At 58.1% G+C, this 57,671-nt stretch carries 48 protein-coding genes, 1 tRNA gene, 2 rRNA genes, 1 other RNA gene and 1 riboswitch (1 of these 53 running past the window's edge); of the genes, 25 read left to right on the top strand and 27 right to left on the bottom strand.

Translation table 11 applies throughout. The annotated features are described in order from the left end of the window. The 4 genes from ACZ5A6_RS13195 to polA form a co-directional block, all read right to left on the bottom strand. Positions 1 to 376: the start of a sensor histidine kinase gene (locus tag ACZ5A6_RS13195; RefSeq protein ID WP_003514349.1), read on the bottom strand. 1,451 nt of this gene lie to the left of the window's left edge; the window shows 376 of its 1,827 coding nt (coding positions 1–376); the start codon lies at positions 374 to 376; the stop codon falls past the left edge of the window. 161 nt (positions 377 to 537) lie between these two features. Beyond that, entirely contained in the window at positions 538 to 723 is a 186-nt protein-coding gene (rpmF, locus tag ACZ5A6_RS13190) for a 50S ribosomal protein L32 (protein WP_003514347.1), read from the bottom strand. A gap of 193 nt (positions 724 to 916) precedes the next feature. After that, complete coding sequence (locus tag ACZ5A6_RS13185) at positions 917 to 1,636, bottom strand: DUF1868 domain-containing protein (protein WP_112191816.1); 720 nt, start codon at positions 1,634 to 1,636, stop codon at positions 917 to 919. Positions 1,637 to 1,721: 85 nt separating this feature from the next. Then, a complete protein-coding gene (polA, locus tag ACZ5A6_RS13180; RefSeq protein WP_174060634.1) occupies positions 1,722 to 4,709 on the bottom strand; it encodes a DNA polymerase I in 2,988 nt (995 codons plus the stop codon). A gap of 414 nt (positions 4,710 to 5,123) precedes the next feature. Between polA and ACZ5A6_RS13175 the strand changes: the two genes are divergently transcribed. Beyond that, on the top strand, positions 5,124 to 5,558 hold the full coding sequence (locus tag ACZ5A6_RS13175; protein ID WP_174060633.1) for a MarR family winged helix-turn-helix transcriptional regulator: 435 nt from the start codon (positions 5,124 to 5,126) through the stop codon (positions 5,556 to 5,558). Positions 5,559 to 5,797: 239 nt separating this feature from the next. Beyond that, positions 5,798 to 7,189, top strand: a complete 1,392-nt coding sequence (locus tag ACZ5A6_RS13170; protein WP_003514337.1) for a dipeptidase — start codon at positions 5,798 to 5,800, stop codon at positions 7,187 to 7,189. Between the two features lie 416 nt (positions 7,190 to 7,605). Here ACZ5A6_RS13170 and ACZ5A6_RS13165 read toward each other — a convergent pair whose 3' ends face one another. Next, positions 7,606 to 7,815 (bottom strand): cold-shock protein, encoded by a 210-nt coding sequence (locus ACZ5A6_RS13165; protein WP_003514335.1) that lies wholly within the window; start codon positions 7,813 to 7,815, stop codon positions 7,606 to 7,608. A 480-nt stretch (positions 7,816 to 8,295) separates the two neighbouring features. On the opposite strand from ACZ5A6_RS13165, the gene ACZ5A6_RS13160 reads away from it, so the two are divergent. The 3 genes from ACZ5A6_RS13160 (at position 8,296) to ACZ5A6_RS13150 (ending at position 12,227) form a co-directional block, all read left to right on the top strand. Beyond that, complete coding sequence (locus ACZ5A6_RS13160; protein ID WP_019564557.1) at positions 8,296 to 8,754, top strand: YbaK/EbsC family protein; 459 nt, start codon at positions 8,296 to 8,298, stop codon at positions 8,752 to 8,754. Positions 8,755 to 8,892: 138 nt separating this feature from the next. Next, positions 8,893 to 11,196 (top strand): transglycosylase domain-containing protein, encoded by a 2,304-nt coding sequence (locus tag ACZ5A6_RS13155; protein ID WP_025592033.1) that lies wholly within the window; start codon positions 8,893 to 8,895, stop codon positions 11,194 to 11,196. A gap of 302 nt (positions 11,197 to 11,498) precedes the next feature. Continuing rightward, the gene (locus ACZ5A6_RS13150; protein ID WP_113291285.1) at positions 11,499 to 12,227 is read left to right on the top strand and encodes a sugar transferase; all 729 of its coding nucleotides are present in this window, start codon (positions 11,499 to 11,501) and stop codon (positions 12,225 to 12,227) included. 79 nt (positions 12,228 to 12,306) lie between these two features. Here the strand turns inward: ACZ5A6_RS13150 and ACZ5A6_RS13145 are convergent, their stop codons facing one another. Then, positions 12,307 to 12,879 carry a c-type cytochrome gene (locus tag ACZ5A6_RS13145; RefSeq protein ID WP_003514328.1) on the bottom strand — a complete coding sequence of 191 codons (573 nt, stop codon included), beginning with the start codon at positions 12,877 to 12,879 and terminating at the stop codon, positions 12,307 to 12,309. Positions 12,880 to 13,029: 150 nt separating this feature from the next. On the opposite strand from ACZ5A6_RS13145, the gene ACZ5A6_RS13140 reads away from it, so the two are divergent. Further along, positions 13,030 to 13,785 carry a 3-deoxy-manno-octulosonate cytidylyltransferase gene (locus ACZ5A6_RS13140; RefSeq protein ID WP_038489351.1) on the top strand — a complete coding sequence of 252 codons (756 nt, stop codon included), beginning with the start codon at positions 13,030 to 13,032 and terminating at the stop codon, positions 13,783 to 13,785. A gap of 11 nt (positions 13,786 to 13,796) precedes the next feature. Continuing rightward, positions 13,797 to 14,672, top strand: a complete 876-nt coding sequence (locus ACZ5A6_RS13135) for a prephenate dehydratase (protein WP_464110958.1) — start codon at positions 13,797 to 13,799, stop codon at positions 14,670 to 14,672. A 15-nt stretch (positions 14,673 to 14,687) separates the two neighbouring features. On the opposite strand, the gene nudC is transcribed toward ACZ5A6_RS13135, so the two are convergent. Next, complete coding sequence (gene nudC, locus ACZ5A6_RS13130) at positions 14,688 to 15,650, bottom strand: NAD(+) diphosphatase (protein ID WP_003514323.1); 963 nt, start codon at positions 15,648 to 15,650, stop codon at positions 14,688 to 14,690. Beyond that, positions 15,650 to 16,078, bottom strand: a complete 429-nt coding sequence (locus tag ACZ5A6_RS13125; protein ID WP_161986907.1) for an HIT domain-containing protein — start codon at positions 16,076 to 16,078, stop codon at positions 15,650 to 15,652. The genes nudC and ACZ5A6_RS13125 overlap by 1 nt, the downstream gene beginning before the upstream one ends. Before the next feature lie 65 nt (positions 16,079 to 16,143). Here ACZ5A6_RS13125 and ffs point away from each other — a divergent pair. The 3 genes from ffs (at position 16,144) to ACZ5A6_RS13110 (ending at position 18,631) form a co-directional block, all read left to right on the top strand. Then, positions 16,144 to 16,240: signal recognition particle sRNA small type (gene ffs, locus ACZ5A6_RS13120), an RNA gene on the top strand. Positions 16,241 to 16,402: 162 nt separating this feature from the next. After that, on the top strand, positions 16,403 to 18,280 hold the full coding sequence (locus ACZ5A6_RS13115) for a DNA polymerase III subunit gamma/tau (protein ID WP_464110957.1): 1,878 nt from the start codon (positions 16,403 to 16,405) through the stop codon (positions 18,278 to 18,280). 27 nt (positions 18,281 to 18,307) lie between these two features. Continuing rightward, positions 18,308 to 18,631 (top strand): YbaB/EbfC family nucleoid-associated protein, encoded by a 324-nt coding sequence (locus tag ACZ5A6_RS13110; RefSeq protein ID WP_003514318.1) that lies wholly within the window; start codon positions 18,308 to 18,310, stop codon positions 18,629 to 18,631. A 13-nt stretch (positions 18,632 to 18,644) separates the two neighbouring features. On the opposite strand, the gene ACZ5A6_RS13105 is transcribed toward ACZ5A6_RS13110, so the two are convergent. Further along, on the bottom strand, positions 18,645 to 19,280 hold the full coding sequence (locus tag ACZ5A6_RS13105; protein ID WP_174060630.1) for an MOSC domain-containing protein: 636 nt from the start codon (positions 19,278 to 19,280) through the stop codon (positions 18,645 to 18,647). Positions 19,281 to 19,317: 37 nt separating this feature from the next. Here ACZ5A6_RS13105 and recR point away from each other — a divergent pair, with 37 nt between their 5' ends. Continuing rightward, positions 19,318 to 19,923 carry a recombination mediator RecR gene (gene recR / locus ACZ5A6_RS13100; protein ID WP_003514308.1) on the top strand — a complete coding sequence of 202 codons (606 nt, stop codon included), beginning with the start codon at positions 19,318 to 19,320 and terminating at the stop codon, positions 19,921 to 19,923. A gap of 123 nt (positions 19,924 to 20,046) precedes the next feature. Continuing rightward, the gene (locus ACZ5A6_RS13095) at positions 20,047 to 21,285 is read left to right on the top strand and encodes a lytic murein transglycosylase (protein ID WP_370647620.1); all 1,239 of its coding nucleotides are present in this window, start codon (positions 20,047 to 20,049) and stop codon (positions 21,283 to 21,285) included. An 89-nt stretch (positions 21,286 to 21,374) separates the two neighbouring features. On the opposite strand, the gene ACZ5A6_RS13090 is transcribed toward ACZ5A6_RS13095, so the two are convergent. Then, positions 21,375 to 23,003, bottom strand: a complete 1,629-nt coding sequence (locus ACZ5A6_RS13090) for an MFS transporter (protein ID WP_174060629.1) — start codon at positions 23,001 to 23,003, stop codon at positions 21,375 to 21,377. Positions 23,004 to 23,290: 287 nt separating this feature from the next. Between ACZ5A6_RS13090 and rimP the strand changes: the two genes are divergently transcribed. The 9 genes from rimP to ACZ5A6_RS13045 all read left to right on the top strand — a co-directional run bounded on the left by rimP (position 23,291) and on the right by ACZ5A6_RS13045 (position 34,503). Then, positions 23,291 to 23,887 carry a ribosome maturation factor RimP gene (gene rimP, locus ACZ5A6_RS13085; RefSeq protein ID WP_003514299.1) on the top strand — a complete coding sequence of 199 codons (597 nt, stop codon included), beginning with the start codon at positions 23,291 to 23,293 and terminating at the stop codon, positions 23,885 to 23,887. A gap of 64 nt (positions 23,888 to 23,951) precedes the next feature. Further along, on the top strand, positions 23,952 to 25,568 hold the full coding sequence (gene nusA / locus ACZ5A6_RS13080; protein ID WP_003514298.1) for a transcription termination factor NusA: 1,617 nt from the start codon (positions 23,952 to 23,954) through the stop codon (positions 25,566 to 25,568). Next, complete coding sequence (locus tag ACZ5A6_RS13075; protein ID WP_003514297.1) at positions 25,565 to 26,266, top strand: RNA-binding protein; 702 nt, start codon at positions 25,565 to 25,567, stop codon at positions 26,264 to 26,266. Before nusA ends, ACZ5A6_RS13075 begins: the two co-directional genes overlap by 4 nt. A gap of 102 nt (positions 26,267 to 26,368) precedes the next feature. Then, positions 26,369 to 29,116 (top strand): translation initiation factor IF-2, encoded by a 2,748-nt coding sequence (gene infB, locus ACZ5A6_RS13070; protein ID WP_003514296.1) that lies wholly within the window; start codon positions 26,369 to 26,371, stop codon positions 29,114 to 29,116. Between the two features lie 75 nt (positions 29,117 to 29,191). Further along, entirely contained in the window at positions 29,192 to 29,608 is a 417-nt protein-coding gene (gene rbfA, locus ACZ5A6_RS13065) for a 30S ribosome-binding factor RbfA (RefSeq protein WP_003507167.1), read from the top strand. 3 nt (positions 29,609 to 29,611) lie between these two features. Further along, positions 29,612 to 30,559: a tRNA pseudouridine(55) synthase TruB gene (truB, locus tag ACZ5A6_RS13060; RefSeq protein ID WP_003514295.1), complete on the top strand. Its 948-nt coding sequence runs from the start codon at positions 29,612 to 29,614 to the stop codon at positions 30,557 to 30,559. A 163-nt stretch (positions 30,560 to 30,722) separates the two neighbouring features. Further along, a complete protein-coding gene (gene rpsO / locus ACZ5A6_RS13055) occupies positions 30,723 to 30,992 on the top strand; it encodes a 30S ribosomal protein S15 (RefSeq protein ID WP_003514294.1) in 270 nt (89 codons plus the stop codon). 271 nt (positions 30,993 to 31,263) lie between these two features. After that, positions 31,264 to 33,411: a polyribonucleotide nucleotidyltransferase gene (pnp, locus tag ACZ5A6_RS13050; RefSeq protein ID WP_003514278.1), complete on the top strand. Its 2,148-nt coding sequence runs from the start codon at positions 31,264 to 31,266 to the stop codon at positions 33,409 to 33,411. 75 nt (positions 33,412 to 33,486) lie between these two features. Continuing rightward, positions 33,487 to 34,503, top strand: a complete 1,017-nt coding sequence (locus tag ACZ5A6_RS13045) for a class I SAM-dependent methyltransferase (RefSeq protein ID WP_003514275.1) — start codon at positions 33,487 to 33,489, stop codon at positions 34,501 to 34,503. A gap of 15 nt (positions 34,504 to 34,518) precedes the next feature. Here ACZ5A6_RS13045 and ACZ5A6_RS13040 read toward each other — a convergent pair whose 3' ends face one another. After that, positions 34,519 to 35,463 (bottom strand): AEC family transporter, encoded by a 945-nt coding sequence (locus ACZ5A6_RS13040; RefSeq protein WP_013635221.1) that lies wholly within the window; start codon positions 35,461 to 35,463, stop codon positions 34,519 to 34,521. Positions 35,464 to 35,995: 532 nt separating this feature from the next. Here ACZ5A6_RS13040 and ACZ5A6_RS13035 point away from each other — a divergent pair. After that, complete coding sequence (locus tag ACZ5A6_RS13035; RefSeq protein WP_003514270.1) at positions 35,996 to 36,988, top strand: adenosine kinase; 993 nt, start codon at positions 35,996 to 35,998, stop codon at positions 36,986 to 36,988. Here the strand turns inward: ACZ5A6_RS13035 and ACZ5A6_RS13030 are convergent. Beyond that, a complete protein-coding gene (locus ACZ5A6_RS13030) occupies positions 36,981 to 37,514 on the bottom strand; it encodes an SH3 domain-containing protein (RefSeq protein ID WP_003514268.1) in 534 nt (177 codons plus the stop codon). The genes ACZ5A6_RS13035 and ACZ5A6_RS13030 overlap by 8 nt on opposite strands. A 180-nt stretch (positions 37,515 to 37,694) precedes the next feature. On the opposite strand from ACZ5A6_RS13030, the gene ACZ5A6_RS13025 reads away from it, so the two are divergent. Beyond that, positions 37,695 to 38,699 carry a 2-hydroxyacid dehydrogenase gene (locus ACZ5A6_RS13025; protein WP_003514267.1) on the top strand — a complete coding sequence of 335 codons (1,005 nt, stop codon included), beginning with the start codon at positions 37,695 to 37,697 and terminating at the stop codon, positions 38,697 to 38,699. Positions 38,700 to 38,778: 79 nt separating this feature from the next. Here the strand turns inward: ACZ5A6_RS13025 and ACZ5A6_RS13020 are convergent, their stop codons facing one another. Genes ACZ5A6_RS13020 through recF form a run of 3 tightly spaced genes read right to left on the bottom strand, consistent with a single transcriptional unit; the run spans position 38,779 to position 41,168 of the window. Next, the gene (locus ACZ5A6_RS13020) at positions 38,779 to 39,255 is read right to left on the bottom strand and encodes a GNAT family N-acetyltransferase (protein WP_113291287.1); all 477 of its coding nucleotides are present in this window, start codon (positions 39,253 to 39,255) and stop codon (positions 38,779 to 38,781) included. After that, positions 39,248 to 40,018 (bottom strand): molybdopterin-synthase adenylyltransferase MoeB, encoded by a 771-nt coding sequence (locus ACZ5A6_RS13015; RefSeq protein WP_003514265.1) that lies wholly within the window; start codon positions 40,016 to 40,018, stop codon positions 39,248 to 39,250. Before ACZ5A6_RS13015 ends, ACZ5A6_RS13020 begins: the two co-directional genes overlap by 8 nt. A gap of 22 nt (positions 40,019 to 40,040) precedes the next feature. Further along, entirely contained in the window at positions 40,041 to 41,168 is a 1,128-nt protein-coding gene (recF, locus tag ACZ5A6_RS13010; protein ID WP_174060627.1) for a DNA replication/repair protein RecF, read from the bottom strand. 156 nt (positions 41,169 to 41,324) lie between these two features. Here recF and ACZ5A6_RS13005 point away from each other — a divergent pair, with 156 nt between their 5' ends. Then, positions 41,325 to 42,437: an alpha/beta hydrolase gene (locus ACZ5A6_RS13005; protein WP_174060626.1), complete on the top strand. Its 1,113-nt coding sequence runs from the start codon at positions 41,325 to 41,327 to the stop codon at positions 42,435 to 42,437. 28 nt (positions 42,438 to 42,465) lie between these two features. On the opposite strand, the gene nrdF is transcribed toward ACZ5A6_RS13005, so the two are convergent. The 8 genes from nrdF to ACZ5A6_RS12965 form a co-directional block, all read right to left on the bottom strand. Further along, on the bottom strand, positions 42,466 to 43,440 hold the full coding sequence (gene nrdF, locus ACZ5A6_RS13000) for a class 1b ribonucleoside-diphosphate reductase subunit beta (protein ID WP_003514262.1): 975 nt from the start codon (positions 43,438 to 43,440) through the stop codon (positions 42,466 to 42,468). A 16-nt stretch (positions 43,441 to 43,456) separates the two neighbouring features. Next, the gene (gene nrdE, locus ACZ5A6_RS12995; RefSeq protein ID WP_464111079.1) at positions 43,457 to 45,538 is read right to left on the bottom strand and encodes a class 1b ribonucleoside-diphosphate reductase subunit alpha; all 2,082 of its coding nucleotides are present in this window, start codon (positions 45,536 to 45,538) and stop codon (positions 43,457 to 43,459) included. A 95-nt stretch (positions 45,539 to 45,633) separates the two neighbouring features. Continuing rightward, positions 45,634 to 46,032, bottom strand: a complete 399-nt coding sequence (gene nrdI, locus ACZ5A6_RS12990; protein WP_464110956.1) for a class Ib ribonucleoside-diphosphate reductase assembly flavoprotein NrdI — start codon at positions 46,030 to 46,032, stop codon at positions 45,634 to 45,636. Positions 46,033 to 46,044: 12 nt separating this feature from the next. Further along, a complete protein-coding gene (nrdH, locus tag ACZ5A6_RS12985; RefSeq protein ID WP_013635213.1) occupies positions 46,045 to 46,266 on the bottom strand; it encodes a glutaredoxin-like protein NrdH in 222 nt (73 codons plus the stop codon). Positions 46,267 to 46,520: 254 nt separating this feature from the next. Continuing rightward, positions 46,521 to 46,744, bottom strand: a riboswitch (cobalamin riboswitch). A 131-nt stretch (positions 46,745 to 46,875) separates the two neighbouring features. Then, on the bottom strand, positions 46,876 to 47,505 hold the full coding sequence (locus tag ACZ5A6_RS12980; RefSeq protein ID WP_174060624.1) for a nucleoside triphosphate hydrolase: 630 nt from the start codon (positions 47,503 to 47,505) through the stop codon (positions 46,876 to 46,878). Then, positions 47,502 to 48,284, bottom strand: a complete 783-nt coding sequence (locus tag ACZ5A6_RS12975; protein ID WP_013635211.1) for an ATP-binding cassette domain-containing protein — start codon at positions 48,282 to 48,284, stop codon at positions 47,502 to 47,504. The genes ACZ5A6_RS12980 and ACZ5A6_RS12975 overlap by 4 nt, the downstream gene beginning before the upstream one ends. Beyond that, the gene (locus ACZ5A6_RS12970) at positions 48,284 to 49,366 is read right to left on the bottom strand and encodes an ABC transporter permease (RefSeq protein WP_013635210.1); all 1,083 of its coding nucleotides are present in this window, start codon (positions 49,364 to 49,366) and stop codon (positions 48,284 to 48,286) included. The genes ACZ5A6_RS12975 and ACZ5A6_RS12970 overlap by 1 nt, the downstream gene beginning before the upstream one ends. A 222-nt stretch (positions 49,367 to 49,588) precedes the next feature. After that, positions 49,589 to 50,611: a sugar ABC transporter substrate-binding protein gene (locus tag ACZ5A6_RS12965; RefSeq protein WP_003514241.1), complete on the bottom strand. Its 1,023-nt coding sequence runs from the start codon at positions 50,609 to 50,611 to the stop codon at positions 49,589 to 49,591. Between the two features lie 266 nt (positions 50,612 to 50,877). Between ACZ5A6_RS12965 and ACZ5A6_RS12960 the strand changes: the two genes are divergently transcribed. After that, positions 50,878 to 52,110, top strand: coding sequence for an ROK family transcriptional regulator (locus ACZ5A6_RS12960; RefSeq protein WP_065688459.1), 1,233 nt, complete (start codon positions 50,878 to 50,880; stop codon positions 52,108 to 52,110). Between the two features lie 54 nt (positions 52,111 to 52,164). Here the strand turns inward: ACZ5A6_RS12960 and recQ are convergent, their stop codons facing one another. From recQ to ACZ5A6_RS12940, 4 genes are all read right to left on the bottom strand, one after another. Further along, complete coding sequence (gene recQ / locus ACZ5A6_RS12955) at positions 52,165 to 53,973, bottom strand: DNA helicase RecQ (RefSeq protein WP_464110955.1); 1,809 nt, start codon at positions 53,971 to 53,973, stop codon at positions 52,165 to 52,167. Positions 53,974 to 54,169: 196 nt separating this feature from the next. Continuing rightward, a tRNA-Met gene (locus tag ACZ5A6_RS12950) sits at positions 54,170 to 54,246 on the bottom strand. Positions 54,247 to 54,522: 276 nt separating this feature from the next. Continuing rightward, positions 54,523 to 54,637 (bottom strand): 5S ribosomal RNA (rrf, locus tag ACZ5A6_RS12945). A gap of 221 nt (positions 54,638 to 54,858) precedes the next feature. Beyond that, a 23S ribosomal RNA gene (locus ACZ5A6_RS12940) occupies positions 54,859 to 57,665 on the bottom strand. Positions 57,666 to 57,671 lie beyond the last annotated feature (6 nt).

Genomic DNA, 57,671 nt, shown 5'->3' with positions numbered 1-57,671 from the left:
CACCGACGAAGCTCGTGGGTCCATCATAGTTACTGGCGGCGATGGTCACTCCGTCCAGCGTGATGATGTAGATGTCGGAGGATTCCAGCAATGTATTGATGGATTTGAGATAGATATTGGCGCGCTGGCGCATCGCCTCATCCTGCGGATGCGCGACAAGCTCCTCAATGTCGTCGTGATCGGCGATCAGGGCGGGTAGCGGCTCGAAACGGCTCAAAAGCCCGCCAAGAGCCGAGACGGCCAGCCTGAGGGTGGTGCGGCCCTGATCGGAGACTTCGCCGAAATAGCTTTCCGCAATGATGCCGCTGCCCTTGGTCACGGCGCCGTAACCGAGGCCGAGGCTGAGCAGCGTCAATAAAATCCAGCGATATTTCACCGAAGCGCCCCTCCCCGTTGCAGGCACCAGACCTGCTCTCCCGAACAGAGTGTAGGAGGAGTGATCGGATTTTCCAAGTAACCGAAAAAAGCAGCTAAACGGCCCAAAAACAAAAAACCGGCCACGAGGGCCGGTTTTCCGTAAAGATTATTTCAGAAAGCTTATGCGCTTTCCTTCGGCGTCAGAACCTGACGACCGCGATACATACCGGTCTTCAGATCGATATGGTGCGGACGGCGCAGTTCGCCGGAGTTCTTGTCTTCAACGTAGGTCGAAGCCTTGAGACCGTCAGCCGAGCGGCGCATGCCGCGCTTGGACGGGCTTGTTTTTCTTTTTGGTACAGCCATTTTTGTTACTCCACTTTAGCGGCGAAACAACGTAACCGGCCATAACCAAAGGCCGAATGTCGGGTGTCTCGATATCGGAAATTTGGCGCGCTTATACATGCCCAAACGGGCTTTGACCAGCCCTGACGCGCATTTTTTCCGATTAAGGCGGTTTGCTGCGACGGGCGGGCGGCAGGCCTTTGCAAATCATGCTTCACTTCCTATCAAAAACCATAAGTTCCCTAAAGTGGTTCATGTCCCTGAATTCACAGAAAGCTGGCGCGCGCATCTCGATTATCGGCGCTGCCGCACGCAGTTTTTCCAGCTCTTCATCCAGCATCGCCTGCCATCGAGGCAGGCACTCCGGATCGAACCAGCGCGTGACATAAGCCAGCGTAATATGGAATTGGTAGGTGTCGTGATCGGGATGCCGATAACCGAAAGCTCCGGCAAATGTATCCCGCCACAGCGCAATGATCCGGTCGTCTTCGGCGCTGGCCCCCTTCAGCACCAGCCCCGTCGGCTTGAGACCAGTCACCTGCATATTGAAACCAGGCAGGCCCGGAAAATCCGCCAGACGATCGCAATAATACTCCGTCATCGTGTCGATCGGAGTATCGAGTGGCATGTCTTCCGGCCAGTAGGGAAATGCACGGCGATATTCGATAATGCCCTGAAATACCGTCATATGCAGGCTGGAAACCGGTGTGAAGGCCAGCTGCGATGCCTCGGGCATATCCAGAAAACGCTGGCGTGTCCCGATGATTGCGCTTTCGGCTTTCGACCCTTCAACGAGATGGCAGACCACGGTATTGCCCGGCTCGAGCAGGAATTCACCATCCGTATTATAGCGGCGACCCAGATGGCGCGGCGGCTGATCATGGCTGGCAGCGGAAAAAGATTCCAGATCTTTTGAAACGAGCGGGGCGTGCATGGGGAACTCCTTTTGAGACGTTTCCCCTAATCTGCGCACGCAACAAACCAATGACAGCTATCGGTCAATGGCCGGTCAATTCCCGTCAATGCGCCTCGTCCCAGTTGTCGGCCGCGCGGGCATCCACCTTGAGCGGAACCCTCATGGAAATAGCCGGCATGGCTGCATTTTCCATCACCGAGACGACGATGGGCAGGGTCTTTTCGATTTCCCCTTCCTCGACTTCGAAGATGAGTTCGTCATGTACCTGCAGCAGCATGCGGGCAGAAAGCTTTTCCGCCTCCAGCACCGGCTCGATACGGACCATCGCACGACGAATGATATCGGCTGCAGACCCCTGGATAGGTGCGTTGATGGCTGCACGCTCGTTGAAGGCCTTCATGGAAGGGTTGGAGGAGCGGATTTCCGGATAATGCGCGCGGCGGCCGAAAATCGTCTCGACATAGCCGTTCTCGCGGGCGAAAGCCTTGGTCGCTTCCATGTAATCGCGAATGCCAGGAAAACGCTCGAAATATTTCTTGATATATTCGCCCGCTTCGGAGCGCGCGATGCTGAGCTGGTTGGCAAGGCCGAAAGCGGAAATACCGTAGATGATGCCGAAGTTGATGGCCTTGGCACGTCGGCGCACTTCAGACGGCATGCCTTCCACCGGCACCCCGAACATTTCCGATGCGGTCATCGCATGAATGTCGATGCCGTTTTCGAATGCGCTGCGAAGCTGCGGAATATCGGCGACATGGGCAAGCACACGTAGCTCGATCTGGCTGTAATCGGCGGAAAGAAGCTTGTGTCCGGGGGTGGAGATGAAGGCCGTGCGGATCTTGCGACCTTCCGCCGTGCGCACCGGAATGTTCTGAAGGTTCGGCTCCGAGGACGACAGGCGCCCCGTGGTGGTGGAGGCCAGCGCGTAGGACGTGTGCACCCGTTTCGTCTGCGGATGGACATATCCGGGAAGCGCATCCGTATAGGTCGATTTCAGCTTGGTCAGCTGCCGCCAGTCGACGATCTTGCGCGGCAACTCAGCCCCTTCTGCCGCCAGATCTTCGAGAACCTGCGCCGATGTCGACCATTGGCCCGTCTTGGTCTTGGAGCCGCCAGGCAGGCCCATCCTGCCGAACAGGATATCGCCGAGCTGCTTAGGCGATCCGATGTTGAAACGCTCGCCTGCCAGTTGGTAGACTTCCTCTTCGAAAGCAGCCGCCTTCTGGGCGAGTTCACCGGAGAGACGCGACAGGATCTGTCGGTCCACGGTGATGCCACGCTCCTCCATATGCGCCAGTACAGGCACCAGAGGGCGCTCCAGCCGCTCATACACACTGGTCAACCGCTCTGCGGCAAGCCTGGGCTTCAGCACCATCCACAGCCGCAGGGTGACATCCGCGTCTTCGGCGGCGTAAGCGGTCGCCTTGTCAATATCGACGAAATCGAAGGTGATGCTCGACTTGCCCGATCCCGCCACGTCCTTGTAGGCGATCGGCGTGTGGCCGAGCCAGCGTTCGGAAAGCGTATCCATGCCATGCGTGGTTTTTCCCGCCTCAAGAACGTAGGAAATCAGCATGGTATCGTCGAAACTCTGCATGACGACGCCGTGGCGCTTCATCAGCAGGTAGTCATATTTGAGGTTCTGCGCGATTTTCAGAACGGCTTCGTCCTCAAGAAGATCCTTTAAACGTGCCAGCGCCTCGGCAAACGGCACCTGTCCTTCAGCAAGCCTGATGCCATCGCTGAAAAGATCGCCACCGGAGCCGGTCTTGTGCGTCAATGGCACATAGGCAGCGCGGATATCGGTGCCTGAGGCATCCTTGCCGTTATCGGCAATCGCCAGCGAGAAACCGACGAGTTCCGCCTGCATGGGGTCGAGCGAGGTCGTTTCCGTGTCGAAGGCGACGACACCTGTTTCGCGGGCAGCGGCAACCCAACGATCCAGCTCCGCCAAATCCCTGATCGTCGTATAGGCGGTCGTGTCGATCTTGGCGGTGGAGAAAACCGTCTGCCGTGCCGTGGCGAGATCGGTGGGCGCACTGCCCTCCCCTGTCACCTTCCGTGCCGGAGCGGTGGTTGACGCTGGCGCAGCGGTCTTGTCATCAGCTGCGGTAACTGCAGGCGTGGCATCGAGGTCTGGTCCATGGGCATCAGTGCCCCATTGCACCGGCACATTGGCGGCTTCGATGGCCGAGGCATCGCTATCGGTGGCTTCAGCTACCCGGCGCGTCAGCGTCGTGAACTCCATCGCCTTGAGGAAAGCGATGAGTTTCGGCCCGTTCTGCGGTTCGAGCACCAGTTCTTCCAGAGACTGCTCCAGCGGCACATCGGTTCTGAGCGCCACAAGCTGTCTGGAAAGGCGGGCAAGCTCCGCATTGGCGATGATGTTTTCGCGGCGTTTCTGCTGCTTGATTTCTCCTGCCCGCGCCAGCAGCGTGTCGAGATCGCCGTATTCTTCCAGCAATTGCGCGGCCGTTTTCGGCCCGATACCAGGAATACCCGGAACATTATCGGTGGAATCGCCGGTCATCGCCTGAAGGTCGATCATCTTTTCCGGGGCTACGCCCCATTTTTCGACGACATCGGGAACGCCGATCTGCTTGTCCTTCATGGCGTCGTACATATGCACATTGGCCGTGACGAGCTGCATCAGATCTTTGTCGGAAGAAATGATGGTGACATCGGCGCCAATCGCCTCCGCCTGACGGGCGTAAGTGGCGATGATGTCATCCGCCTCGAAGCCTTCCGTCTCAATGCAGGGAAGGTTGAAGGCCCGTGTCGCCTCGCGGATCAGGCCAAACTGCGGCACCAGATCTTCCGGCGGTGCGGTGCGGTTGGCCTTGTATAGATCGTACAGCTCGTTGCGGAAGGTTTTCGACGAATAGTCGAAAATCACGGCGAAATGCGTGGGCGTGACGCCGACATCGGTATTGCGCGCATCCTTCAGGAGCTTCCACAACATGTTGCAGAAGCCGGAAACGGCGTTGACCGGCAGCCCATCCGACTTGCGGTTCAGCGGGGGAATGGCATGGAACGCCCGGAAAATGAAACCGGAGCCGTCAACGAGGAAGAGATGATCGCCTTTTTTCATGGCGATATGGATAGCGCGGGGCCGTTTTGACGTCCACAGAAAGTTCAAACAACGCACCGCAAAGCGCACGGGGCTAAGCCGCTGGAGGCACCGGCAAAATTCGCGTGAACCTTACGAATTTGTAATAGATTTTCCCTTGAAAAGCCGCATTTGCACACACATTTCTTAGGGGACGGCGCCTGATCACGCCGTAGTCTGATTGTAGGCTCGTCCCCCGCCGCATCAGACCGGACAAAGGCCTTTCCCCCCTCTCCGGGCCTTTGTCCTCTTATATGACCGCCATGGCCGTCCCCTCCCGGCCATGGCGGTTTTTATTTGTGCCGGGTTTCTGACTGGCATAAACATATCATGCGATATATATCCCACTATCGAAATTGCGCGATTGCGCCGACCATATGCCAGACGGATTGATGAATGGGTTTTTCCCGGGACGAATCGGCGATCTATCTCGCCGCAAAAATGGCGAGGGAATTCACCATGGCGCTCCAGAAGAGATCCGCCGCGCTGGGGTTTTCTCCTGGACAATTCCCCATACTCATCGAACTGTGGCATGAGGAGGGACTGACGCAACGGCAATTGCTGGATAGAATCGACGTGGAGCAGGCGACGCTTGCCAATACGCTGTCCCGCATGGAGCGCGACGGGCTGATCGTGCGCAAATCCCACCCAAGCGACCGCCGCGCGCAGATCATCGAACTGACCCAGCGCGGCAGGGATCTCGAGGCGAACGCCATTGCCGCTTCCGAAGCCACGGAAGATACGCTGCTGGCGGATTTCCGCCGTTTCGAAAAGCAGCTTCTGCTGGAATATATGCGCCGGGCGATCGACCGCGCCAAAAAAGCGAAATAGCATTTACAACTCGAACGCTTTCTTTGCTCCTGGCCTTCTATCGCCTGCAGCCTCCAAGGTTTTGTTTCCGCGCAGTTTAGGACGGAAAACCACTTCGCACTTTTCCTGAACTGCTCTATCGTTCCGGCGGCTGCGCGCTTGCCGATTCAACGACACGTCAGCCCCTTGTTCCTACGCGATGCGCGATACCAGGATGTTTCGTCCATCGCCGGGTTACGACAGACATGACAGGATCAGCGATGACAGACGTTTCCCCCATTCTTTCCACGGCCGACGACAACCTCACCTCCAGCCTCGAGCGATTGTTCGAACTGGTGCGCATCCCGTCCATTTCCACGGACCCCGCCTACAAGGCGGAGTGCCGCAAGGCGGCGGAATGGCTGGTCAGAACGCTTGAATCACTGGGCTTTGCGGCTTCCGTTCGCGACACGGCCGGTCATCCAATGGTGGTGGCGCATCACGACGCCGCGACAAAAGACGCGCCGCATGTGCTTTTCTACGGCCATTACGATGTGCAGCCGGTCGATCCGCTCAATCTCTGGGAAAACGATCCGTTCGAACCGGCCGTGAAAGATATCGGCGGCGGCCGGCAGGTGATCACCGGGCGTGGAACGGCTGATGACAAGGGTCAGCTGATGACCTTCGTGGAAGCCTGCCGGGCCTATAAGGCAGTCAATGGCAGTCTGCCCGTGCGCGTCACCATTCTTTTCGAGGGCGAGGAAGAATCCGGTTCGCCCTCGCTGAAGCCGTTCCTTGATGCCAATGCCGATGAGCTGAAAGCCGATTATGCACTGGTATGCGATACCAGCATGTGGGACCGCGATACGCCCGCCATCGCCGCCGCCCTTCGCGGCCTGGTCGGCGAGGAAATCACAATCACGGCGGCCGACCGCGACCTGCATTCGGGCCTTTTCGGTGGTGCGGCCGCAAATCCCATTCACATCCTGACCGATATTCTCGCCGGCCTGCATGATGAGACCGGCCGGGTGACACTTGCCGGCTTCTATGACGGCGTGGAAGAAACCCCCGCCAACATCAAGGCTTCCTGGGAAACGTTGGGCCGCACCGCCGAAGCCTTCCTCGGCGAAGTCGGCCTTTCGATTCCATCGGGCGAAAAGGGACGCTCCGTGCTGGAGCAGACCTGGGCGCGGCCAACGGCGGAAGTCAACGGCATCATCGGCGGCTATACCGGCGACGGCTTCAAGACGGTTATCGCCGCAAAAGCCTCTGCTAAAGTGTCCTTCCGTCTCGTCGGAGAGCAAGACCCGAAAGCGGTTCGCGAGAGCTTCCGGAACTATGTCCGCTCCAAAATTCCAGCCGATTGCTCGGTGGAATTTCACGAGCATGGTGCATCGCCGGCTATCCAGCTTTCCTATGATTCGCCAGTGCTAACGAAGGCGAAAAACGCGCTTTCGGAAGAGTGGCCCAAACCTGCGGTCGTGATCGGCATGGGGGGCTCGATCCCCATCGTCGGCGATTTCCAGAAGATGCTGGGCATGGATTCGCTGCTCGTCGGTTTCGGCCTTACCGATGACCGCATTCATTCGCCGAATGAAAAATATGACCTGCAGTCGTTCCACAAGGGCATCCGCTCCTGGATCCGCATTCTAGACGCCCTGGCCGCGAAGTAGTCAAAAAGAAAGGAGGCGCCGGTTACCCGATGCCTCCCCGTTCTCTTATATTTTGGTGGTTCAAAACAAAAAGGCCGGGCAAGCCCGACCTTTCCATCCGTTTTTCGTCAGTGCCAGTACATCCGTGGTCAAAGCGTTCAAACGGTCCGATGCTCCAGAGCGCGCCAACAAAGTCGACGCTGCTTTTCACGATCAGGATCGGCTGCTTTGGTTAATCTTTGGTTAACGCAACAACAGCGGCACTTTAAAAGCACCAGCCTGACAATTCCGTGCGGAGCACTGTTGAACCCTATATTGTTATGCACTCCAGCTTTTTCAAGAGCGGCCGGACCCGGTACACCTTCCAAAAGAAAAAAGGCCGGAAAACTCCGGCCTTTCATATTCATACGAATGACCCGTTCAGGCCAAGCCGCTTATCAGGAAGCGACGAGCTCGCCTGCAGACATCTTGCCCGAGCGGCGGTCCTGCGTCAGCTCGTAGGAGAGCTTCTGACCGTCGTTGAGGGAGGTCATACCAGCGCGCTCAACGGCGGAGATGTGAACGAATACGTCCTGCGAACCGTCGTCAGGCTGAATGAAGCCGTAGCCCTTGGTTGCGTTGAACCACTTTACTGTACCAGTCGCCATAACGATTTCCTTCCGTTGGCAAATTGTATTTGCACTGCGCGCAGTGCGGTCTTGGGTCGAATTTGAAGGAAAGATCGTCGTGTGCACCTAAAAAAGGCGCCGAAGCTCTGGTCGTCAAACAAATATCGATGCGCGAACACCTAGGTTGGAAGGGCCTGAAAGTCAAGTTTCTTTGAAAAAGCCCGGCGATTTTTGTGAAGCGTCGGCAAATGAAAGTCGCGGGAAACAAGGCCTTAAACAGCAAAAACCCGGCGCGGGAGGAGGTGCGCCGGGTTCTTGAAACTGACTGACAATTGGGAGGAGGAGTATTATCAGTCCAATCGGGCGACGCTGGGAGGAGGAGTGCGTCGCTTCGATGATTTGAAGATACAGGATCTCCGCTCAAAAAACAGACGTTTCATCGCAGCGCAGCATTGCATAAAACGCATAGCTATTTCGCGACACCTTGAAGCCTCTTGGCATACCGCCTAATAAATACGCATGACCATCGAATCCGTCAGAGCCTTTTTTACCGAGAATTCCCCCGAAGTGACCGTTATCGAAACGGAAACGAGTTCGGCGACAGTCGCTTTGGCTGCCGAAGCGCACGGCGTCGATCCCGACCAGATTGCCAAAACGATCTGCCTAAAGGCGGGCGACACAATTCTTCTCGTCGTTGCCGCCGGCACGAAGCGGCTAGACAATCGTAAATTCCGCGATCACTTCGGCGCCAAGCCGCGCATGCTGGGGGCGGAAGAAGTCGTTGCGGTGACCAGCCATCCCGTCGGCGGCGTGTGTCCTTTCGGATTGCCTTCTCCCCTTCCGGTGTTTTGCGACATATCACTGAAAAACTATCCCGAGGTGGTTCCGGCAGCGGGTGCCACCAATGCGGCGGTAAGGATTTCGCCTGACATGATGGCGCGACTGACGGGAGCGGAATGGGTCGACGTCTGCCAATGACGCCGATTTGATCCGGCGAGGACTTAACCCCGCCTTAAATTGCCGCATTTAAACTCTTCATCCTGGATTAAGGATCGCGCAGGCATAGAAGCCTGAAGTGCGAACGGTTTCGCGAATATAAGGAGCGACTTCGGCTGGATGGCAGGCAAGGGTAAATCACGCGATCGGGTAGAGCCTTCCTTCGGGGATTTCCACGAATCCGGTGACGATCTGCGTCTTGATGCCAGCGAGCGCATTGGCGGAACCGCAAAGCAGCCCGCCAGAAAACCGAAGTCCACATCCGGCCGCGCCAAACCGCAAAAAAAGGAAAAGCGCACACGCAGTTCCGGCGGTGGCGCAACAGGCTTTATCCGGTCCCTCGTTTACTGGTGCATCGTGCTCGGCATCTGGGGCGGTATCGGCGTTGCCGGTCTTGTCCTTTATTACGGCGCGCGCATGCCGAGTGCCAGCAGTTGGACCATTCCCGAACGCCCTCCGAATGTGAAGATCGTTTCGGTGAACGGCAGCGTGCTTGCCAATCGCGGCACCACGGGTGGCGAGGCTCTCGCGCTTGAAGACATGTCGCCCTACCTTCCACAAGCGGTCATGGCGATCGAAGACCGGCGGTTCTATTCGCATTTCGGTGTGGATCCGCTCGGCCTGGCCCGCGCCATCGTGACCAATGTGATGACGGGACGAACAGTGCAGGGCGGCTCGACGCTGACGCAGCAGCTGGCAAAAAACCTGTTCCTTTCACAGGACCGGACGCTGGAGCGCAAGGTGCAGGAAGTGCTGCTGGCCTTCTGGCTGGAGCATAAATACACCAAGGACCAGATCCTCGCGATGTATCTCAACCGCGTTTATTTCGGTTCCAACGCCTTTGGCGTCGAAGCCGCTTCCAGACGCTACTTCAACAAGTCCGCGCGCGACGTCAATCTTGGCGAGGCGGCAACGCTTGCCGGGCTTCTCAAGGCCCCCTCGCGCCTTTCACCGGCGCGCGACCCGCAGGCGGCGGAGGAGCGGGCGCAGGTCGTTCTGAGATCCATGCGCGATGTCGGGTTCATCACCGATGACGAGATCAAGACCGCGATGTCGCAGCCGCCGACCAAGGCCAAACGTTTCTGGTCCGGTGCCGAACATTACGCTGCCGATATGGTGATGGAGGAAGTTCGTGGCCTGATTGGCGACGTCAAGCAGGACATCGTCGTCGATACGACCATCGACCCCAATCTTGAACGCGACGCCGAAAAAGCACTGACCCATGTTCTCCAGGGTGATGGTAAAAAGCAGGGCGCTTCGCAAGCGGCTCTCGTTTCCATCGATGGCACAGGCGCAATCCGGGCCGTGGTCGGCGGGGCGGATTATGCCGAAAGCCAGTTCAACCGGGCCGCCAAGGCGAAACGGCAACCCGGATCGGCGTTCAAACCCTTCGTATACGTCGCTGCGCTCGAATCGGGTCTGACCCCCAGTACCATTCGCAATGACGGGCCGGTCCGCATCGGAAACTGGACACCGGAAAATTACGAGAAGAAATATCGTGGCGAAGTGACGCTTGCCACTGCGCTTGCCAATTCACTGAACACGATCGCTGCGCAGCTGGTGATGGAAGTCGGTCCTGAGCGGGTGACGCAGGTGGCGCATCGCATGGGTATCGAATCGGAGCTTCAGAACAACGCCTCCATCGCACTCGGCACCTCGGAAGTGTCACTGATGGAGCTGACCGCCTCCTACGCTCCCTTCATGAATGGCGGCTACAAGGCGACGCCGCACATCGTCAAACGCATCTCCGATGCCGACGGCAAGGTGCTTTATGAAAACAGATACGACAACCCGCCGCGCGTGCTGAGCGAGGAGATCGCCGCGACGATGAACGGCATGTTGTCGCGCGTCATCACCGAAGGAACAGGGAAAGCCGCCCGCCTCCAGGGTTGGCAGGCAGCGGGAAAATCCGGCACGACACAGTCTTTCCGCGACGCGCTTTTTGTCGGCTACACAAGCAACCTGACAACGGGCGTCTGGTTCGGCAATGACGACGGAACATCGATGAAAAAGGTCACCGGCGGCGGCTTGCCTGCGAAGGCCTGGAAAGATTTCATGACCGCCGCCCATTCCGGGCTCTCGCCCTCGCCGCTCTTTGGTCTCGGCGCAGGCGGCGTGCCGCCGCTTGGGGAAATACAGCAACCGGCGCCCGAGAGCGCGCCTTCCTCCATCGGCGACATCATTTCCAATGCTCTCGGCGGCGGCGGAACGACAAACACCCGAGCCTATCCCGAAGCGCCCGTCTCGCCAAACGCTGGTCAGCCGGGGGTCCCCATGCCGCCCGGAAACATCCCTTCCCGCGATATCGAACCCGGCTATTCAGCCGACAATGGGCCTGTGCCGCCAGCCGATATCGGCGGCCGGGCGCCGGCAACTTCCGGGCCGAAGCAGACGACCCTTCTTGATATTCTGATGGGAAATTAATTGCCTTTTGGGTAATCGGCTCACCGGTTACCCGGCAAGCGATGGGCCGGCAATGATCCTGTCGCCCTTCCCGCAAATACTCAATTTTCCAAAGACTTGATTACACCGAATGGGCAACCAACGCAGCCAAGAGCGGAGACCGCGCTTGTGTTTGCAACATATGCGTGCATCCACGTTAACCGTAGATTGCTATTTGCGCAAAAACGATTACATTTCGGATGACTTTTTACGGTAAATGAGTTATTAATCGTTCATATAAATTAATTTTCTTGTTTCAAAATAACTTTTCAGGGCTTCATATTATGCTGGGTACTAAAGGCTCATCGCATGCCGTGTTTTACGGCGCCCCTTATCCTGCGGCTGTCACTTTCGACGCGGCGGAAACACAACCTTCCATTTCAGAAACCAACACGTCGGTGTTCCTGCGCAGCCAGTTAGTGCTCAAAAGAACGATCGACATTGCAGGGGCGTCCATCGCCCTTGTCGCACTCGCGCCCGTATTGCTGACCGTCGCGGCGCTGGTCAAACTCGACAGCAAAGGGCCGGTCCTGTTCTCACAAGTCCGTTGGGGCATGAACGGGCGAAAGATCAGGGTCTATAAATTTCGCTCGATGCGGACCGAACTGGGCGATGCCACCGGCGTGGCGCAAACGGTAAAGAACGATCCGAGGATAACCCGGATCGGCGCCGTGCTTCGCCGCACAAATGTCGACGAGCTGCCACAGCTCATCAACGTCTTGAAAGGCGACATGTCGCTGGTGGGTCCGCGCTGCCATGCCATCGGCATGCTGGCCGCCGGCCGTCTTTATGAGGAACTTGTTCCCCACTACCACCTGCGGCACCGGATGCGGCCAGGCATTACCGGTCTTGCCCAGATGCGGGGTTTGCGCGGCCCGACGGATCGCAGTGACAAGGCGCGTGCCCGCATCGTGTCCGATCTTTATTACGTCGACAATTTTTCCGTCTGGCTGGATATCAAGATCATGATCGGAACGGTCATTTCCGAATTGCGCGGCGGCAAGGGTTTCTGATCTTTCAGAAATCAGACAGATAGAATCAAAAAAGCCCGGCAGCGATGCCGGGCTTTTCTCATGAAATCACCATATTCCGTCAGTTTATCGGCACGGGAGCCGCAGCCGGATCCGGCAGCGGCGCCGGGTTTGCCGACAGCGTGCGCAGATAAGCGATGAGATCGGCGCGTTCCGTCTCCTTCTTCACACCCGCAAAGCCCATGGCCGTGCCGGGAACGTGTTTCTTGGGAGCTTCGATGAAGTAGCTGAGATGATCGTAATCCCAGTGCACGGAACCGCCCTTGGAGAAATCCTTCATTGCTGCGGAGTAGCTGAAACCCGCATGGCTGGCGATCGGCCGGTTGACGATATCGAAGAGATTGGGGCCGACCTTGTTTGCACCACCACTCTCTCCGGTATGACAGCTCGTACACTTCTTGAAGACCGCCTCACCCTTGGCAGCATCCGCGCTGGCGAGCAATTTCGCGATCGGGGTTGCTGCTGCTGCGGGTTCGCCTGCAGCCTCGCCGCCGCTCGCTTCCGCGACGATGGCGTAACCTTCCTTTTCCGGGGTGGGCGCATGAAAAATGCCCTCAGACGCAATTGACACCGACATCAGAACGAAAACCGTGCCCAGCAACGCCCCAACGCCCATATTTACATAAGAATTCATCTATATGCGCTCCCTCGCATCCGCTCCATATAACCGGGCATCTTGAAATTATTCAAAAGCTATGGCTTTTGCACAGCCTGCGCAACTTGAATAATATTCCCCACTCCGTGACGTTTTGACACTTTTCGGTTGGGATTTGAAGGGTGTCGGATGAAGAATCGGGAATTCGAGAAAGCTGTCGTCCTTATACCGGCGCGGATGGCATCGACACGGCTTCCGGGCAAGCCTCTCGCGGATATTGGCGGCAAACCGATGATTGTGCAGGTTGCACTCAGGGCGCGTGAAGCTGGCGCGACGCGCATCGTCGTTGCAGTCGATGACGAACAGGTATTTTCAGCCGTAAAAAATGCCGGTTTCGACGTAATGATGACGCGCGATGATCACCAATCCGGTTCGGACCGCATTTTCGAGGCGCTGCAGAAGGCCGACCCCTATGGCAACGCCGAATATATCATCAATGTTCAGGGCGACCTTCCGACCATCGAAGCGGAAACGATCCGCGCCTCGTTGCGCCCGTTGGAAAATGCCGCCGTCGACATTGCCACGCTGACGGTGGAGATCACCGACGAGGAAGAAAAGACCAATCCGAACGTGGTGAAAGTGGTTGGCAGCCCGCTTTCCGAGACGCGATTGCGCGCGCTTTATTTTACCCGCGCGACTGCGCCCTATGGCGACGGACCGCTTTATCATCACATCGGCCTTTATACCTATCGCCGCGCCGCCCTTGAAACGTTCGTGAGGCTTCAGCCTTCGCCACTCGAGAAGCGCGAAAGGCTGGAACAATTGCGCGCGCTGGAAGCGGGCATGCGTATTGATGCCGAAATCGTTCACTCCGTGCCGCTTGGCGTTGATACGCCGCACGATCTCGAAAAAGCCCGCACTATTCTCGCAAACCGAACCCTCTGATGGATAATTCCATGACCTTGAGCACAAACCGCATTGCCTTTCAGGGCGAATTTGGCGCGAATTCCGACATGGCATGCCGCGACATGTTCCCGGATATGGAGCCTTTGCCGTGCCCGACATTCGAGGATGCTTTCAATGCCGTCGAAAACTGCGAAGCCGATCTCGGCATGATCCCGATCGAGAACACGCTTGCCGGTCGAGTTGCCGATATCCATCATCTGCTGCCGGAATCACGCCTTCACATCATCGGTGAATATTTCATGCCGATCCGCTTCCAGCTGATGGTTATACCGGGCGTGAAGAAAGACGAGATCCGCACCGTTCACAGCCACATCCACGCGCTTGGCCAGTGCCGCAAGATCATCCGTTCCAACGGCTGGAAGCCAGTCGTTGCCGGCGATACGGCTGGAGCGGCGAGACTGGTTTCTGAAAAGGGTGATCGCAGCATGGCAGCGCTTGCACCGCGTCTTGCCGCCGGTCTCTACGGCCTTGATATCATGGCTGAAAATGTCGAGGATTCAGAAAACAACATTACCCGTTTCGTAATTCTTTCGCGCGATGAGAACTGGGTCAAACGCCAGTCCCAAGGCGAAGCACCGGATGAAACCATCGTCACGACCTTCGTGTTCAATGTCCGCAACATTCCGGCGGCACTTTATAAGGCAATGGGCGGTTTCGCGACGAATGGCATCAACATGACGAAGCTGGAAAGCTACCAGCTCGGCGGAAGGTTCGTGGCAACGCAGTTCTATGCCGATATCGAAGGCCATCCGGATGACGAGCCGGTGCGGCACGCGCTGGACGAGCTGCGCTTCTTTTCCGAGAAGGTCCGAATTCTCGGCGTCTACAAGGGTCATGCGATGCGCGGCAAGCTCAACCAGAGCTGAGCCTGCCGCAAATCTTCATTTCGTCCATTCCACCCAGTCGCGCATCAGCCGGTGCGCGATGGCACCGCCCGGAGGCGCGGAAAAGCCCTCGCCCGCAGCAGCCTCCAGCATCGTGGCCACCTCCGCCCGCGTGAACCAGCGGCAATCCTCCAGCTCGATCTCATCGCGGGAAATATCGAACGAGAGAGCCTCGGCATAACAGCCGATCATCAGCGTGTGCGGCATCGGCCAGGGCTGGGAAGCGTGATAGCGCACGCGGCCGATTTCGACGCCGGATTCTTCATGCGTCTCGCGGCGCACGGCCTGCTCGATCGTTTCGCCCGGCTCCACGAAACCGGCGAGGCAGGAATACATGCCCGGCGCAAAATGCGCGCCGCGTCCGAGCAGGCAAAGATCGCGCTCGATATCGATCGTCATCATGATGACAACGGGATCGGTTCGGGGAAAAATGGTGTGATTGCAGGCGGCGCATATGCGCTTGTAGCCGCCGATACGCAATTCCATCGTGCCGCCGCACCGTCCGCAGAAGCGGTTGTCGGCATTCCAGTGCGTAAGGCTGACGGCCTGGGCAACCTCGCTCAGCAATTCCTCATCGAGAAGATGATCGCGATAAAGGGTGCGGGCATCGGCCAGCTTGTAGTGGCTCGCCAGCGTGTCTTCCGTGACGGCGACCGGCACCGCAATTCTCGGTTCGCCGGTTTCGCGGTATCCAAGCAGAACGGCATTGTCGAAATCCGGCTGCAATTCCGCCAGCTCATAGGCGGAAAACAGGGGATCTATGACCTGCTCGTCATGTTTCAGGACAAGCCGGTTGCCGGAGAAGGCAAAAATATGGGTGCCATCGACTTTCAGCGCATCGGCAACGCAGTCTTCCGTCCGCTTTTCGGCGAACCGGTTGAGGGCGTTCTTGGAAAAGGCTGTCAGCAGGCTTGCTTCGGGATGGGGAGCAGTGGTTTCGAAAATAGTCATTGATATCATCAGAGCGCGCCGGATATTTTTTTCATCAAGGATTCCTTTTCGCCCGGGCCATAGGGCACTGGCGTCCCGTGACCCCAGATTGGGCCGGGCCAGCAGGTGTCGCCTTCGTTGCGGGCGATAATATGGACGTGAAGTTGCCGGACGATATTGCCCAGCGCGCCGACATTGATCTTGGTGGCCCCGGTAACGTCCTTCAGCGCGGAGGCGACGAGATTGGTCTCGAACGTCAGCACGGCCTGATCGAGCGGAGTAAGATCGAACAGCTCGCTGGCGCCGCCTCTCTGTGGCACCAGCACCAGCCAGGGCCAGCGGCTGTCGTTCTGCAAACGCAGCTCGCATAGTCCCAAACGCATTACAAGCGCACTGTCGCGCGCCAGCCTGTCGTCCAGCCGGAATGTCTCCAAGGCGTCCTCCATGTTTGTTTTCATTGTGATAGCAGTTTTTTGAAGGCTTGGCTTGCATTTGCTTTCGATATTGCCGATATGTGGCCCCGGGAGGTTGGTGGTGGACGAGCCACTCGCCAACCGGGTCAGGTCCGGAAGGAAGCAGCCCTAACGAGCCAGGCACGGGTCGCCGTGCCAGCCTCCCACCCTTTTTAAATTCCGCTCAGCTTTCGCCGGGCCGGTTCAGCCTGAAAGCGGCCCCTGCGTATCGGCATGATGTGCAGACTTTAGAGGAATAGAGCGTGCCTGATGCGTCCAATGGGACGCACGGCGCTCTAGGACAAACTGGCAAAATAAACTGGCGAGGCGATGAGCGACACCTTACCCACCACATCAAGCGAATCCCCGGGCGGGACCGGCTACCGGGTACTGGCACGCAAATATCGTCCGAAGGATTTTTCCGATCTGATGGTCGGCCAGGAGCCGATGGTCCGCACGCTGACGAATGCGTTCGAGACCGGCCGCATCGCGCAGGCCTATATGCTGACCGGCGTTCGCGGTGTGGGCAAGACGACCACCGCGCGTATTCTTGCACGTGCGCTGAACTACAAGACCGACACCATCGACAAACCGACCATCGACCTGCGTATCCCCGGCGAACATTGTCAGGCGATCATGGAAGGCCGTCATGTCGACGTGATCGAGATGGACGCTGCCTCCCATACCGGTATTGACGACATTCGCGAGATCATCGAGCAGGTGCGTTACCGCCCGGTTTCGGCGCGCTATAAAGTCTATATCATCGACGAAGTGCACATGCTCTCGACGCAGGCCTTCAACGGTCTTCTGAAGACGTTGGAAGAGCCGCCGGAACATGTGAAATTCATCTTCGCAACCACTGAAATCCGCAAGGTTCCGATCACCGTGCTGTCGCGGTGCCAGCGCTTCGACCTGCGCCGCATCAGCGCCGCCGATCTCGTCGGCCTGTTCACTGCCATTGCCGGCAAGGAAGGTTTCGAGGCCGAACCGCAGGCGCTCTCAATGATTGCCCGCGCGGCTGAGGGTTCCGCCCGTGACGGGCTTTCCCTGCTCGATCAGGCGATCGCCCATGGCGGCGGACGCGTGGAAGCCGAGGCGGTGCGCGGCATGCTGGGTCTTGCCGACCGGGCGCGCATCGTCGATCTTTTCCAGCACATCATCAAAGGCGATGTCGCGGCGGCACTTTCGGAATTCAACGGTCAATACGAGGCAGGCGCCAACCCCGTCGTCGTGCTGAACGACCTTGCCGATTTCACTCACCTCGTCACCCGCATGAAATATGTGCCGGATGCGGCGGAAGATCCCTCGCTGTCCGAGATCGAACGCGTGCGTGGCGCGGAATTTGCCGAGACAATCGCCGTGACTGCGCTGTCGCGTATCTGGCAGATGCTGCTCAAGGGTATTCCGGAAACTGAAAATGCCTCACGTCCTGCGGGTGCGGCCGAAATGGTGTTGATCCGCCTTTCGCACGCCGCCAATCTTCCGGCACCGGAAGACGCGGCGCGACGCCTGCTCGAACTTTCCAACAGCGATGGCGGCTATTCCAATGGCGCGCCTTCGGGTGGCGGCAATGGCGGAGGTGCGCGGGCCTATTCCTCAGGACAGACAGTGGCCGCAGGAAGACCTGTGGAGCTTTCCGCCCAGAGGCCAGCAAGCTCGCAGCCTTCGACCATGCTGCGCGCCGTGCCTGACAGCCGCCCGCAGGAAATGCAGGTCGCGGCACCAAAAACCGAAGAACGGCCGGAGCCGAAGGTTCCCGTCAACTCTCTTCAGGACATTGCCGACCTGTGCCAGAAAAATCGCGATCCCGTCATGCGGGCGAAGGTTCGCAACTTCGTACGGCTGGTGCGGCTGGAGCCGGGCCGGCTCGACATGCGCCTCGGCGATGGCGCACCCGGATCGCTCCCCGGCGAGCTTGGTGTGAAGCTGAAAGAGTGGACCGGTATCCACTGGATCGTCAGCCTTAGCAAGGAACAGGGTCAGCCGACGCTGGTTGAAGCCGAGGGGAGTGCGCGCGACGCCCGCCTCGTGGATGCGAGGCAGGACCCTGACGTGGCAGCCATTCTTCAACAGTTTCCAGGTGCAAAAATCACCGACGTGCGCATTCGCGTCTCCCAGCAGGACGAGCCGGACGAGATCGCCCCGCCGCCTTCGGTTGCCGAATCGAGCGAGGGCGACATCCTTCCCGGCGACGATATCGAATTTTAATACATAACAAAAACAGGAGTTTGGCACATGCGCGACATCATGGGCATGATGGGCAAGGTCAAGGAAATGCAGGCCAAGATGGAAAAGATGCAGGCGGATATCGCCGCGCTTGAAGTCGAAGGCAAGTCCGGCGGCGGTCTCGTCACCGTGAAGCTGAATGGCAAGGGCAGCCTGCTGGGCCTGAAGATCGATCCGTCTCTCTTCAAGGAAGACGATGTCGAAATTCTCGAAGACCTGATCGTCGCCGCCCACAATGACGCCAAGGAGCGCGCCGAGGCCATCACCGCTGAAAAGACCAAGGAAATCACGGCTGGCCTGCCGATCCCGCCCGGCATGAAGCTGCCGTTCTGATATTCTTACGAATTCAGACTTCCAGCATGGCGCGGAACCGGCTCGCAAGCGGGGTACCGAGATATGCGGCACGTTCGTCCCTGGTAAGCTGCATGGGGCGGAAGCGCTGGAGAATGACCGGTATGGGCAGTTTCGTTCCCTGATAGGGTTCGAAAGCGATGCCTTCGCCGGCGCTGAGCATTCCACCTTTCAGAACCCGGCAATAAAAGCCCGGCTGCCCCGCCTGCCGAAAACGCGGCGCGAATCCGGGATCGCCGAGCCGGGCTGACAGGGTGGCGCAGGGAATGCGGGCGGCGGTCACTTCCAGCACCACTTCCTCGGCTGAAAACCTGTCGCCGACATGCAGTTTTGCACTATCGACACCCTCCAGAACCAGATTTTCGCCGAAAAATCCTGGCTCAACCGCAAAACCCAGCGTACGCGACCAGAAATCGAGATCGACGGAGCCCATGGCGTAGATCGCCTGATCCGGCCCGCCGTGATGTTTACGATTGCAGACAGCGTCGCTGACGATGCCTTGCGCATCCACCATCACCGCGCCCTGCACGGCATATTTGAAAATACCCGTCTTCGCCGTCTTTCCCGGCAAGGCCTTCGCCTCGCCCCGGCACACTGCCCGTATTTTCATGGACTGCCCTTCGCGCTTCATGATTCCCGTTTCCCGATTTATGCAGTAGAAAGCGCTCATGGCAAAACGAGTCACCGGTCCCGAAATCGAAAAACTGATCCAGCTGCTTGCAAAAGTGCCGGGGCTTGGGCCTCGCTCGGCGCGGCGGGCGGCGCTGCATCTCATCAAGAAGAAGGAACAGCTTCTTGGACCGCTGGGCCACGCGATGGGTGAAGCCTATGACAAGGTGAAGATCTGCTCGTGCTGCGGCAATGTCGATACCATCGATCCCTGCACGGTCTGCGCCGATGATAGACGCGACCAGTCGGTCATCATCGTGGTGGAAGACGTGTCGGATCTGTGGGCGCTGGAGCGAGCAGGCGCCATGAATACCGCCTATCATGTGCTTGGTGGCACGCTGTCGCCGCTCGATGGCGTCGGGCCGGAAGATTTGAACATCAAGGGACTGATCGATCGCGTCAGCGCCGGCGGTATTCGCGAGCTCATCATCGCCGTCAATGCGACGGTGGAGGGACAGGCAACAGCCCATTACATCACCGACCGCCTGGCCGATCTCGGCATCAAGATCACCCGGCTTGCCCATGGCGTGCCTGTTGGCGGCGAGCTGGACTATCTCGACGAGGGCACATTGACGGCGGCGCTGCGCGCTCGCACAACGATCTGACGCCTTCTTTCCCTGTCCGTCACTCGAAGAGGAGACCGAATGCGAAACCGATTTGATTCTTTGTTTTGGCGCATTTCCAGACGGAAAACCGGCCTCCACTTTTCTTGGAAAAGCCTCAAGGCATTGGCCGCCATTCTTTCCGTTTTTTCAGCAACGGACGCTCTGGCGCAATCCGCGCCGACAGGTGCCGCTGCTGCCCGGTACGATGCCGATTTCAATGCATGGCTGAAAAAGGAAATCTGGCCGGAAGCGCGCAAGGCGGGAATTTCGCAAAAGACGCTGGAGGCTGCGCTGAGCGGCCTTTCCATCAACTGGAGTCTGCCTGATCTCGTCATCCCCGGCCAGAAGCCGCCGAAGGAACAGAGCCAGAGCCAGGCCGAATTTTCATCGCCCGGCGCTTATTTCTCCGAAAAACGATTGCAGGGGCTTGCCGCCACCGGCCGCTCTCTGGCCGCGACGCATGCCGCCACCCTTCGCAGGATCGAAGCCAAATATGGCGTGCCCGGCGATGTCGTCGTGGCGATCTGGGGCCGCGAATCCGGTTTCGGCCGTGCGAAACTGCCGCATTCGGTTGTCGATGTGCTGGCGACGAAAGCCTATATGTCGACCCGCAAGGAGATGTTCCGCACTGAGCTGATCGATGCGCTGAAGATCGTCGAAAGCGGCGATATTGCGGCCTCGCGCATGATGGGGTCGTGGGCAGGCGCGCTCGGTCAGCCGCAATTCATGCCGTCGAGCTATCTCAAATATGCCGTTGATTTCGATGGCGACGGCCACCGCGATATCTGGAACTCCGTGCCGGACGCATTGGCATCCATAGCGAACTATCTTTCGCAGCGCGGCTGGCAGAGGGATCGCGACTGGGGCTTCGAAGTGTCTATACCCGGCAACGTCTCCTGCGCCCAGGAAGGCCCGGATCTTGCCCGGCCGGTGAGTGCGTGGGCGAAGATGGGGATCACCCGCATTTCCGGAAAGGCCTTTCCATCCAACGACCTCTCCGCCGACGGCATGATGCTTGTGCCGGCCGGGCGGCACGGGCCGGAATTCGTGGTGACGCCGAATTTCTACGTCATTAAGGAATACAATAATTCCGATCTCTACGCGCTGTTCATCGGCAATCTCGCCGACCGCATCTCCCATGGGGCGGGGCCGTTCAAGGGCGAATGGGGCAATGTCGGATCGATGTTGCGCTCCGACGTTCTTGCCATGCAGAAGGCACTGGTCGCCAAGGGCTATGATGTCGGCAAGGCGGACGGGCTGGCCGGCTTCAAGACACGCCGGTCACTGGGCGACTGGCAGGCGAAAAACGGTCTGTCACCGACCTGCTTTCCCGATGCTACGCTGAAAGCGAAGCTGAAATAGCAGCTTACTGGCGACGTGTGAAACCACTCCTCCGTCATGCGCGGGCTTGTCCCGAGCATGACGTCGCCACTACTTAGCCCTATCGTCTCTCAATGCTGGTCCGTATGCGGCTTGTGGAAGATGTCATCTGTCGGCGGAATGGTTTGCCGCTCGATCATCCGGTGCACGCGGGGCCGTGTCTTGCCGCGATGAAGGGCTAGCAGCCGGTCCCAGGCTTCCGCATCCGCCTGGGTGCGGCGGTGGTTGTGGCGGACATATTCCACCCATGTCAGCACATGGTAGCTTTCCGTCCAGATATCAGGATTTTCCAGATCACGCATCAGGTTCCAGTTGCGCGCGCCATCGCGCAGGCGAATGCGGCGGCGCTCGGCCATCAACGGCAGGAATTCGCCGAGATCCTCGTCATGAATTTCATAGTCTATGAGAATGGCAATCGGCCCGCTGCGCGGCTTGATATCGAGCCTTAGCGGCGGTTCGACGAAGCGGTTGAGCGGATCGAGATTGAGTGAAGCAAAAGCGGGCATGGCGAGTTTGAGGCCGACGACGACGCCAAGCAGCATCAGCACGCACGAACCGAGAAGGGAATAGGAAATACCGTAATCTTCCGCCAGTTCGCCCCACAGCCAACTGCCGACGGCGATGCCGCCGAAGGTCAGCGTCTGGTAAAGCGACAGCGCCCGGCCCACCACCCAGCGCGGGGCAGAAAGCTGGACGATGGTATTGAACAGGGAAAGCGCCAGAACCCAGCAGGCGCCGGCAATAGTCAAAACAAGCGAGGTTACGATCGCGTTCGTGCTGATCGCCGTCACGCCGGAACTGAAGGCGAAGCCCAAAAAGGCGACACGCACGATCCATTCGCTGGACAGAATCTCGCGAAGTCTGGCGCTGACGAGCGCGCCGCCGATGGCGCCGACGCCGAACGCACCCAGCATGACGCCGTAGGTCAGCGGGCCACCCTCGACCAGATCGCGGGCAACGATCGGCATCAGCGCCAGGATGGCGCTGGCGGAAAGGCCGAAGAGAAAGCCACGCACCAGAACCTTGCCTATATTCGGCGACATCGCCACATAACGCATCCCGGCCGATATGGCGGCAAGAAGCTGCTCGCGCGGCAAGGTCGAGGCATATTTGGGCGGCTGCCAGCGAACCAGCGCGTAGATGAGGGCGAAATAGCTGAGCGCGTTCACGAAAAACGCAGCCGCGGCACCGGCGGCAGCGACGATGATGCCGCCGATGGCAGGACCGACGCTGCGGGTGATGTTGAAGCCCACGCTGTTCAGTGTCACGGCAGCGGGCAGATCCTCACGCGGCACCATTTCGCCGACGGACGCCTGCCAGGACGGATTGTTGAGCGCCGTGCCACAGCCGATCATGAAGGTGAAGAAGAGCAGCAACCACGGAGTGAGCCAGCCGGACCAGGCAAAAACCGTCAGCAGCACGGAAGCCGTCAGCATCAGGATCTGAGCGGAAATCATGATGCGGCGGCGGTCGAAACTATCGGCCAGAGCGCCTGAAATCAGCGAAAACATCATGATCGGCAGCGAGGTGGAGGCCTGTACCAGCGCGATCATGTTTTCGGAACTCGACAGCGAGGTCATCATCCACGCGGCGCCAACCGCCTGGATCAGACCGCCGAAATTCGAGGCAAGGCTCGCGATCCAGATTCGTCTGTAAGTCAAATGCCTTAAAGGCGCGAGTGGCGATTTACGGTCAGGCACGATCAGTCCACTTGATGCAACTGCGATTTGTCAAACGGCAACTATAGACAGTGCCGGAAATCATGCCACCCTTTCCGACACGGTGACGGTGAAAATGTGGCCGAAGCCGTGACTGAAGCGCCCTGCCCGCGAAAACCTTGCAATCCTGCCCTGATGGGTCTATATGACCTTTGAAATTCTTGATCGCTTGATGAAGAGTGGGGCCGCAAGGCTCCGCTCTTTTTCGTTAGGCGAACCGGAAACCACGGGCTGAGCGCCCGGTGAAAATCTAAAGACCGGAAGGCCAGATGGCAGACACCGTACATGAACCGCGACTGATAACCGAAACGGGAATCGACCAGCGCATCGCCGAAATCATCGAGCCTGTTTTGACGGGCATGGGATATCTTCTGGTGCGCGTGCGGCTCTCCAACCAGAACGGCATGACCCTGCAGGTGATGGCCGAGCGGGAAGACGGCACCATGACCGTCGAGGGCTGCGAAGCCGTGTCAATGGCGATTTCACCGGTTCTTGATGTGGAAGATCCGGTCGATAAGGCGTATCATCTCGAAGTTTCCTCGCCCGGCATCGACCGGCCGATGGTTCGCAAGTCGGATTTCACCCGTTGGCAGGGCCATCTGGTGAAGGCCGAAACCTCCATTCTGGTCGAAAACCGCAAGCGGTTTCGCGGCAAGATCGTCGAGGTGGATGCGGACGGCTTCAAGCTGGAACGCGACCAGATCGCCTATGGCGACGAACCGACAGTCACCATTCCGTTCAGCGCGCTTTCCGATGCGAAGCTCATTCTGACGGACGACCTTATTCGTGATGCGCTGCGGGCAGACAAGGCGGCAAAGGCCGCCGCCGCAAACCAGAACGACGAAAACGAAGCAGACGAAGACTAATTCCAACGTAAAAGCCCGGAAAACGGGTGATCCCCGCAATTATGCGACTTACGGAGACAAAAAAATGGCAGTGAGTGCTAACCGGCTTGAGCTTCTGCAGATCGCCGATGCTGTGGCGCGCGAAAAGGTCATCGACCGCGAAATCGTGCTTGCAGCAATGGCCGACGCTATCCAGAAAGCCGCCCGCTCGCGCTATGGTTCGGAAACCAACATTCGCGCCGACATCAACTCCAAGACCGGCGAAATCCGCCTGCAGCGTCTTCTGGAAGTGGTAGAGACGGCCGAAGACTATTCGACCCAGATTCCGCTCGAACTTGCCCGCGACCGCAACCCGGACGCCAAGCTCGGCGATTTCATCGCCGATCCGCTGCCGCCGATGGATTTCGGCCGTATCGCCGCACAGTCCGCCAAGCAGGTCATCGTTCAGAAGGTGCGCGAAGCAGAACGCGACCGTCAGTATGACGAATTCAAGGATCGCATCGGCGAAATCGTCAACGGCACCGTCAAGCGCGTCGAATACGGCAATGTCATCGTCGATCTGGGCCGTGGCGAAGGCATCATCCGTCGCGACGAGATGATTCCGCGGGAAAACATGCGTTATGGCGACCGTGTACGCGCTTACGTCTACGACGTTCGCCGCGAGCAGCGTGGCCCGCAGATTTTCCTGTCGCGTACCCATCCGCAGTTCATGGTGAAGCTGTTCACCATGGAAGTTCCTGAAATCTACGACGGCATCATCCAGATCAAGTCGGTTGCCCGTGACCCCGGTTCGCGCGCCAAGATCGCCGTCATCTCGAACGACTCGTCGATCGATCCGGTCGGCGCCTGCGTCGGTATGCGCGGTTCGCGCGTTCAGGCCGTTGTTGGCGAATTGCAGGGCGAAAAGATCGACATCATTCCGTGGAGCCAGGAGCCGGCATCCTTTATCGTCAATGCCCTGCAGCCCGCTGAAGTGGCCAAGGTCGTTCTGGATGAAGAATCCGAGCGCATCGAGGTTGTGGTTCCCGACGAGCAGCTTTCGCTCGCCATCGGCCGCCGCGGCCAGAACGTACGTCTGGCATCGCAGCTGACCGGCTGGGATATCGACATCATGACCGAGCAGGAAGAATCCGAGCGTCGCCAGAAGGAATTCAACGAGCGCACGGCACTCTTCATGGACGCCCTCGACGTTGACGAGATGGTTGGTCAGGTTCTGGCTTCCGAAGGCTTCGCGCAGGTTGAAGAACTTGCCTATGTCGATCTTGGCGAAATTTCCTCGATCGACGGCTTCGACGATGACACCGCCGATGAAATCCAGACCCGCGCCCGCGAATATCTGGAACGCCTGGAAGCCGAAATGGACGCCAAGCGCAAGGAACTCGGCGTTGCCGACGAGCTGCGCCAGATCGAAGGCCTGACCTCGCAGATGATGGTCGCCCTTGGTGAAGACGGTATCAAGACCATCGAGGACTTTGCCGGTTGCGCCGCAGACGATCTGGTCGGCTGGAGCGAACGCAAGGACGGCGAGACGAAGAAGTTCGAAGGCATCTTCTCCAAGCTCGACGTATCGCGCGTCGAAGCTGAGAACATGGTTGTGCAGGCCCGTCTTCTGGCAGGCTGGATCACGGCCGAGGATCTGGCTTCCGAAGAAGAAGTCGATGCGGAAGCTACTGAGGAGGCGGATACCGCCGAACAGGAATGACATCGCAGGTGCATGAGCCGGACGAGCTGCCCGAAACCGATGAGGACGGGCGGCTGGAAGGCAACGTCAATGGACGTATGTGCATTGTGACAAGGCAGAGCGGATCTCCAGACGAGTTGATCCGCTTCGTCGCAGGGCCGGACGGCAACGTCGTTCCGGACCTGAAACGCCAATTGCCGGGGCGCGGATGCTGGGTAAAACCGGAGCGCGCCCTGATAGAGAAAGCCATCGCGAAGAAGATCTTCGCACGGGCGCTCAAACGCGACGTCAAGGCCGGGCCGGAGCTTCTCGCTCTTCTCGACCGGCTTATGTCGCAGCAGCTTGCCGGAATGATGAACATGGCGCGCAAGGCGGGTCAGTTCATCAGCGGCGCGACGAAAGTCGATGCCGCCGTCCGTTCGGGGAATGCGATTGCCGTGTTCCACGCAACCGATGCCGCGGCAGACGGCGTGCGAAAACTGGACCAGGCCCGCAAGGCCTGGGAGCTCGGCAGCGATGCCGGCAATGAAATTCCGTCCTTCCGGCTCTTTAGCGAAGCCGAAATGGACGAGTTGATGGGCCAGAATGCTTTTATCCATGCTTGCGCGCTTGCGGGGCAGGCGGGTGAGGGTGTAGTGAAGCGCGCAAAGATGCTTAAGCAGTACCGCCTTGGCGGTCAGCCTGAGGCGGAACGCGACGCTGCCCGGACAGTACAATGACGCGGTTGCCAAACATGAACGGCCGCCGCGTTCCGATGCAGCAATTGAACGACGAGACCTGATGGATGTCATCCGGTTCTCGTCCGTAGGAACGGGAACGGAATGACCGACAACAACGACGACAAGACACTCAATGCGCCGGCCAAGAAGACTCTTACCCTGAAACCGGGCGGGATGAATCAGGGCACCGTGCGGCAGGACATGGGTCGAGGTCGCACCAACGCGGTTGTCGTGGAAACACGCAAGCGCCGCCCCCTGCGTCCCGAAGACGAGAAGCCGGTTCAGCCTGTCGTGGCGGCAGCTCCGGCGCCGAAGCCGGCAGCGCCTGCCCCTTCGGCACCGCGTCCGCAGGCCCCACAGCAACGCATTCAACAGCCGAGCAACCAACAGCAGCGTCCGGGTTCTTCCCATTCGCAGCAGCGCCCCGGCTCGTCCGCACCGCAGCAGCGTCAGCCTGACCGTCCGCGCGGCAACGTTCTGCACGACCTGTCCGCAGGCGAGATGGAAGCCCGCCGCCGTGCGCTGATAGAAGCGCAGGCTCGCGATGTTATCGAAGCCAAGCAGCGCGCCGAAGACGAAGCCCGCCGCAAGGTGGAAGAAGAACAACGCATCGCCGCTGAAAAGATCGAAGCCGAAAACCGCGCTGCCGAAGAGGCTGCTGCGGCAAAGATCGCTGCGAGCCAGCCTGTTACGGAAGCGAAATCCGATCTGTCCGGCGAAAAGCCGGCTGCGGCCGCTGCGCCGGCGCCACGCGCTGACGCCCGTCCCCAGCCTGTTGCTCCCCGTTCCGCTCCCGCCACGCCCGACGCCGCCGCTCCCCGCGGACGCCGCACCGGTGGTGACGACGAGGACGATCGCGGCGCAGTCCGTCGTGGCAGCAGCCTTCCGGCTCGTGGCAAGGTCGTGGCTCCGGTTCCGGCCAAGCCTGCAGCCCGCCTGAAGACCGAAGAAGAGCGCCGTCGTGGCAAGCTGACCGTGACCGCCGCCAATCTGGAAGAAGATGGTACGCCGCGTGGCCGCTCGATGGCATCCATGCGCCGCCGCCAGGAGAAATTCCGTCGCAGCCAGATGCAGGAAACCCGCGAAAAGGTTCTGCGCGAAGTCATCCTGCCGGAAACCATCACCATTCAGGAACTGTCGCAGCGTATGTCCGAGCGCGCCGTTGACGTCATCAAGTTCCTGATGAAGGAAGGCCAGATGCTGAAGCCGGGCGACGTGATCGACGCCGATCTGGCGGAACTGATCGCGGTCGAATTCGGCCATACGGTCAAGCGCGTTTCCGAATCCGACGTTGAAGAGGGTCTCTTCAACAAGGCTGACGATGAAGGCGAGATGGTTTCCCGTCCGCCGGTCGTGACCATCATGGGCCACGTCGACCACGGCAAGACCTCGCTGCTCGACGCTATCCGTCAGGCGAATGTCGTTGCTGGCGAGGCCGGTGGCATCACCCAGCATATCGGCGCCTATCAGGTCGAAAAGAACGGTCAGAAGATCACCTTCATCGACACCCCCGGCCACGCCGCCTTTACGGCAATGCGTGCCCGTGGTGCGCAGGCAACCGACATCGCCGTGCTGGTTGTTGCAGCCGACGACAGCGTGATGCCGCAGACGATCGAGTCGATTAACCATGCGAAGGCGGCCGGTGTTCCGATCGTCGTTGCGATCAACAAGATCGACAAGCACGAGGCAAACCCTGAAAAGGTTCGCCAGCAGCTGCTGCAGCACGAAGTGTTCGTGGAATCGATGGGTGGTGAAGTTCTTGATGTCGAAGTGTCGGCCAAGAACAAGCTCAACCTCGACAAGCTGCTCGAAGCGATCCTGCTTCAGGCAGAAATCCTCGATCTCAAGGCGGATCCAAGCCGCACTGCGGAAGGCACGGTCATCGAAGCCGAGCTGGACCGTGGACGTGGTGCCGTCGCGACCGTTCTCGTGCAGAAGGGTACACTGAAGCCCGGCCAGATCATCGTTGCCGGCGATCAGTGGGGCCGTGTGCGCGCGCTCGTCAACGACAAGGGCGACCATGTCAAGGAAGCCGGTCCGGCCATGCCGGTCGAAATCCTCGGCCTTTCCGGTACGCCGTCGGCCGGTGACCGTTTTGCGGTTGTCGAAAACGAAGGTCGTGCTCGCGAGATCTCCGAATACCGCCAGCGTCTGGCTCGCGACAAGGCTGTTGCCCGTCAGACCGGTCAGCGCGGCTCGCTGGAACAGATGATGAGCCAGTTGCAGACTTCGGGATTGAAGGAATTCCCGCTGGTCATCAAGGCGGACGTGCAAGGTTCGGTCGAAGCCATTATCGCTTCGCTCGACAAGCTCGGCACAGACGAAGTCCGCGCTCGTGTCGTTCACTCTGGTGCTGGTGCCATCACGGAATCGGATATCTCGCTTGCCGAGGCATCGAACGCCGCGATCATCGGCTTCAACGTTCGCGCCAACGCACAGGCACGTACGGCGTCCGAACGCGCCGGTATCGAAATCCGCTACTACAACATCATCTACGATCTGGTGGATGACGTGAAGGCGGCGATGTCGGGTCTGCTTTCGCCGGAACGTCGCGAGACCTTCCTCGGCAATGCCGAAATCCTCGAGGTGTTCAACATCACCAAGGTCGGTAAGGTCGCGGGTTGCCGCGTCGTCGAGGGCAAGGTGGAACGTGGTGCGGGTGTGCGTCTGGTGCGCGACAACGTCGTTATCCACGAAGGCAAGCTCAAGACCCTCAAGCGCTTCAAGGACGAAGTCAACGAAGTGCCTGTTGGTCAGGAGTGCGGTATGGCCTTCGAGAATTACGAAGACATTCGCGCCGGCGACACCATCGAGTGCTTCCGCGTCGAACACATTACGAGAACGCTCTAAGCGTCTCGCCGCAAAACAGGACTTTTCTGTCGGGCGCCGGCTTCACCGGCGCTCGCTCCGTTTGAGGCATTACCCATGGCAAAAGCTACATCATCGGCCCCTTCGCAACGCATGCTCCGTGTTGGCGAACAGGTGCGCGCCGCACTGACCCAGATTCTCCAGCGCGGCGAAGTCCGCGACGATCTGATCGAAGGAACCGTCATTTCCATTTCGGAAGTGCGCATGTCTCCCGATCTCAAGATCGCAACCGCTTACGTGACGCCGCTTGGCGTTGCGGATCATACCGACATCATCACGGCGCTCAACCGCCATGCCAAGTTCATGCGCGGCCGCCTCGGCCCGCAGCTGCGGCAGATGAAATACATGCCGGAACTGCGTTTCCGCGACGATACGAGTTTCGACAACTACCAGAAGATCGACGCACTCCTGCGGTCACCGGAGGTGCAGCGCGATCTGGGACCTTCGAACGAAAAAGACGACGAACAGAACTGAAGCATGTCCAAACCACGCAAACAGCAGAACCGCAAACCCAAGGGCCGCCCGATTTCGGGCTGGCTCATTCTCGACAAGCCGCTCGATTTCGGCTCAACCGAAGCCGTTTCCAAGATCAAATGGCTGTTCAACGCCCAGAAGGCAGGTCACGCCGGAACGCTCGACCCCTTGGCGTCCGGCATGCTGCCGATTGCCCTCGGTGACGCCACAAAGACCGTTCCTTACGTCATGGACGGCCGGAAAATCTACGAGTTTACCGTCACCTGGGGTGAAGAACGCGCAACCGACGATCTGGAAGGCGAGGTAGTCAACTCCTCCGACCAGCGCCCGGACGAACAGGCGATCCGCGATATTCTGCCCAATTATACCGGCGTGATCATGCAGACGCCGCCGCAGTTTTCCGCCATCAAGATCGCCGGCGAGCGGGCCTATGATCTGGCGCGTGAAGGCGAAACGGTGGAGATTCCCGCGCGCGAGGTGGAAATTCACCGTCTGACGCTGCTCGCCTGCCCCGACGCTGACACCGCTCATTTCGAAGTGGAATGCGGCAAGGGTACCTATGTGCGGGCGCTTGCGCGCGACATGGGCCGGGATCTCGGTTGTTTCGGTCATATTTCGCAATTGCGCCGTACCATGGTCGCGCCATTCGGCGAGGACATGATGGTACCGCTCGAAACCTTGACGGCGCTCGAAGCCATCGAAGACCGCGACGAGCGGCTTGAAGCGCTCGATGCTTTTCTGATCGACACGGCGGAAGCGCTTTCATCCCTTCCCCACCTCATCATCAATGATGATCAGGCACACCGGCTGAAGATGGGCAATCCGATCCTGCTGCGCGGGCGTGATGCGCCGGCCAATCACCCGGAGGCCTATGCCACTGCGCATGGCAAGCTCATTGCCATCGGCGAGATCGGCGAGGGTGAATTCCGGCCGAAGCGCGTTTTCGGTTGAGACGAGCCTTGAGGGGCGCCGTCAATCGCCTCTTTCAATTGTACCCGGAATAGTTTATAGGCAGCGCCAGCTTGGGCTTTGCCTATGCTGCCGAATGGCCAGAGCTGGACGACATCCCGGCTCTAGGCGTCCCATTTTTCCTTAAAATAGAAAGGATCGTCCGATGTCGATTACTGCAGAGCGCAAAGCCGCCCTCATCAAGGAATATGCAACGAACGAAGGCGACACCGGTTCTCCGGAAGTTCAGGTCGCTATTCTGACCGAGCGGATCAACAACCTGACCGGTCACTTCAAGGACCACAAGAAGGACAACCACTCCCGTCGTGGCCTTCTGACGCTGGTTTCGAGCCGCCGTTCGCTTCTCGACTATCTGAAGAAGAAGGACGAAGCCCGTTACAGCAAGCTGATCGGTGCTCTCGGCATTCGCCGCTAAAACCTTATCCGGCGGGTTTCGCAACGATACCCGCCGGTTTTTATATCTGGCCTTTTGAAGGTCATCTTCAATTTCCGGGCGTTCGCCATAGATGTGGCCCCCGGACGATAAGGCAGCCCCGGATGGGCCGGTGCAGCCTTTTCAACCGCAGACCTGTCATGGGGCAGGATTGCCGGATGCTTGCACCTTGAAAAGCCTCCGGCTGTCTTGCCCGTGATTGCGTCGTTCGTTGCCCCCTCGCAAGGCGGGCATACACAAACAAGGACAAGATATGTTCAATAAACACTCCGTGGAAATCGAATGGGCTGGCCGCCCGCTGAAGCTCGAGACAGGCAAGGTTGCCCGTCAGGCTGACGGCGCCGTCATCGCAACCTACGGCGAGACGATGGTTCTTGCGACGGTGGTTTCCGCAAAGTCTCCGAAGCCGGGACAGGACTTCTTCCCGCTCACCGTGAACTACCAGGAAAAGACCTACGCAGCCGGCAAGATCCCCGGCGGCTATTTCAAGCGCGAAGGCCGTCCGTCGGAAAAGGAAACGCTGGTTTCCCGCCTGATCGACCGTCCGATCCGCCCGCTGTTTCCTGAAGGCTACAAGAACGACACGCAGGTTGTCGTAACGGTCATTCAGCACGACCTCGAAAATGACCCCGACGTTCTGTCGATGGTTGCCGCATCCGCTGCGCTCACACTGTCTGGCATTCCTTTCATGGGCCCGGTCGGCGGCGCGCGCGTTGGCTATATCAACGGCGAATATGTTCTGAACCCGCATCTTGATGAGATGGATGAATCGGTTCTGGATCTGGTTGTTGCCGGCACGCAGGACGCCGTCCTGATGGTGGAGTCGGAAGCCAAGGAACTCAACGAAGACGTCATGCTCGGCGCCGTCATGTTCGGCCATCGCGGCTTCCAGCCGGTTATCGACGCGATCATCAAGCTCGCTGAAGTTGCCGCCAAGGAACCGCGCGAGTTCGAACCGGAAGATTTCTCCGCGCTCGAAAACGAAATGCTCGGCCTTGCCGAAACCGAACTGCGCACCGCCTACAAGATCACCGAAAAGGCTGCCCGTTACGCCGCCGTCGACGCCGTAAAGGCGAAGGTCAAGGCTCACTTCCTGCCGGAAGAAGGCGAAGCGAAGTATAGCCCTGAAGAAATCGGCGCTGTCTTCAAGCACCTTCAGGCGAAGATCGTTCGCTGGAACGTTCTCGACACCAAGAGCCGCATCGATGGCCGCGACCTCTCGACCGTTCGTCCGATCGTTTCGGAAGTTGGCATCCTGCCGCGTACGCACGGCTCGGCGCTGTTCACCCGTGGTGAAACCCAGGCGATCGTTGTTGCGACGCTCGGCACCGGCGAAGACGAACAGTATGTCGACAGCCTGACCGGCATGTACAAGGAACGTTTCCTTCTGCATTACAACTTCCCGCCCTACTCGGTCGGTGAAACGGGCCGTATGGGCTCCCCGGGCCGTCGCGAAATCGGTCACGGCAAGCTCGCATGGCGCGCTATCCGTCCGATGCTGCCGACTGCGGAACAGTTCCCCTACACGCTGCGCGTCGTATCCGAAATCACCGAGTCCAACGGCTCTTCGTCGATGGCAACGGTTTGCGGCACCTCGCTTGCACTGATGGACGCTGGCGTACCGCTGGCCAAGCCAGTTGCCGGTATCGCCATGGGCCTTATCCTCGAAGGCGAGCGCTTTGCGGTTCTCTCCGACATCCTGGGTGACGAAGATCACCTCGGCGATATGGACTTCAAGGTTGCAGGTACTGCCGACGGCATCACCTCGCTGCAGATGGACATCAAGATCGCCGGTATCACCGAAGAGATCATGAAGATCGCTCTGGAGCAGGCACAGGGTGGCCGCAAGCACATCCTCGGCGAGATGGCGAATGCCATCACCGAGAGCCGCGGCCAGCTTGGCGAATTCGCACCGCGCATCGAAGTGATGAACATTCCGGTCGACAAGATCCGTGAAGTCATCGGTTCGGGCGGCAAGGTCATCCGCGAAATCGTCGAAAAGACCGGCGCCAAGATCAACATCGAAGACGACGGCACCGTCAAGATCGCTTCTGCTTCCGGCAAGGAAATCGAAGCGGCCCGCAAGTGGATCCATTCGATCGTTGCAGAACCGGAAGTCGGCCAGATCTACGAAGGTACGGTCGTCAAGACCGCTGACTTCGGCGCTTTCGTCAACTTCTTCGGCGCCCGCGACGGCCTCGTTCACATCTCGCAGCTCGCTTCCGAGCGTGTCGCCAAGACCTCCGACGTCGTCAAGGAAGGCGACAAGGTCTGGGTCAAGCTGATGGGCTTCGACGAGCGTGGCAAGGTTCGCCTGTCCATGAAGGTTGTCGACCAGGCAACCGGCAAGGAAGTTGCCGCAGACAAGAAGAAGGAAGATGGCGAAGCCGCTGCCGAGTAAGGCAGCCTCGCCAGACCCTATCGAGGCGCGGGTTTTGCCCGCGCCTTTTTTCTATTCCATCTTGAGGACGCTCCAATGAGCCGTGATGCTGTTAAAACCCTTTTCCATCCCTTTGCCGCAGAGATGCTCGACTTGCCGAAAGAGGGCGAGCGCGTTCTGTTTCTGGGAGCGGAAGCCGGCCCGCGGCTAGACGGTTTTAACGCTGACATCGTCTCGGTTCAGAATTTTCGACCGCTTTACCGGGCTCTTCAGGCGCAGAACGCAGAGGTCACGCCGGATATTTCCGGCGAGGACTACGATGCGGCGTTGCTGCTTTGCGGCAAACATCGCGGCGAAAACGAAAACCGCGTCGCTGAAGCGCTCTCTCGCGTCAAGGCGGGTGGGTTGATCGTGGCGGCGGGATCGAAGGAAGACGGCATCCTGACGCTGCGCAAGACGCTGGCAAAGCTTGGCATCGAGGCGGAATCGACGCCGAAGTACCACGGCGTCGCCCTCTGGTTCAAACGGCCGGAAGACGTTGCATCTGCCGTGTCGAAACTCGCGCAACATTCCGTTACGGTTGCTGGCCGTTTCACCGCCATGCCCGGCATGTTCTCGCATGACCGCGTGGACGATGGCTCGGAGCTGCTCGCGTCGCGCCTGCCGACCGACTTCGACGGCAACGCCGCCGATTTCGGCGCAGGCTGGGGTTATCTCTCGGTCATGCTGGCGGAAAAATCGCCGCGCACGGCGCGTATCGATCTTTTCGAAGCGGACTGGAACGCGCTCGAATTCGCCAAAACCAATCTTCTTGAAAACAATCCGCGACTGACGGCGCGCTTCTTCTGGCAGGACCTTGCAAACGAGCCGCCGAAAGAAAAATACGACCTCATCATCATGAACCCGCCTTTCCACGCGGCAGGACAGGCGGCAGAACCCGCTCTCGGTCAGGCCTTTATCAAGACGGCTGCCGGCGCGCTTCGCAACGGTGGAAAGCTGCTGATGGTCGCCAATCGCGGCATGCCCTATGAGCCGGTGCTGGCGGCGGAATTCCGCACCAGCGCCGAGGTATGCCGCAACGCGCGCTTCAAGATCCTGAGCGCCCAGAAGTAAGCAATTCGAGCATCATCAGCTCAAAAGCCATGCCCACAGCGACACGGAAAGAACACCGGTCGCCGTGGAAATGCTGATTGTGGAGGCCGCAACGCTGTGGCCGATGCCGAAGCGGTTGGCGATCAGCCATGCATTCACCCCCGTCGGCACCGACGAGGTGAGCACGAGGGCAGCTGTCCATTCCCGGCTGAGGCCGAGAGCATGGCCCATGGCCCACACGCAGGCGGGCAGAAGCAGCAGTTTGAAAACCGTCATGGTGACGGCAATCCCCAGATTACCGCGAATGGTGTATTTCGTCAGCGCCATACCGAGCGAGATGAGCGCTGCCGGTCCCGCCATGGACGCGATCTGGTCAACCACGGTCTTGAGGATGGGCGTGAGCGTCACGCCTGAAACATTGGTCGAAAGCCCGATGAAAAGTCCGATCACCAGCGGATTTGTGATGAGGTTGCGGCCGACCTGCCTGAAGACAGAAGCCATGCTGCGCTTTTCGCCGCCCACCGCCTTATGAGTGGCGTTCTCCATCAGGATGGTACCGGCAATCATCATGACCGGCAGATGGATGGCCAGCAGAATGGAGAGGGCGACCAGCCCCTCATCCCCGATGGACCGCCCGACGAGCGGCAGGCCGATGAAGATATTGTTGGCAAAGGCCGAGGATATACCGGCTATGACGGCGATGCGACTATCCTGCTTGAAGATGTACCGCGTGACGATATGCCCAACCGTCCAGGTTACGGCCACGCCGGCGAAATAGGTCAGCCACAGCCGGAAGGGCGACGCGCCATGAAAATTCGCCTCCGCAAGGGTGCGGAAGATCAACGTCGGCACGGCGATCTTGAACACGAAATCGCTGAGAATCTCACCGGCATCAGCTCTGAACAAGCCGGCCTTGACGGTTAGCCAGCCGATCAGGATAAGAATGAAAATCGGAGCGACGTTCGCGGCAACGGCAGACATGGAGGGAGAGCTTTCGCGGCTTTTGCGGGAGATACTCCGCTTTAGAGCCTTTTCCAAGGGAATGGAATCGCGAAAACGCTGCACCCCGATGTTTCATTCAATACGCGACGTAGCTCCGTCAGGTATTTTTGCAGAAAGCCCCTCAAAACCGGTCACTGGATCAAACGGCGCTGCGGTCGGCTTGTCGAGCACCGTCTAATGAAAACCCGCTTGCGGCATTTAAAAAGGGTCGCCGCAAAGGTGGACCAAAAGAAAAAGCGGGGTTTCCCCCGCCTTTTGTCATATCCGTTATACGCCGTCAGTACATCCGTGACGGGGATAACGGGTGAGCCAGAAGACGTCATGTCTTCTATTCTGGTACGTATTCACGCACCGTTTGCTCTGATCGGAGTGATAGCTTAACCACATTACAGGCACATGACGCGTTTCTGTCTCTGGTGGAGAACCGCATATTTTCCCTTTGGGCTTTTCTTGCCGCCAGAATTGTTTAAGACCATTCAAAAATGTGCACCCTGCAAACCGGATAGGGCCTATGACGAAATTCGACGTACTGACTGTCGGCAATGCCATCGTCGACATCATTTCCCGTTGTGATGATCGCTTCCTCAATGATAACGCCATCACCAAGGGCGCGATGAACCTCATCGACGCGGAGCGGGCCGAACTGCTCTATTCGCTGATGGGACCCGCGCTCGAGGCCTCCGGCGGAAGTGCGGGCAACACGGCGGCGGGCGTGGCGAATTTCGGTGGCAGGGCGGCTTATTTCGGCAAGGTGGCCGAAGATCAGCTCGGCGAAATCTTCCAGCACGATATCCGCGCGCAGGGCGTCTATTTCGAAACGAAGCCGGAAGGCACGTTTCCGCCGACTGCCCGCTCGATGATCTTCGTCACGGAAGACGGTGAGCGCTCTATGAACACCTATCTCGGCGCCTGCGTCGATCTCGGTCCGGAAGATGTAGAAGAAGACGTCGTGGCGAACACGAAGGTCACCTATTTCGAAGGTTACCTGTGGGATCCGCCGCGCGCCAAGGATGCCATTCGCGATTGCGCCCGCATTGCGCATGAGAACGGCCGTGAAGTCTCCATGACGCTTTCAGACAGTTTCTGCGTAGGCCGATACCGCGAAGAATTTCTCGACCTGATGCGTTCCGGCACCGTGGACATCGTTTTCGCCAACAAGCAGGAAGCTCTCTCGCTCTATGAAACCGACGATTTCGAGCTGGCGCTGACGAAAATCGCTGCCGATTGCAAGATCGCAGCGGTGACGATGAGCGAAGAAGGCGCCGTTATCCTGCGCGGCACGGAACGCGTGAAGGTAGAAGCCTATCCGGTGTATGACGTGGTCGACACAACGGGTGCCGGCGATCTTTTCGCCGCCGGCTTCCTTTTCGGTTACACGCAGGATCGGTCTCTGGAAGACTGCGGCAAACTCGGCTGCCTTGCTGCTGCAGCCGTCATTCAGCAGGTCGGGCCGCGTCCGATGTCATCGCTCAAGGCGCTGGGCGAGAAAAACGGCCTTATTTAAAGGCCTCGCCGGGATAAGCACCCCAGATTTCACCCTGCGACACCCAGCCTGAGGCCTGACCGGCCTCGGCGCGGCACCAGTCGCCGTTGCATTCACCGATCCTGAAGACGACACCCGGCTCCAGCCGGGCGATGACGGAGGCGCCCGACTGTGCGTCGCGGCGCATGTTCACGTAGACATCCTTGCCCTTGCCGCGCATCCACGGCGCGGCGACGGCCGTGCGCTCGCCGGAGAGCAGCGCCTGGTTAACCCAGCCTTCCGTGCCATCGGCATCGCGGATGCGCCGCCAGTTCTCATATTCCTGAATGATTTCAACCGGCATTCCCGATTTCATATACATCCAGGAAACGGCATAATCCGTGCTGGGTCCGATGCGCATGTTGACGCGCTTGGATTTCAGGCTGACAAAACGCGGCAAAGGCAGGCCGCTTGCGCCTTTGGCAGCGCCTTGCGCCATGGCCTCGTTCGCCACACCAAAGAGGCCCAGAGACAATGCAATGCAAACCATAGAAACCACACTGCGCATGCCCATTTCCGTTTCCTGCCTTCTGCAAACCGGATTAAATTCGAGGAGGCTCGTTTCCACACGCCTCAAGCTTCGGCGAGTTTTATTTGTCTTCGCCGGCGGGTCTGGTAGAAACGCCCTGATTGAAAGAAATTATCGCTCTTTCTGGTTAATGACTTCTGAACAAGGCAGCGGCAAACGATGACCCACAAGAAGAGACCGACAGTCTATATCACCCGCAAATTGCCTGACGTCGTCGAAACCAGAATGCGGGAACTCTTCGATGCCGAACTGAATATCGACGATACGCAGCGCCGCGAGGAAGAGCTTGTGGCCGCCATGCAGCGGGTCGACGTTCTAGTGCCGACCGTCACGGACCGCATCACCGCCGCCATGATCGAGAAAGCAGGGCCGCAACTGAAGCTGATCGCCAGCTTCTCCAACGGCATAGACCATGTGGATGTGGACGCGGCCGCCCGAAAGGGCATCACAGTGACCAACACGCCCAACGTGCTGACCGAAGACAGCGCCGATATCACCATGGCGCTGGTACTGGCCGTGCCGCGCCGCCTGATCGAAGGCACGCGCGTACTTGCCAATGGCGCCGACGAATGGCTGGGCTGGTCGCCGACCTGGATGCTGGGACGGCGCATTTCCGGCAAACGCATCGGCATTGTCGGCATGGGCCGCATCGGTACGGCAGTTGCGCGGCGCGCCAAGGCTTTCGGCCTCTCCATACACTATCACAACCGCAAACGCGTCAACCCAGCGACGGAAGCGGAGCTTGAGGCAACCTATTGGGACAGCCTCGACCAGATGCTGGCGCGGGTGGATATTGTTTCCGTCAATTGCCCCTCCACACCTGCGACCTATCACCTGATCTCGGCACGACGGCTCGCTCTGATGCAGCCGACAAGCTACATCGTCAACACGGCGCGCGGCGATATCATCGATGAGGCGGCAATGATCCAGTGCCTGCGCGACGGAAAGATCGCCGGAGCCGGTCTCGATGTCTACGAGAACGAGCCGGCAATCAATCCCAAGCTCATCAAGCTCGCGAGAGAAGGCAAGGTCGTGCTGCTTCCCCATATGGGCTCGGCAACGATTGAGGGCCGGATCGAGATGGGTGACAAGGTCATCATCAACATCCGCACGCTTTTCGACGGACATCGACCGCCGAACCGGGTGCTGCCGGGGCGGAACTGAACCGGTTCAGACAAGCCGTGTCTGCTCGTGACATGGGACGGAGAAGCAGGCCTTTAAGCGGATCAAAAATTGAGCCGTCTCAGCCGAGGAATTTAGTCATTTCAATCGAAGTCGTGCGGTCATAACCCGGATGGGCGTTTTCAGCGGTTTTGATGAAACCCCAGGCGGCGAATTTCGCATGGTTGCCGACAAGCTCGATGCGCGTTTCCAGCCGCAGCGCCGGTAACGCCAATTCGCGGGCCAATGCTTCGGCCCGTTCCAGAAGCATTTTGCCGATGCCTTTGCCCTGCGCTTTCAGAGAGACGCACAGCTTGCCGACGTAAAGGCAGGCCGGTGGTTCCTGCCGGCAAAACAGGCAGCCAACAATCTCATCACCATCCAGCGCCACGAAAGCGGTCTCCGCCCTCGCCTTCTCCGCGAGATTTTCGAGCGTCAAACGGTGAGCGGACGATGGTGGGTCGATGACGCCGTCCATATAGGCGAAGGACAACATGATGAGCGCAAGCAGCTCCTGCCAGCGCTCGAATTCTTCGCCAATCCTTGTGATCTCAGTCATGTTTTTTTCCAGCAGGGCGGCGCTTGTAACGCACGGTTTCGAAGCGGGCCGACAGGGCGTCATAGAGAAGCAGGCGGCCGACCAATGGCTCGCCGGCTGCGGTGATCACCTTGATGGCCTCCATGGCCATGATCGTGCCGATCACGCCGGTCAAAGCGCCGACGATGCCCGTTTCCGCGCAATTCGGAATAAGCCCCTGCGGCGGTGGCTCGGGAAACAGATCGCGATACCCCGGCAGCAGATTACCATCGGCACCCGCCTCATAGGGTTTCAGCACCGTTACCGAACCATCGAAACGGCCGACAGCGCCCGTTACCAGCGGCCTTTTCGCAGCTTCTGCGGCATCGGCAGCGGCATAACGTGTGTCGAAATTATCAGAACCGTCGATAAGGAGATCGAAGGATGGCAGATGGGTGTGCGCCCAGATCTGCGAAAAACGCTCCTCAAAAACAAGGGTACGCACATGCGGGTTGAGCCGGGCGATGGCTGCGCGGGCGCTTGCCGTTTTCAGCTCACCGATCGTGCCGGTATCGTGAATCACCTGCCGCTGGAGATTGGAAAGGGAGACCACGTCGTCATCGATCAGGCCAAGCGTGCCAACACCGGCTGCAGCAAGATAATGAAGGACAGGCGCGCCGAGGCCACCAGCCCCGATTACCAGCACCCGCGCGGCCTTCAGACGCTGCTGCCCGGAACCGCCGATTTCCGGCAAGAGAATATGGCGCTTGTAGCGTTCGATTTCGTCCGGGCTCAGCGGGTCCATGTCGCACTCCATTTTTTCGCTGTCATGCCGTGATGCCCCCGTGGGAAACATTGAAGAATTGCGCCCTGTTGCCAAGGGCGGAGAACATTGCCGCATCCGTTCCGGTCATGAAACTCTGACCACCGAGCTCGTGAATGAGATCGAACAGAGCCGCCCGCCTGCCCTCATCCAGATGCGCGGCAATTTCGTCGAGCAGCAGAACCGGCGCATGGCCGGTCATATTGGCGGTGAGCTGGGCATGCGCAAGCACCAATCCCACCAGCAGCGCCTTCTGTTCTCCGGTCGAGCAACGCTCTGCCTCCATGTTCTTTTCCGCATGGCGCACGAACAGATCGACACGGTGCGGTCCATCAAGCGTGCGGCCTGCCGCCGCGTCTCGATACCGGCCTTCGCGCAGCATAAGCCTATACTCGTCTTCCAGATCGACAGCCGGCCGGTTGAGCGTGTCGTCCATGAAACCCGAGAGCGCCAGCGCTGCAGAGGGGAAGGCAGCATTGCCGGAACGGCCTTCGATGAGGCTCTTCAAAAGACCCAACATTTCATAGCGCGCGAGCGCCATGGAAATGCCGAGTTCCGCCATCTGCTTCTCGATACCGTCCAGCCAGACCGGATCGAAACGGCCTTCCGAAAGCAGACGGTTGCGGCCGCGCATGGCCTTTTCGAAGTCGCTTGCCCGCCGTCCATGCGCGGGATCGAGCGAGAGCACTAACCGATCGAGAAAACGCCGGCGATCCGAGGATGAACCGGTAAAAAGCCCATCCATGGCAGGCGTCAGCCACAGCACCCGCAGATGATCCGTCAATTCATCGACAGACTTCACCGATGTCCCGTTCAGCCTCAGGCGGCGCGACACTACCTCGCCGTCACCCTCGATCCCGGTTCCGATAGCGACCTCGCCGTCCATGCCGTCGACATCCGCAAAAATCGAAAAACCGGCGGCCTCCGCCCCCACTCGCGTCACATCGGACAGGGTGGCGCGGCGCAGGCCCCTTCCGGGCGAAAGAAACGAAACGGCCTCCAGGAGATTGGTCTTGCCGGAACCGTTGTCACCCGTCAGCACCACGTGGCGGTCATCCAGCGCAAGCGACGCCGCCGCATAGTTGCGGAAGTCCGTGAGTTTCAGCCGTAAAAGCGACACCTTATTCGTCATCTGTACGGCCTAAAACGAACATAGCTGGATAGCAAGGTGGGGAATGCGTCGTCCGCATTGAACATAATGCCACCACACCGCAATCCAGTCTCCAGTAGCAACTTTTTGAGCGGCCGGTTATTTATGCGTGGTCCCTCATTATCGGTAACCCCATCCATGCGCCTGATTTTTTCGCTCCTCCTCGCTTTCAGCCTTCTTTCATCCTGCGCGGGCAGACCGGGGGCGGATGTGTTGCAGGCCATAAACACCAAGACCACCGATACGAAAATCGTGACAGCCTATGTGGCGAGCACGCGGGAGAAAAACAACGAGGCCAAAAAGGGCTTTAGCGCTGGGCGGGCGGCTGAGCTGAATTATGCGCGCTTCGACATTTCCATTCCTCCCAGCCATAAAAGCGGAAATATCGAATGGTCCAAAGGTAAGCCGAACCCGAGCAAGGATTTTGTCGTCACCAAAGCCGATATGCTGACGAAAACGCGCTTCAATTCCGATCTTAGCGACGTCACCCGCTCCGGCGAGCAGATTGCGCTTTTCGTGCATGGCTATAATTACAGCTATCAGGAAGCCTTGTTCCGTGCGGCACAAATGGCAGCCGATGCCAATATGGATGGTGTGCCGCTGGTCTTTTCCTGGCCGTCACAGGCGAGCGTCACCGGTTACGTGGCCGACAAGGAATCAGCGACCTATTCGCGAGACGCGCTGGCCATGGTGCTGACCGACCTTACCAAGCAGACACCGAAAAAAAGCATTGTCGTGTTCGGTCACAGCATGGGCGGCTGGCTGGTCATGGAAGCGCTGCGACAATTGCGCTTCGAAGGCAGGAACGATGTGCTCTCCAAACTACAGGTAGTGCTGGCCGCGCCGGATATCGACGCCGATGTTTTCCGCAAGCAGATCGAGGTGGTGGGAAGGCTCAATCCGCCGCTCACCATTCTCGTCTCCAAGGACGACCGCGCCCTGAAGGCTTCCTCCATCCTGGGGGCCGATGTCACCCGCATCGGCGCGCTGGATGTGACCGATCCTCAAGTGCAGGAAGCCGCCCTGAAAGAGGGCGTTCAGTTCGTTGACATCTCCAAGCTCAAGGCATCGGATCCGCTCAACCACGACCGCTATGCGGCACTCGCGTCGCTGGTGCCACAACTGGAGGCGAGCCGGAACGGCAACGGCGAAAACGGCATAGGCCGCGCGGGTGCCTTTGTGTTCGATGCTATCGGGGCAACGGTATCCAGCCCCTTCCGGCTTGCGAGCCAGGTCGTGAACCCGCAATAACTTTTGCGGGTTCTTGGCGACAACCGGTTCAGAAATCCCAGTCTTCGTCTTCTGTGGCGACCGCCTTGCCGATGACATAGGAAGAGCCGGAGCCGGAGAAGAAGTCGTGGTTCTCGTCGGCATTGGGAGACAGCGCCGAGAGGATCGCAGGATTGACCCGGCAAGCCTCGGGTGGAAACAGCGCCTCGTAACCCAGATTCATCAAGGCCTTGTTGGCGTTGTAATGCAGGAACTGCTTGACGTCTTCCGTCAGGCCAACGCCGTCATAGAGGTCTTGGGTATATTTGGCTTCGTTGTCGTAAAGCTCAAGCAAAAGATCGAAGGCGAAATCCTTGATCTCCTGTTTTTCCGCTTCGCCCAGACGTTCGAGCGCGCGCTGGAACTTGTAGCCGATGTAATAGCCATGCACGGCCTCATCGCGAATGATGAGACGGATCAAATCGGCCGTGTTGGTAAGCTTGGCGCGACTTGACCAGAACATTGGCAGGTAGAAGCCGGAATAGAACAGGAAGCTCTCCAGAAACACGCTGGCGACCTTCATTTTCAACGGATTTCCGCTATCATATTCGCGCATGATGAGCGCGGATTTGCGTTGCAGGAATTCGTTCTCCTCCGACCAGCGATAGGCGTCATCGACGTCAGGCGTGGAGCAGAGCGTCGAGAAGATCGAGGAATAGGAGCGGGCGTGGACCGCCTCCATGAAGGAGATGTTGGAAAGCACCGCCTCCTCGTGCGGCGTCGCCGAATCCGCCATCAGGCGCACGGAACCGACGCCGTTCTGGATCGTGTCCAGCAATGTCAGCCCGGTGAAGACGCGGATCGTCAGGGTCTGCTCTTCCGGCTTCAGCGTTCCCCAGGACGGGATATCGTTGGAGAGCGGCACCTTTTCCGGTAGCCAGAAATTCGATGTCAGGCGATTCCAGACTTCGAGATCCTTGTCATCCTCGATGCGGTTCCAGTTGACCGCGCGAATACGGGACGCGGGTTTTACGGCAATATTCATTGTCTTGTCCCTCAATTCAGAGCGTGCAGGATACGCAGCCCTGAACCTGCGTGCCTTCCAGCGCCATCTGGCGCAAACGGATGTAGTAGATGGTCTTGATGCCTTTTTTCCAGGCGTAGATCTGCGCCCGGTTGATATCGCGCGTCGTTGCCGTATCGCGGAAGAACAATGTCAGCGACAGGCCCTGATCGACATGCTGGGTGGCCGCCGCATAGGTATCTATGATCTTTTCCGGACCGATTTCGTAGGCATCCTGATAATATTCGAGATTGTCGTTCGAAAGGTAGGAAGCCGGATAATAAACACGGCCGATCTTGCCTTCCTTGCGAATTTCAATCTTCGAGACGATGGGATGGATCGAGGAGGTCGAGTGGTTGATATAGGAGATCGAGCCTGTGGGCGGCACGGCCTGAAGGTTCTGGTTATAGAGGCCGGTCTCCATGACGGCCTGCTTCAACGCTTTCCAGTCCTCCTGTGTCGGAATGGAAATGCCGGCTTTCTCAAAAAGGTCGCGGACCTTTTCCGTCGCGGGCAGCCATTCCCGGTCGGTATATTTATCGAAGTAGTCGCCCGAGGCATATTTGGAGTTTTCAAAGCCCTTGAAGCTCTGGCCCCTTTCAGTGGCAAGGCGATTGCTGGCGCGGATGGCGTGATAGGTCACCGTGTAGAAATAGATATTGGTGAAATCGATGCCCTCTTCGGAGCCGTAGAAGATGCGCTCGCGCGCCAGATAGCCATGCAGGTTCATCTGACCAAGCCCGATGGCGTGGCTCGCATCATTGCCCTTTTCCACGGAAGGGACAGACGAGATGTGGCTCATGTCCGAAACGGCCGTCAGCGCCCGGATGGAGGTTTCGATCGTCTTGCCGAAATCAGCCGAATCCATTGCTGAAGCAATGTTGAGCGAGCCGAGATTGCAGGAAATATCCTTGCCCATATGGCTGTAAGAGAGATCGTCGTTGAACTCGCTCGCCTCGCTGACCTGTAGGATTTCCGAGCAGAGATTGCTCATGCTGATACGGCCGGCGATCGGATTGGCGCGGTTAACCGTATCCTCGAACATGATATATGGATAACCGCTTTCGAACTGAATTTCTGCGATGACTTGGAAGAACTCGCGTGCCTTGATCTTCTTCTTGCGGATGCGACTGTCGGCGACCATTTCCTGATATTTTTCGCTGACGGAAATCTCGGTGAACGGCACGCCATAGACCCGCTCAACATCATACGGCGAGAACAGGTACATATCCTCGTTGTTTCTCGCGAGTTCGAAGGTGATATCAGGGATCACCACGCCGAGCGAAAGGGTTTTGATCCGGATTTTTTCGTCGGCGTTTTCGCGCTTGGTATCGAGGAAACGCATGATGTCGGGGTGATGGGCATGCAGATAGACCGCGCCAGCGCCCTGGCGCGCGCCAAGCTGGTTGGCGTAGGAGAACGAATCTTCCAGCAGCTTCATGACAGGAATGACGCCGGAGGACTGGTTTTCGATCTGTTTGATCGGCGCGCCGGCTTCGCGAATATTGGTCAGGGACAGTGCTACGCCACCGCCACGCTTGGAAAGCTGCAATGCTGAATTGATGGACCGGCCGATGCTTTCCATGTTGTCTTCCACACGCAGCAGAAAACAAGAAACCAGTTCACCGCGGCTTTTCTTGCCCGCGTTGAGAAAGGTCGGGGTTGCCGGCTGGAAGCGGCCGGAAATGATTTCATCCATCAGATCGCGGGCAAGCTGCTCGTCGCCACGCGCCAGAGCCAGCGCCACCATGCAGACGCGGTCCTCATAACGCTCCAGGTAACGCTTTCCGTCGAAGGTCTTCAGCGTATAGGACGTATAATATTTGAAGGCGCCGAGAAATGTCGGAAAACGGAACTTTCTGGCATAGGCCTCGTCGTAGAGGTCACGGACGAAATTGAAGGAATACTGGTCCAGCACCTCCTGTTCGTAATATCCCTCGGTCACGAGATAATCGAGCTTTTCCCTGAGATTATGGAAAAACACCGTGTTCTGATTGACGTGCTGAAGGAAATATTGCCGTGCCGCAAGGCGGTCCTTGTCGAGCTGGATCTTCCCGTTTTTATCGTAGAGGTTCAGCATCGCGTTCAGCGCGTGATAGTCCAGTCCCGCGTCCAGGTGTTTCTGCGCAGCGGTTACTTGTTGTTTGGCATCCGTGTTGCGCACCGCGCTCGAGGTCAGCGTGTCCAAAATCGTTCCAATCCATGATTGACGTTGGCGACATCTTCCTCCGTGCCGAGAAGCTCGAAGCGGTAGAGAAACGGCACCGCGCATTTACGCGACACGATATCTCCGGCGGATGCGAAAGCTGCGCCAAAATTCGTATTTCCCGCCGCGATGACGCCGCGAATGAGATTTCGGTTTGAGGGCTCGTTCAAAAACCGGATAACCGGTTTCGGTACAGTTCCTTTCATGCCGCCGCCCCCATAGGTGGGGGTGACGAGAACATAGGGCTCCGACACGTGAGGAACGTCTTCCTCGGCGCCGAGCGGCAGGCGAAGCAATCGTCGCCCCAGTTTCTGAAGGAAGCGATGAGTGTTCTCAGACCGGCTGGAATAATAGACGATCAGCCCCATCGCATCGCCTCCTCAGCTGATCGAGCCAATCATGTCCGGACGGAAACCCGCCCAATGGCGTTCGCCGGCAACGACCACGGGGACCTGCATGTAACCAAGGCCGCGAACGCGATCGAGGGCATCCGCATCTTCGGAGATATCGACGATCTCGTAGCTGACACCGATGCGGTCAAGCGCACGATAGGTGGCAGTGCACTGGACGCAGGCGGGCTTGCTGTAAACGGTGACGGTCATTGTTTCCTCTTTCGAAGCCGCTTTTACGCACGGCTCAACATTGCCCGCCTGCAATCGCAAGCGGGTGGCGATGGTTCTGTCATTCTGGCGAGGCGCGACTCAGGCCGCGTAAGATCGCTGTCTACGCCGACGAGCGTAGAAACTCATAAAAATGCACTGGCATGACTTCACCCCGAAGCTTGTTCTGGAGGGGGCAGAAAAGGGCGCATGCAATTCATTTGCGTCATACACCTTCCTTCCGGACACCCCGCCCGTGGACGTTTTCGCTCAAGGCAGGTCTCCTGACTTGCGGGTCAAAACATCCATTCCCACCTTCCCGGAGCTTTTAGCGCCAGTGGCTCAAATCGGAACGATGCTCACCGCTTACAGTTGCGGGGGCAGTTTCGGCATTGCTTCACCATAATGGTGTTGCGCACCGAATTCCCGTCTTAGCTCCCGACGCTTGCGAATCGAAAGAACCTTGAACACCACATATAGTATATGAGGAATTTTTTTCGTCAATAATTAGACATGCGAAAGCCCCACCCTGTGGATCAAAAAGATTCAACACATGGTCAACAAAGGCTTAACGGTGAATGCTCGATGCCGCCTACGGACGGAAGCGGCGGGTTATTCCCAGATATCGATGCAAATATCGGCGGGGCGGGAATTCTCAATCACCCGCTTTCCGTTGGGAAGATCATTCTCGAACAGTTTGGCGTGAATCTCGGTCGCATCGAGACCATAGCCCTGCCATCTATCCCGCAGGCGTTCCTCGAGCACCGCAACGGATGGGCCTACGAAGACGGTAAGATCGAAGCTGCCGGAAAGCTTCGTCCACGGCGCCTCGTTCAACAGCAGATAGTTGCCTTCGGCAAGGATGAAGCGTGTTTCTGGCGCGATGGCGCGAGCGGAGGCAATGGCAATTTCGCGGGAGCGGTCAAAAACCGGGACAAGAATTTCCTGCCCGCCCTGACGAACTGCGGAGACGATATCAAGAAAGCCGCGCACGTCGAAGGTCTCCGGTGCGCCTTTTCGCGGCAAGAGCCCCCGTTCTTCGAGAATACCGTTATCCATATGGAAGCCGTCCATGGGCAGGACAGCCGCAGCCTCGCCGCGCGCCACGAGGGCACCGCACAGGGCATCCGCCAGCGTGGATTTGCCGGCCCCAGGGGGACCGGCAATGGCAATGATAAAACGAGATTTATCCTCTGCCCGCCGAAGAACGTCTTCGACGATCGTTTCAAGCTTCAACGTCATGCGGCCAGCGTTTCCTTTGGCGCTTCCTTGGCGCCCGTCATGAAGGCGACGGCGTCGGACATGGTATAGTCCTTCGGATTGATGACGCATAAACGCTTGCCCAGCCGATGAATATGAATCCGGTCAGCAACCTCGAAAACATGCGGCATGTTGTGCGAGATGAGAACGATCGGTAGCCCTCGCGCGCGCACATCCAGAATAAGCTCGAGAACGCGGCGGCTTTCCTTGACGCCGAGCGCCGCTGTCGGTTCGTCAAGGATGACGACCTTGGAGCCGAAGGCGGCTGCACGCGCCACCGCAACACCCTGGCGCTGGCCGCCGGAGAGGGTTTCCACCGCCTGATTGATGTTCTGGATCGTCATCAGGCCGAGTTCAGAGAGTTTCTCACGGGCAAACTTTTCCATCGCCGGACGGTCCAGTGCCCTGAACAGGCTTCCCTGAATACCGGGTTTGCGGATTTCACGGCCGAGAAACATATTGTCGGCTATGGACAATGCGGGAGACAGCGCAAGGTTCTGATAAACGGTTTCGATACCAGCCTTGCGCGCCTCGATCGGCGAGCGGAACTGTACCGGCTTGCCTTCCAGCCTGATCTCCCCTTCATCGGGTGTCACCGCACCGGAAATCGCCTTGATGAGAGAGGATTTTCCAGCACCGTTATCACCGATGACGGCGAGGATTTCGCCCGGATAAAGGTCAAAATCGGCATTGTCGAGCGCAGTCACACGACCGTAGCGTTTAACGAGATTGCGTGCTGTGAGGATAGGTTCTTTTGCCATCAGCCTGCTACCTTTCTGATCCACTGGTCGATTGCGACAGCCAAGATGATAAGGACGCCGATCAACAGATAGGTCCATTGTGGGTCTGTTCCGATAAGTCGCAGGCCGAGAGAGAAGACACCGACGATCAGCGCGCCGAAGATCATGCCCATGATCGAGCCGCGTCCGCCAAACAGCGATATGCCGCCGATGACCACTGCGGTGATGGATTCTATGTTGGCGAACTGACCGGCGGTCGGCGATACCGAGCCGATGCGGCCGATGAGAGCCCAGCCCGCGAAGGCGCAGATAAGCCCGGAAAGTGTGTAGACGGTCGTCAGCATGCGCTTGACGTTAACGCCGGCAAGTTCGGCTGCGTCGGGATCATCACCCACTGCATAGAGATGTCGACCCCAGGCGGTGCGGTTCAGCACATACCAGAGCAGGGCAACCAGCAGAACCATCGCAATGACGCCATAGGTGAAGACGGCGCTGCCTATGCGGACATTGTTGCCGAAAAACTGGAGAATGGGCGCCTGTTGGACGATATCCTGTGAGCGGATCGTTTCGTTGGCCGAATAGAGGAAATTGGTGGCCAACACGATCTGCCACATGCCCAGTGTAACGATGAAGGGCGGAAGCCGCATGCGCGAAACCAGCACGCCATTGATAAAGCCACAAAATGCGCCGACTGCGAGACCGCAGATAATCGAGAGTTCGGCAGGCAAACCATAGCGGAACGTAAACTGTCCCATGACGACGGAGGACAGAACCATGATCGCACCGACCGAAAGATCGATACCCGCAGTCAGAATGACCAGCGACTGTGCCGCGCCGACGATGCCGACGATTGCCACCTGCTGAAGGATAAGGGTCAGCGAAAAGGCCGAGAAAAACTTGCCGCCCAGGGTCATGCCGAAGACAGCCAGCGACAACACCAGAACGATCAGCGGTACGGCCGCCGGGCTGGAATGCAGAAAGTGCTGGAATTTTTCAAGCAAACTCTTGTTGTGCGTATCGAAAGCAGCGACCTGGGTCGAACTTCCCGACAGCACTTTTTCAAATTCATTATGCGGTTGAGCCCGCACTGGCTGATCGCTCATGGATTTTCCTCCCGATCGCTCCATCGCATCAGCCCCGAACCCGGGATTATTTTCCAGAGGGGACAATGCGTAGATTCAAACTGTTGAGAAGCGTGCCTCAGTTACGTCCACGGACGCCGGGCGCGCTCGTTTGTTCCTGTCCGATCACCCAGATCGTTCTTTTAACCATTCCGGTTCAAGGGCGGGGGCAAATTGCCCCCCGCCGATTTCAATGGTGAAGTATCAGCCCCAGCACTTCTTCAGGCCTTCCTTGGTGTCGATCGAATCGAGACCCTTGACCGGCTTGTCGGTTACCAGCGTTACGCCGGTGTCGAAGAAGTTCTTGCCTGCGGTCGGCTTCGGCTTTTCACCGGTGTCGGCAAACTTCTTGACGGCTTCCACGCCGAGTGCCGCCATCAGCAGCGGGTATTGCTGAGACGTTGCGCCGATCACGCCTTCCGCAACGTTCTTGACACCAGGGCAACCGCCATCGACGGAAACGATCAGAACATCCTTTTCGCGGCCGACGGCTTTCAGCGCTTCGTAAGCACCGGCAGCTGCAGGTTCGTTGATGGTGTGAACGACGTTGATGGTCGGATCCTTCTGCAGCAGATTTTCCATCGCAGAGCGGCCGCCTTCTTCGTTACCGTTGGTAACATCATGACCAACGATACGCTTGTCATCTTCATCACCAATCTTGTTGATGTCCTTCACGTCGATGCCGAAGCCCTTCATGAAGCCCTGGTTGCGCAAAACATCAACGGTTGGCTGGGAAGGCGTGAGGTTGAGGAAGGCGATTTTCGCGTCCTTGGCCTTGTCGCCGAGGGTGCCGGCAGCCCATTTGCCGATCAGCTCGCCGGCCAGAAGATTGTCGGTAGCGAAAGTGGAGTCAGCGGCATCAACGGGTTCGAGAGGTGTATCGAGGGCGATGACCAGAAGACCGGCATCGCGCGCCTTCTGCACGGCCGGAACGATGCCCTTGGTGTCCGATGCGGTAATCAGGATACCCTTGGAGCCATCGGCAATGCATGTCTCGATCGCGGCAACCTGGCTTTCGGAATCGCCATCGATCTTGCCGGCATAGGACTTCAGCGTCACGCCAAGTTCTTTAGCCTTGGCGGTGGCGCCTTCCTTCATCTTGACGAAAAAGGGATTGGTGTCGGTTTTGGTAATCAGGCAAACCGAAGTATCGGCGGCGGACGCGACGGACGCGAAAGAAACGCCGAGCGCAAGCGCGCCCAGAAGAGCGGAAACAGTCGTCTTCATTGTAATCCTCCCATTGAATGTTTGAGTACCGTGACGGTTACCCGACGATCTCGTCTCCTCCGAGAACAGCGACCGTTGACACAGATGGAACCACCAAAGGAAACGGCTGTCAATAAATAAATCCGATTGAATTATTAATTCCGTATGGCATTCTAACAAGCGGCAGGGAGGAATATCGCCGCGTCGTTTAACGTTGCGATAGCAAGATTGCCATAAAGCCTGCATGTATCGGTCGCGGCGGATATGGCGGGCGGGAGGATGAAACTATGAGACAATCTGTCGAGACGGCGCCGCCCGCGCCGTCCACCAACATGGATATGAGCGGCGGCGCCAACCAGATCGGGGTGCGTGCCTATAACGAGCGGCTTGTGCTGTCGCTGGTTCGCCGCCACGGCGGCTTGTCGAAAGCCGAAATATCCAGGCTTTGCGGTCTCTCGGCGCAGACCGTCTCGGTCATCATGCGCTCGCTCGAAAGTGACGGTCTTCTTATTCGTGGCGAAAGACTGCGCGGCAAAGTCGGGCAGCCTTCGACGCCGATGCGCCTCAATCCCGATGCCGTCTTCTCGTTTGGCGTAAAAATCGGCCGTCGCAGCGTCGATCTGGTGCTGATGGATTTCGTCGGCCGGATCAAGCTGAAGCTCCGCAGAACTTACCCCTATCCTATGCCGGAATGGATTTTGCCATTCGTCATCGAGGGTATCACGGAACTCGAGTCCAAGCTCTCTCCGGTCGAACGGCAAAAAATTGCCGGTGTCGGCATTGCCGCGCCGTTCGAATTGTGGAACTGGGCGCAGGAGGTGGGCGCCCCGCAGAATGAGATGGAGCGCTGGCGCGACGTCGATATCCGTTCCGAAATTGCGGATGGCGTCAGCTATCCGGTTTTCCTGCAGAACGATGCGACCAGTGCCTGCGGTGCAGAACTGGTTTTTGGTGCAGGCCAAAACTACCCCGATTTTCTCTATATCTTCATCGGATCCTTCATCGGTGGCGGTGTCGTTTTAAATTCCGCACTGTTTTCCGGAAAGACGGGCACCGCCGGTGCAATCGGGCCGCTTCCGGTTCAGGGGCAAGACGGCAACACGGTCCAGCTTCTGAAAATCGCCTCCATCTTCGTTCTGGAAAACATGTTGCGCGAACGGGGTATCGATCCACGTCCCCTGTGGTTCTCGCCGGATGAATGGATCGATTTCGGAGAGCCGCTGGAAAGCTGGATCGGAAAAACGGCCGCGGCCCTTGCGCAGGCCGTCATCGCTGCAGCCTCCATCATCGATTTTTCCAGCGTCATCATCGATGGCGGTTTTCCGGATTGGGTCAGAGCAAGAATAGTCTCCGCCACCCGTCTTGCCCTCAAATATCACGATCTTCAGGGTGTTACGCTGCCGGAGATCATCGAGGGAGCGGTCGGCAGCCAGGCCCGGGCTATCGGTGGAGCGAGCCTACCCCTGTTTTCCCGTTATCTCATCGACCAGAATGTTCTGTTCAAGGACACGACAGGCTGAGGTTTCAGGCCCTGCCGAAATTTCCTGGCGGGACTCTTTGCCGGATTCAAATGGTCACTCGCTGGCGGCATGTTCCATGATCGCCGCCAGAAAAGCTGGGCCGTATCGTTCCAGCTTTGTGTCTCCCACTCCAGGTATCTGCGCCATTTCCCCCACAGAGGCCGGTCTTGATGCCGCAAGCTCAATGAGTGTCTTGTCGTGAAAAATCACATAGGGCGGAACGTTCTGTGCGCGGGCAATTTCCATGCGCTTCGCACGCAGCGCCTCGAAGAGATTGCGATCGGCATCCGGTAGAACAATGGCGGTGGGCTTGCGATTCGTCTGTTGTCGCGCCGAACGGGGAGCGGTCGGTATCCTCAACATCAGGGACGGCTTTTCGCGCAGGAACCGCCTCCCTTCTTCGGAAATGGACAATCCCCCGTGACCGGCCAGATCAACCTCGATCAGGCGCAGCGCAACCATCTGGCGCAGGATGGCTCGCCAGGTGCGATTGTCGTGCTCTTTGCCGATGCCGTAGGTCGTGATCCGATCGTGACCAAAGCTCGATATCCGTTCATCTTCCATGCCCAGCAATACGCGGATGACATAGGCCTGGCCGAAACGTTCTCCCGTGCGGTAAATGCAGGACAGCAACTTCTGCGCGGCAATGGCACCATCAAACAGGTCCGGCGGTTCCGCACAGGTGTCGCAATTGCCGCAGGGCTCGCAATGGTCGCCGAAATAAGACAAAAGCACCCGCCGACGGCAACCGGCTGTTTCCGCGAGGCCAAGCAACGCATCGAGCTTCCGGCGCTCCATGTTTTTGCGCTGGTCGCCCGCATCCGACTCTTCGATGAAGCGGTTGCGCAATGCGATGTCTTCATAACCGTAAAGCATAAGCACGTCGGACGGCAGACCATCACGGCCGGCACGGCCGGTTTCCTGATAATAGGCTTCGATGCTGCTGGGCAGATCGATATGCACGACGAAGCGCACATCCGGTTTGTCGATGCCCATGCCGAAAGCCACGGTTGCAACCATGATGACAGCTTCACCATGCTGGAAGTGGGTCTGGTTCGCCTCGCGGGCGGCCTTGTCCATGCCGGCGTGATAGGGCAGCGCATCGCGCCCCTCCTCACGCAGCCAGGCTGCCGTCTCATCGACCTTGCGTTTGGAAAGGCAATAGACGATGCCGCTTTCGTCCTCGCGACCCGTCAGGAAGCGCTTCAGCTGCGTACGTGGATTATCCTTTTCCATGATCGCATAGCGGATATTTGGCCGGTCGAATCCGGCTATAAAGGCGTCGCTTCCGTTGATCCCGAGATGACCCAGAATTTCGGCGCGGGTTGGCTCGTCCGCAGTCGCCGTCAGCGCCATGCGTGGCGTATCCGGAAAGCGCTCGATCAACGTGTCTAGCTGGCGGTACGGGGGACGGAAATCGTGCCCCCACTGCGATAGACAATGAGCTTCGTCGATCGCGATCAGCGACAGGCTGATAGGTTGAAGCGCATCCAGAACATCCGGCTTGAGAAGGGTCTCCGGCGCGGCATAGAGAATATCGACCTTGCCAGCCCGCATATCCTGCCAGAGTACCCGCCGCTCTTCTGGGGAAAGATCGGAGTTGAGAGCTTCTGCCCGCACACCTGCCTGACGCAAGGCGGCGACCTGATCGACCATCAGCGCGATCAGGGGCGAAACAACCAGCCCCATTCCCTGACGGGCGAGCGCCGGAATCTGGTAACAAAGCGACTTCCCGCCCCCTGTTGGCATCAACACAAAAGCATTGTTGCCTGCCATCACATGCCGGATGATTTCGGCCTGCTGTCCACGAAACGCATCGTAGCCATAGACGGTCTTGAGAATCTGCAAGGGGTCGGTGATCACGTTGGCTTTCTTATGAGCTGGGCAGTGTGTGCATCATGGCCAAATCAGGGGCTATCGCAACGCAGAAAGGCTGAATCAGTCCCATAAAAAAGAGCGCCAATTGTGGACGATGCGAACTTATATAGGTTTGGAGATTATTTGAGGTATTTCGCAAAAGGAAAACCCCGCAGCTTAAGCTACGGGGTTTTTGTGAAGATGGTTGCGGGGGCAGGATTTGAACCTGCGGCCTTCAGGTTATGAGCCTGACGAGCTACCGGGCTGCTCCACCCCGCGTTATCCGACTTTTTGCGTTAGCAAAAATGTCATTACCAGCGTAAATCCCTATTGGATTTATCGCGACTGCATCACAGGGACGCTGTGATGTATAGTTCCGGAGCAAATTGCCGAAGGCGATTTGTCTCTTTTAAGGGACGCACCCTCATTGGGTGACCGATTTGTTTCGGCACATTGTGCGCTGGATTATTATAGCATAAAGGCCGCTTCAGCGGCCTTTTGATTAGGGCTTGAAGCCCTTTTTGTGAGTGAGAAGATATTTGTTGCGTTTTGCAGACCTGGCAGCGACCTACTCTCCCGCGTCTTGAGACGGAGTACCATTGGCGCTGGGGCGTTTCACGGCCGTGTTCGGAATGGGAACGGGTGCAGCCGCCCCGCGATAACCACCAGGTCGGCAAAACGCAACACAGTTCATGTTTTCACATGAGTGTTGTTTCGAGAAGCTGGGAAGCTTGCGCTTCATTTAATTTAACACGTCTTTCTGCGACCCATCCCGTATGTTTGCCATACAGACCAGAGGTCGTCGCGCCCTGTGGCGCGGCCCGTCCGGAGCGCTATGCGCGTCAGGACAGAACAGATGATGCTCATCTTTGATGAGCATGAACAATGGGAACGAAGAAGTCGATCGAGCTATTAGTAACGGTAAGCTTCACATGTTGCCATGCTTCCACACCCGTCCTATCAACGTGGTCGTCTTCCACGGCTCTGATAGGGAACACTCGTTTTCAGGTTGGTTTCCCGCTTAGATGCCTTCAGCGGTTATCCATTCCGTATATAGCTACTCTGCTATGCCCTTGGCAGGACAACAGATCCACCAGAGATACGTCCATCCCGGTCCTCTCGTACTAGGGACAGATCCTGTCAATATTCCTACACCCACGGCAGATAGGGACCGAACTGTCTCACGACGTTCTGAACCCAACTCACGTACCGCTTTAAATGGCGAACAGCCATACCCTTGGGACCTGCTCCAGCCCCAGGATGCGATGAGTCGACATCGAGGTGCCAAACAACCCCGTCGATATGGACTCTTGGGGGTCATCAGCCTGTTATCCCCGGCGTACCTTTTATCCGTTGAGCGATGGCCCTTCCACACGGGACCACCGGATCACTATGACCGACTTTCGTCTCTGCTCGACTTGTCAGTCTCGCAGTCAGGCGGGCTTATGCCATTGCACTCGACGACCGATTTCCGACCGGTCTGAGCCCACCATCGCGCGCCTCCGTTACTCTTTCGGAGGCGACCGCCCCAGTCAAACTACCCACCATACACTGTCCCGGATCCGGATAACGGACCGCGGTTAGACATCCACGAAGATAAGGGTGGTATTTCAAGGATGGCTCCACAAGAACTGGCGTCCCTGCTTCAAAGCCTACCACCTATCCTACACATGCCTTGGCGAATGCCAGTGTAAAGCTATAGTAAAGGTGCACGGGGTCTTTCCGTCTGACCGCAGGAACCCCGCATCTTCACGGGGAATTCAATTTCACTGAGTCTATGTTGGAGACAGCGGGGAAGTCGTTACGCCATTCGTGCAGGTCGGAACTTACCCGACAAGGAATTTCGCTACCTTAGGACCGTTATAGTTACGGCCGCCGTTTACTGGGGCTTCAGTTCAGAGCTTGCACCCCTCCCTTTAACCTTCCAGCACCGGGCAGGCGTCAGACCCTATACGTCGTATTGCTACTTCGCAGAGCCCTGTGTTTTTGATAAACAGTCGCTACCCCCTGGTCTGTGCCACCCCATCATACTTGCGTAAAATGGGGTCACGCTTCTTCCGAAGTTACGCGTGCAATTTGCCGAGTTCCTTCAACATAGTTCTCTCAAGCGCCTTGGTATACTCTACCTGACCACCTGTGTCGGTTTCGGGTACGGTCTATACGGTGGAGCTATTTCCTGGAACCTCTTCGCCGCACATTCAATCCAGTAAGAATGTACAACACACGAGATCCGTCACTACCACCAGGCCCACGAATATTAACGTGGTTCCCATCGACTACGCGTGTCCGCCTCGTCTTAGGGGCCGGCTAACCCTGCTCAGATTAACTTTAAGCAGGAACCCTTGGTCTTTCGGCGAGGGAGTCTCTCACTCCCTTTATCGTTACTCATGTCAACATTCGCACTTCCGATATCTCCAGCAGCCCTCACGGGTCCGCCTTCACAGACTTACGGAACGCTCCGCTACCACGCAACAGTCACTACAACTGTCACATCCTCAGCTTCGGTGCATGGCTTTAGCCCCGTTACATTTTCGGCGCAAAGACCCTTATTTAGACCAGTGAGCTGTTACGCTTTCTTTAAATGATGGCTGCTTCTAAGCCAACATCCTGGTTGTTTTGGGATCCTCACATCCTTTCCCACTTAGCCATGACTTGGGGACCTTAGCTGGAGGTCAGGGTTGTTGCCCTTTTCACGACGGACGTTAGCACCCGCCGTGTGTCTGCCGACTAGTACTCCTCGGTATTCGGAGTTTGGTTAGGATCAGTAAGACGGTGAGTCCCCATAGCCCATCCAGTGCTCTACCCCCGAGGGTATTCGGTCGACGCTCTACCTAAATAGATTTCGCGGAGAACCAGCTATTTCCGAGTTTGATTGGCCTTTCACCCCTAGCCACAAGTCATCCCAATCTATTGCAACAGATACGGGTTCGGCCCTCCAGTTGGTGTTACCCAACCTTCAGCCTGCTCATGGCTAGATCACTCGGTTTCGGGTCTAATGCAACTAACTCAATCGCCCTATTCAGACTCGCTTTCGCTGCGCCTACACCTACCGGCTTAAGCTTGCTAGTTACACTAAGTCGTTGACCCATTATACAAAAGGTACGCCGTCACCCTTGCGGGCTCCGACTGTTTGTAGGCATCCGGTTTCAGGTTCTATTTCACTCCCCTCGTCGGGGTGCTTTTCACCTTTCCCTCACGGTACTTGTTCGCTATCGGTCATGCACGAGTACTTAGGCTTGGAGAGTGGTCTCCCCATGTTCAGACAGGATTTCACGTGCCCCGCCCTACTCAAGGACAATGACTGTTCTACGCGTAAGGGGCTATCACCCTCTATGGCCGACTTTTCCAAATCGTTCCGCTTTATTCATCATTGCCACTGGCCTGGTCCGCGTTCGCTCGCCACTACTTACGGAGTCTCGGTTGATGTCCTTTCCTGCAGGTACTTAGATGTTTCAGTTCCCTGCGTTCGCTTCTTACCCCTATGTATTCGAAAGTAAGATACCTTATCACAATGCTTGGAAACCCAGGCCGTTCATAAAACAGACTGGATTTTCCAAGCATTTAAGGTGGGTTGCCCCATTCGGAGATCCATGGATCAAAGCTTATTCGCAGCTCCCCACGGCTTTTCGCAGCGTATCACGTCCTTCTTCGCCTGTGCATGCCAAGGCATCCACCAAATGCCCTTAATTCACTTCTTCGTTCTC

Source organism: Agrobacterium sp. 6Ca8 (genome assembly GCF_055382765.1).
Note: the sequence above shows the minus strand (reverse complement) of the source record. Positions and strands in the feature narration are given on the sequence as shown.

Coding starts and splice junctions, on each gene's coding strand:
- nrdF (WP_003514262.1), bottom strand. CDS start 43,440: ATGAATATTGCCGTAAAACCCGCGTCCCGTATTCGCGCGGTCAACTGG.
- ACZ5A6_RS13040 (WP_013635221.1), bottom strand. CDS start 35,463: ATGTCTGCCGTTGCCGCGAACGTCGCTCCGATTTTCATTCTTATCCTG.
- pnp (WP_003514278.1), top strand. CDS start 31,264: ATGTTCAATAAACACTCCGTGGAAATCGAATGGGCTGGCCGCCCGCTG.
- ACZ5A6_RS13145 (WP_003514328.1), bottom strand. CDS start 12,879: ATGAATTCTTATGTAAATATGGGCGTTGGGGCGTTGCTGGGCACGGTT.
- ACZ5A6_RS13175 (WP_174060633.1), top strand. CDS start 5,124: ATGGGTTTTTCCCGGGACGAATCGGCGATCTATCTCGCCGCAAAAATG.
- recR (WP_003514308.1), top strand. CDS start 19,318: ATGGCAAAACGAGTCACCGGTCCCGAAATCGAAAAACTGATCCAGCTG.
- ACZ5A6_RS13110 (WP_003514318.1), top strand. CDS start 18,308: ATGCGCGACATCATGGGCATGATGGGCAAGGTCAAGGAAATGCAGGCC.
- ACZ5A6_RS12980 (WP_174060624.1), bottom strand. CDS start 47,505: ATGACGTTGAAGCTTGAAACGATCGTCGAAGACGTTCTTCGGCGGGCA.
- rpsO (WP_003514294.1), top strand. CDS start 30,723: ATGTCGATTACTGCAGAGCGCAAAGCCGCCCTCATCAAGGAATATGCA.
- nrdI (WP_464110956.1), bottom strand. CDS start 46,032: ATGGGGCTGATCGTCTATTATTCCAGCCGGTCTGAGAACACTCATCGC.
- nusA (WP_003514298.1), top strand. CDS start 23,952: ATGGCAGTGAGTGCTAACCGGCTTGAGCTTCTGCAGATCGCCGATGCT.
- nrdH (WP_013635213.1), bottom strand. CDS start 46,266: ATGACCGTCACCGTTTACAGCAAGCCCGCCTGCGTCCAGTGCACTGCC.
- ACZ5A6_RS13025 (WP_003514267.1), top strand. CDS start 37,695: ATGACCCACAAGAAGAGACCGACAGTCTATATCACCCGCAAATTGCCT.
- ACZ5A6_RS12960 (WP_065688459.1), top strand. CDS start 50,878: ATGAGACAATCTGTCGAGACGGCGCCGCCCGCGCCGTCCACCAACATG.
- ACZ5A6_RS13035 (WP_003514270.1), top strand. CDS start 35,996: ATGACGAAATTCGACGTACTGACTGTCGGCAATGCCATCGTCGACATC.
- ACZ5A6_RS13015 (WP_003514265.1), bottom strand. CDS start 40,018: ATGGACCCGCTGAGCCCGGACGAAATCGAACGCTACAAGCGCCATATT.
- ACZ5A6_RS13150 (WP_113291285.1), top strand. CDS start 11,499: ATGCTGGGTACTAAAGGCTCATCGCATGCCGTGTTTTACGGCGCCCCT.
- ACZ5A6_RS13125 (WP_161986907.1), bottom strand. CDS start 16,078: ATGAAAACAAACATGGAGGACGCCTTGGAGACATTCCGGCTGGACGAC.
- rimP (WP_003514299.1), top strand. CDS start 23,291: ATGGCAGACACCGTACATGAACCGCGACTGATAACCGAAACGGGAATC.
- polA (WP_174060634.1), bottom strand. CDS start 4,709: ATGAAAAAAGGCGATCATCTCTTCCTCGTTGACGGCTCCGGTTTCATT.
- ACZ5A6_RS13160 (WP_019564557.1), top strand. CDS start 8,296: ATGACCATCGAATCCGTCAGAGCCTTTTTTACCGAGAATTCCCCCGAA.
- ACZ5A6_RS13185 (WP_112191816.1), bottom strand. CDS start 1,636: ATGCACGCCCCGCTCGTTTCAAAAGATCTGGAATCTTTTTCCGCTGCC.
- truB (WP_003514295.1), top strand. CDS start 29,612: ATGTCCAAACCACGCAAACAGCAGAACCGCAAACCCAAGGGCCGCCCG.
- rbfA (WP_003507167.1), top strand. CDS start 29,192: ATGGCAAAAGCTACATCATCGGCCCCTTCGCAACGCATGCTCCGTGTT.
- ACZ5A6_RS13135 (WP_464110958.1), top strand. CDS start 13,797: ATGACCTTGAGCACAAACCGCATTGCCTTTCAGGGCGAATTTGGCGCG.
- rpmF (WP_003514347.1), bottom strand. CDS start 723: ATGGCTGTACCAAAAAGAAAAACAAGCCCGTCCAAGCGCGGCATGCGC.
- nrdE (WP_464111079.1), bottom strand. CDS start 45,538: ATGCTGAACCTCTACGATAAAAACGGGAAGATCCAGCTCGACAAGGAC.
- ACZ5A6_RS13030 (WP_003514268.1), bottom strand. CDS start 37,514: ATGCGCAGTGTGGTTTCTATGGTTTGCATTGCATTGTCTCTGGGCCTC.
- nudC (WP_003514323.1), bottom strand. CDS start 15,650: ATGATATCAATGACTATTTTCGAAACCACTGCTCCCCATCCCGAAGCA.
- ACZ5A6_RS13105 (WP_174060630.1), bottom strand. CDS start 19,280: ATGAAGCGCGAAGGGCAGTCCATGAAAATACGGGCAGTGTGCCGGGGC.
- ACZ5A6_RS13170 (WP_003514337.1), top strand. CDS start 5,798: ATGACAGACGTTTCCCCCATTCTTTCCACGGCCGACGACAACCTCACC.
- ACZ5A6_RS12975 (WP_013635211.1), bottom strand. CDS start 48,284: ATGGCAAAAGAACCTATCCTCACAGCACGCAATCTCGTTAAACGCTAC.
- ACZ5A6_RS12970 (WP_013635210.1), bottom strand. CDS start 49,366: ATGAGCGATCAGCCAGTGCGGGCTCAACCGCATAATGAATTTGAAAAA.
- ACZ5A6_RS13165 (WP_003514335.1), bottom strand. CDS start 7,815: ATGGCGACTGGTACAGTAAAGTGGTTCAACGCAACCAAGGGCTACGGC.
- ACZ5A6_RS13155 (WP_025592033.1), top strand. CDS start 8,893: ATGGCAGGCAAGGGTAAATCACGCGATCGGGTAGAGCCTTCCTTCGGG.
- ACZ5A6_RS13075 (WP_003514297.1), top strand. CDS start 25,565: ATGACATCGCAGGTGCATGAGCCGGACGAGCTGCCCGAAACCGATGAG.
- ACZ5A6_RS13115 (WP_464110957.1), top strand. CDS start 16,403: ATGAGCGACACCTTACCCACCACATCAAGCGAATCCCCGGGCGGGACC.
- ACZ5A6_RS13140 (WP_038489351.1), top strand. CDS start 13,030: ATGAAGAATCGGGAATTCGAGAAAGCTGTCGTCCTTATACCGGCGCGG.
- recF (WP_174060627.1), bottom strand. CDS start 41,168: ATGACGAATAAGGTGTCGCTTTTACGGCTGAAACTCACGGACTTCCGC.
- ACZ5A6_RS13045 (WP_003514275.1), top strand. CDS start 33,487: ATGAGCCGTGATGCTGTTAAAACCCTTTTCCATCCCTTTGCCGCAGAG.
- ACZ5A6_RS12965 (WP_003514241.1), bottom strand. CDS start 50,611: ATGAAGACGACTGTTTCCGCTCTTCTGGGCGCGCTTGCGCTCGGCGTT.
- infB (WP_003514296.1), top strand. CDS start 26,369: ATGACCGACAACAACGACGACAAGACACTCAATGCGCCGGCCAAGAAG.
- ACZ5A6_RS13020 (WP_113291287.1), bottom strand. CDS start 39,255: ATGACTGAGATCACAAGGATTGGCGAAGAATTCGAGCGCTGGCAGGAG.
- ACZ5A6_RS13005 (WP_174060626.1), top strand. CDS start 41,325: ATGCGCCTGATTTTTTCGCTCCTCCTCGCTTTCAGCCTTCTTTCATCC.